The organism is Hyalangium sp., assembly GCF_045802625.1.
Taxonomy (GTDB): domain Bacteria; phylum Myxococcota; class Myxococcia; order Myxococcales; family Myxococcaceae; genus Hyalangium.
Genome location: NZ_JBJMQP010000095.1, coordinates 1 through 57,671 on the forward strand (window position 1 = coordinate 1; position 57,671 = coordinate 57,671).

Genomic DNA, 57,671 nt, shown 5'->3' on the forward strand with positions numbered 1-57,671 from the left:
CTCGGGGGACGCGGGGAAGCGCTCCCGTAGCTGGGCGTAGAGGGCTCGCTGCTCGTTCAGCGGAGCGACCCGGGCCGCCCAGAGGGCTCTCTGGACGGAGCCTGGATCCTTCTGGGCCCAGGCGTTGTACTGCGCGAAAGCCTCCTCGCGCTTGTCCAGGGCGATGAAGAGCTCCTGTGCGAGCCGGTTGAGGGCGGGATCCTCCGGGAACCTCCGCTGGAGATCCGCGGCGAACCCGAGCGCCTCGCGCGGTTGGCTTCGGGCCAGCATGCGCGCGGCGTCCTCGCCCACCTTCAGCTCGGAGGGATCCGCCAGAAAGACGGCCTTGGCCAGGTTCGCGGCATCGCGTGACCGGCCCATCTTGGCGTACCCGCGAAACTTGCTCTCCCAGTCGCCCTGCCAGTCCACCCGCTCGTCGGACTCGAGGCTCGCGGTGCGGCCCTCCAACGGGGCCGGGAGGAGCTCCTCCGCCGGGTTCCCTACCCCCAGCGAGGCCGCCCCGAGGACGTTGTAGACGGCGCGCTGGCTCGACTCGAGGGAGAGCGCCTCGAAGGGCTCCTGCGCGCCGGGCCAGCGCGCCTCGACGTGGTACGGCGAGCCCAGGCTGTAGACCTGCTGCCGGACGAGCTCCCCGGGCTTGAGCGTGACGGTGCGGTCATCCAGGCGCACCTCCACGGGCCGGGACAGGCCGTTGGCGAGCTGCACCTCGCGCACGACGAACGGCGCCAGCCCAAGCCCCACGGCCGCGAGCCCCGCGCCTGCCAGACCCAGAACCCCCAGCCACCGCCAGGTGTTGGTGGAGCCCGACGCTGCGACCGCGCGCCCCAGCACCTCGAGCCGCCCGTCCCGGCCGCGCTGGACGAGGTGCTCCCCCAGAGGCCACACCGGCACGCCGAGGACACAGACGGCGCGGGTGGCGATGAAGGGCGTCTGCTGCTGCTCCGGCGCTGGGAGCCCGACGAGCGACACCCCGGTGCCCAGGAAGTGGCTGAGCTGGGGAGGACGCTCGGCCATGACGAAGAGGGCCCGGTTGCCGAGGAGCTCTCGGAGGGTGTCCCGTGCGGCGCCCGAGGACTCGCGCGCCAGCCGGGCGGCGAGCGCGGCATGCACGGCGAACCCATCTCCCCGGGACAGAGCCAGCGTGAGCGCCTCATCCGGCAGCAGCGAGAGGAGCGCGGGGGCGCGCTCCGTGAAGCCGCTCGGATCAGCCTCCAGGGGCAGGGAGGGAATGGGAACGGTAGTGTCCTCCTGCTCCTGAGGCTGGGAGTTGGGGGGAGCCGGCTGGGTGGACACCATCGCCATGGCCTCATTGAACACGGAACAGGAGGGGCAAGCGCAAGGGGGGCACCTTGTGTCAGGCTGGCGAACCGAGATGGCGAGTCGAGTTCGAAGTCGAAGAAATGGCCGCGAGCGAGCACCAGAGAGCAGCTCGGAGGACACGGGTTTCGCCCAGGCGTCGCGCCTGCTGGAGCGGGGGCGTATCGCGGAGGCCTTCCGCCTCTTCCTCGAGGCGGCGAAGGCGGGCAACTCCCGGGCGCAGCTCACCGTGGGCTACCTCTACGACACGGGCCAGGGCGTCAGCCGCTCTCGCACCCAGGCGATGTCCTGGTACCGGCGGGCCGTGCGGCAGGGCGATGCGGCCGCGGCCAACAACATCGCGACCCTCTACCGGGACGAGGGACGGCTCCGGCTGGCCATCCGGTGGTTCGAAAAGGCCGCGGCCCTGGGAGACGGGGACGCCCTGCTCGAGATGGCCAAGCTCTACGCGGGTCCGCTGGAGGAGCCAGCGAAGGCCCGGAGACTGCTGTCCCGGGTGCTCAAATCGAAGCGAGCGGCGCCTGACAGCCAGGAGCAGGCGGAGCGGCTGTTGCACACCCTGGATCAACAGCAGCGCCTGAGCCGCTCGAAAGGATGAGGCCCCCCGTGCGCGGTGTTGCACAAGAGGGAAGGATCCGCTGCGCACAGCGAAAGAGGAGGAAGCGATGATCGACCCAGGTGAGCTCCGCGAAGGAATGACCGTCAGGGACGGCAAGGGCCGCAAGCTCGGCACGGTGGCCACCCTGGGAGATACGCAGTTCGAGCTGGAGCAGGGCTGGCCGGCCCGGCGGGACTTCGTGCTCACCTTGCACATGGTGGAGCGCGTGGAGGGGCAGGATGTCTTCATCCTCGCCCGCTCGGGCACGCCCATCCCTCCCGAGGAAGAGGCAGCCTCCCGGCCCTAGGAGTACGCCGGAGGCGGATGGCGCCACGCCCACCCGAGCAGGCAGGCCGCCGTGGAGGGCGCCAGGACCGCCGCCGCGATGATGGCCCAGTCGAGCCTCCCGCTGGCTCTTGGGGCGTTGTAAGCCACGGCCTGCCAGGCTGTCAGACAGGCATCCAGCGCGACAACCCCACCGAGCAGCCCCGCCAGCCAGGAGCGCCAGCGCCGGACCAGCTCGAGGAGCGCGCCAGTCAGTCCCACGTCGAAGACCACCCAGGCCCACTGGATGCCCCGCGAGGGGAAGCGGTGGGTATTGAAGGGCAGCGCCAACAACGCCGTCCAGGGGATGAGCAGCAGCGCCAGCAGGCGGACGAGCAGATCCGCGCGGCGCAGCAGGGTGGCGAGGCCAAAGCGGATGAAGCTGCCCTGAGCGAACGCGCGCAGGGCGCCATAGACGGGCCAGAGGGTGCTGGTCCTCGAGGGCCAGGCCAGGTGGATCGGATCCCACGCGTGAGGCCGCAGCTTCGCCTTGAAGGCGCGCAGGCCCTCGAAGTCGAAGAGCGCCGAGCCCCAGAACCTCGCCGCGCGCAGCCACGGCTCCAGCTCGCCCGAGAGCGGCGCCAACCCCAGCGTCACATAGCGGCGGCCCTCGGAGGCGGCGGCGCGCATGGCCGCGTCCACCATGAGCTCCGCCGAGCCGTTGGGCGCCCGGGGATCCCTCACCACGTGCTGGAGCAGCCACCCTTCCCGCGCGAAGACAGGCACCGCGGAGAGGAAGCACACCACCTCACCGTTCAGCTCTCCCACGAAGGCCCGGCGCTCCTCGGCGTACTCGTAGGGAGAGAGCTGGACGAGGAAGCCCATGGGCGCCATCCGCCGCGACGCGAGCCAGCGCGCCAGCAGCTTGTCCACCGCTCGGCGCGTCGGGTGGCTCACGTCCCGTAGCTCCTCAGGACCGACCCGGCGCACGGTGACACCTCGGGCCCGAGCCCGCCGGAGCTGCTCTCGCAGGCTGCGGCTGGAGCGCAGCGTCTCCTCCCAGCGGTTGGGATCCCACGTCGGCTGCTCGCCGATGAGCATCGCCTCCACCGGGACGAGCTCGGAGAAGCGCTTCTCCGTGGCGAAGAAGCACACCCGCCGGCCCTGCGCGCGAGCCGCCGCTTCGAAGCTGGCGACCACCTCGGCGACGCGCTCGCGTGACGTGATGGGGCCACCCGCCGCTACCCACGCGCCGCCCGTGTCCACATACGCGACGCACGCGTCGCCCTTCGGATCGAACCAGTAGCGGAACCCCGACTCGAGCACCTGGAACGAGGTGGCGTTCCAGCCGTACTGCTTGAGCAGCCGGAGGACCTGCTCATGCTCGCGCTGGGGGAAGGACTCGGCCATGGGGACGGTCAGGCGGGGCTCGGCTCATGAGGCCCCGGAGGCGGCCTCCTACCACCAATCCCCTGCTCGCGGCGAAAGGCATCGTCCAGCCGCCGCTGGTGCCCCCCGAGCAGATCGCTGCGCGTGAGGATGCCCACCACCCGGGTCGGCGCATCGCGGCGTACCACGGGCAGACGCCCCACGCCCTCGCGCACCATGTGGTCCGCCGCCTCGCGCAACGAGGAGTCGTCGAAGACGACGGCCGCGGGGCGCTGGATCAGCTCGCGCACGCGACGCCCGCCCGGCTCGGATCCATCCAGCAGATCCCTTCGGGTGACGACGCCCACGAGCTGCTCATCCGCGCCCACCACCGGAAAGCCCTGGTGGCCCGTCCCGGGGGCCCGAGACGCGAGCCAGGCGCGCACGGACTCCAGGGTGTCGTCCGCCTTCAGGGTGACCACCTGACGCAGCCCATGGTCGCGAACGAGCGCGTGGGCCAGCACATCCACGGCGTACTCGGAGGGGACGCGAGCGCCGCGGCGGGCGATCTTCTCCGTCATGATGGAGTGCCGCATGAGCAGCGTGGAGACCAGGTAGGCCGCCGCGCACCCACCGAGCAGGGGCAAGAGCCCCAGCGGCTGGCGAGTCGTCTCGAAGGCGAACACGACGGAGGCGAGCAGCGCGCGAGAGGCCCCCGCGAAGATGGCGGCCATGCCCACCAGCGCGGCGATCCGGATGTCCACCCCGAGCCCTGGCGCCAGCCACACGAGCAGCGCCCCCAGCGCGGAGCCAGCGCCACCGCCAATGGTGAAGAGCGGGGCCAGCGTGCCGCCCGAGGTGCCACTGCCGAGCGCGATGGACCAGGAGAGGAACTTCATCAAGCAGAAGAAGAGCATCGCCGAGCCGACGAACCGGCCGCTGATGATGTCCTCGATGTTGCTGTAGCCCACGCCCAGCGTGCGCGGCGAGAAGTAGCCCACCACGCCCACCACCAGCCCGCCCAGCGCGGGCCACCACATCCAGTGGATGGGCAGCTTCTCGAAGCCGTCCTCGATGGCGTACACCGCGCGGGTGGCGAACACGGAGACCAGGCCAATCACCGCTCCCACGAGGATGTAGCAGGCGAGCGCGGCGCCTCCCGGCTGCACGAGATCCGGCATGCCGAAGGCCGGCGCGCCCCCGCCGAAGGCAATGCGCACCCCCGTGGCCGTGGCCGTGGCCAGCGCCACCGGGATGACCGAGCGCGGGCGGTACTCGAACAGCAGCAGCTCCACCGCGAGCAGCACCGCGGAGACCGGCGCTCCGAAGGTGGCGGCCATGCCCGCCGCGGCGCCGGCCGCGAGCAGCGCCTTCCGCTCGTTCGCGGTCACCTTCATGAGCTGGCCCACGAGCGAGCCCAGCGCACCGCCGGTGGCGATGATGGGCCCCTCCGCGCCGAAGGGCCCGCCGGTGCCGATGGCCACCGCCGCCGACAGCGGCTTGAGGAACGTGATGCGCGGCGGGATGCGGCTCTGGTTGAAGAGGATCTGCTCCATCGCCTCGGGGATGCCATGGCCACGGATGGCCCGAGAGCCATAGCGCGCCATCAGCCCGACCACGATCGCGCCCACCACGGGGATGATGATGACCCAAGGCCCCAGGGCATGGTCCGCCGGAGAGACAGGCGAGAGGGAGAGCCGGCCGTAGAAGGCGAGGTTGGTGACGAAGTGGATGAGCCGCGTGAGGATCTGCGCCACCAGGCCCGCCGCGATGGCCAGCAGGATGGAGATGCCGCTGATGAACACGACCCGGCGATCCACGGGCTCCATCGCCGTGGGAGTACGCACGCTCTCCAGCGCGGGCCCCATCGACGGAGCGACCGGGAGCACCTCGTGGGAGATGCCCTCACCCACTTCGGAGATCTCAGGTTTCTTCATGGTTCTGTGTCCGCTTTCGGCGCCGGGGGGGCGCATCGTCTTCAAAAAAGAGGGTGGGAGCCTGCGCATCGGCGCCAATCTCCCGGACCAGCGCCGACAGCCCCTGCGCGAGCGCACCTCGCTCGGCCACATCCATCCGGCGCAGCCCGGAGATGAGGTGGGCCTGCGCCATGGGCGGCGCGCGGCTCAGGAGCGTGCGGCCCGCGGGAGTGAGCGTCACCTCCGCGCGGCGAGCGTCCACCTCGGAGGCCCGGCGGCTGACGAAGCCCCGCTCGATGAGCCGGCTCACGACGACGGAGACGGAGCTCTGGTGCGTGAGGGTGGCCTCGGCCAGCTCGCCAATGGAGCAGGCCCCGGCCTCCGCCAGCTGCTGCAGGACGAAGAGCTGGGCGCCGCTGATCCCCACCAGCCGCTCGGAGGCGCGAGCGGACACACGCAACAGCCGCACGATGCGCCGGATGGAGTCCATCACCCTGCGAATGTCCTCCGTGTGCTCCCGCTTCCTCTCCGGAGCGGGCGGTTCCTGACGTCGCCGTGAATTTATATGGGCTCCCATATATCTTTCGCGGCGAAGGTAACGGCCCCGGACAGAGCTGCGCAAGCGGGGATTCGCGGCCAGCCCCCTGCCGCTCCCTCGCCCGGCCCCCAGACCGCAAGCCGGGCTGCGGCGTCCCATGAGCCCGTCTACCGCTGCGGGTCCTGCCGAGTGGTTGACATTCCGGCGCGAGAGGAGATCCAACTCGGGACACTTGGAGCAATACAGAGCGCCCCTCTCACGCTCTCCAGGAGCGAGCGATTTGAATCCTCTAATGTCCCTCGCCCGCCGCTTCTCACGGGCCGGGCTGCTCTGTCAGGCTCTCCTCGTTCTGAGTTCCTCCTTCGCTCATGCCCAGCAGGCAGAGGAGACTCCCCCGGCCGCTGGCGATGGGCGGCTGCTCACCACGGAGTCCGCGGCCGTCATCGCGCGCCCGGTGCTCGGGCTTCAGCGCTCCGCCGTGCCGCTGGTGGGTGGGCTCGCGCTGGACACCTCGCTCTACGCGGACGTGTTCCTGGCTCCCAACCTGGGCCTGCGCTGGGCGGTGGAGGCCGGGCCGCACCGCTTCGTGGTCGGCGCGCGCTACACCCACTTCGTGGGGGCGTCCGTCTACTCCTCCATCCTCGAGTCGCGGGAGCCCGCCCTCTTGCGCTTCGAGCCCACGCTGACGGGCCCCACCGCCTATGCCACCTATGGCCTGGTGCTCGGCGCCCTGACGGTGCAAGGCGAGGCGCGCTACGCCCACTATGACTCGGACTACCTGGCCGTGACGGGCGCCGCGGCCTTCCAGCTCACCCGGGCGTGGACGGTCATCGCCGAGGCCGGCGCGCGCCTGAAGGGGAGCACCAAGCCGCGGGCCGCGGCCGGCGTGCGCTACGGCGGCGAGAACCTGGGCCTGGCCCTCGGCGCCGCGTACGTGGCCATTGAAGACCCCGTGTTCCCGGGCGGCGGCTTCACCGTGCTGCCCGTGGTGGATCTCTCCTGGACCTTCCGCTGATGAGGAGCCGCCCCATGCACCGCGCTCTCTTCCCCTGCCTGCTGCTGCTCACGGCCTGCTCGGCCGAGGTGGCCGTCGAGACCCAGCCCTTCAACCAGACCGTCCCCGTCACCTCCATCCTGCAGCCCGTCTACGCCGAGGTCGCCATCGACGTACCGGACGAAGCGGTGGGCCCCGACATCCACGTGGAGGAGATCTCCACGAGCCTGACGATCGTGAACCCCACGAAGTCGCTCACCCTGGAGGCGGGAGCCCGGCTGTCCTTCAAAGGCCAGGCCACACCGGACAACCCCGTGCTCTACACGGCCACCAACCTCCCGGCGTACTTCAACGAAGCCTTCGTGCTGCTGCCCACGCAGTCCTTCACGCCCGGGGAGACCAGGCCCGTCACCATCACGGATCCGGTGCTGGTGCAGGCCGCGGGCAAGAAGCGCATCTGGATCATCGTCAACAACACGGTGAAGCAGGTGGGCATTGGCACGGACACGCTTCCGGTGAACATCCTCCTGAAGGACATCATCTTCCGCGCCACGGTGACGAAGTACTTCCCCAACGTCGGCGGCGCGCTGGAGGTGGGAGGAATGTGAGCCCCGGGGCGGACTCGGGAGCGGGGCTCGGGTACGCTGGAGCTGGTGATCTCGCTCACGCTCCTGCTCCTGACCGCCGCTCCTGACGCGCCCACGCGCGCCGCCTCCACCGCGCTGCTCTCGCAGGCCCCCGCCGAGGATGCGCGGGCCGTGCTGGAGCGTGCGCGCAAGCTCTCCGGCGAGCTCCGCTACGAGGAGTCCATGGTGGAGTACCAGCGCTACCTGGGCATCGAGGGCCGCCCCGCCACCGAGCGCGCCCAGGCCCTGCTGGAGCTGGGCTACATCCACCTGATGCTGGAGGACGTGGCCAACGCCGAGCAGCGCACCGCCGAGGCGCTGGAGCTGGACGCGTGGGTGCGGCTCCCGGCCGGGGCCCCAGCCAAGCAGGTGGCGCTGCTGGAGCGGGTGCGCGCGCAGCTCGCCGCCCGGCCGAAGCTGGAGGTGCTCCCGCGCGAGGACGCCAGCGAACCCCGGCGCGTGCGGGCCTCGCTGAAGGATCCGCAGAACAAGACGAGCGAGGTGCTGCTGCGCCACGCCACCGCTCCGGACGGTCCCTACCGCGCCGCTCCCATGGCTTGCCAGGACGGCACGTGCGAGGGCGAGCTGCCCACGCCCGCCAACTCCACCCACTTCACGGCCTGGTACTTCGTGGAGGCGCTGGACGCGCAGGGCAACACGCTGGCGCGGGCCGCCAGCCCCAAGGCCCCGCTGCAGCTCTCCGTCATCGAGCACCGCGCCTGGTACGAGAGCCCGTGGGTCTACGCGGGCGGCGCGGCGGTGCTGGTGGGCGCGGCGGCCGTCTTCTTCGTCGCGGCCAACCCGGGCTGAGACAAGGTCCAGCGCTGGACACGGGCGCGGACGGAGCCCCCCACCGCCACCAATCTTCGTGAGCCTCCGTGCGAGGTAGGGCTAGATTCCTGGACCCTATGGCTCACCCAACCGAAGACAAGAACTTCCGCCTCCCTCGGACTGTCCTCCCCCGCCGCTACGCGTCCACGGTGACGATCAACCTGGAGGAGCGCTCCTTCTCCGGCTCACAGACCATCGAGCTGGAGGTGGCCACGCCCACGAACGAGCTCATCCTCCACGGCATCGCGCTGCAGGTGGGCAAGGTGACCTTCCGCGCCGGCAACGAGCAGCGCGCGCCGGCCTCCATCCGGAACGTGGCCGAGAGCGAGACGGTGGTGCTCCAGTTCGGTGCGCCGCTGCCCACGGGCGCGGCTTCGCTGGATGTGGAGTGGACGGGGCGCTTCACGGAGGGGCTCCGGGGCCTGTACCTGGCGGGCAAGGTGGCCGCCACCCAGTTCGAGGCCGCTGACGCTCGGCGCCTCTTTCCCTGCTTCGACGAGCCGTCCTTCAAGGCACGCTGGGCCATCTCCGTGCGCATTCCTCCGGCGGAGGGGCTGGTGGCCCTGTCCAACGGCGCGGTCGTCTCGGACACAGTCGAGGGCAACCTGCGCACGGTGAAGTTCCAGGAGATGGACGTGCTCAGCTCCTACCTGATTGCCCTGGTGGTGGGGCCGCTGGTGGGCACGCCGGAGCAGCAGGTGAACGGGGTGCCGGTGCGCACGTGGTCGCTGCCGGAGAAGGCGCACCTGACGCGCTTCGGGCAGGACGCGGCGCTGGCGGCGTTGCCTCGGCTGCAGGAGTACTTCGGGCTGCCCTACGCCTACGGCAAGGTGGATCAGGTGGGCATCCCGGACTTCGAGGCGGGCGCCATGGAGAACGCCGGCCTGATCACCTACCGCGAGGTGGCGCTGCTGTTGGATCCGGCCACCGCACCGCTGTCGGTGCAGAAGCGGGTGGCCGAGGTGGTGACGCACGAGCTGGCGCACCAGTGGTTCGGCAACTGGGTGACGATGGTGTGGTGGGACGATCTGTGGCTCAACGAGGCGTTCGCCACGTGGATGGCCTACAAGATCGTCGACAGCTGGCGGCCGGACTGGCGCGTGTGGCTGGACTTCGACACGGGCAAGGCGGCGGCGCTGCACCTGGACGCGCTCAAGTCCACGCACCCCATCCGCGGCGAGGTGCGCAACGCGAGCGAGGCCGGAGAGAGCTTCGATCTCATCACCTATGAGAAGGGCGGCGCGGTGCTGAGGATGATCGAGGGCTTCCTCGGGGAAGGCCCGTTCCGCGAGGGCATCCGCCAGTACATGCGCACGCACGCGCGGAGCAACGCGGTGGCCGATGACTTGTGGCGGGCGCTGGGAGCGGCCTCGTCGCAGCCGGTGGTGGAGCTGGCCAACGCATGGATCGGCCAGAGCGGCTACCCGGTGCTGGCGGTGAAGGTGGAGGGCCGCAAGGTGTCGCTGAGCCAGCGGCGCTTCTACTCGGAGCCGGGGGTGTCCAGCGGCGAGCGCTGGCCGGTGCCGGTGGTGCTGCGCTTCGAGGACGGCGGCGGCGTGCATGAGCAGCGCCTCGTGCTGCGCGCCGAGCAGTCCACGGTGACGCTGGAGGGCAGCGGCGAGGTGAAGTGGCTGTGCGCCAACGCGGGCTCCACGGGCTTCTACCGGGTGGCGTACGACGGGCCGGCGCTAGCGAAGCTGGCGGCGAGCCTGGGGGCGCTGGATCCCTCCGAGCGGATCGCCCTGCTGGCGGACCGTTGGGCGCTGGTGCGCTCGGGACAGGCCTCGGCGGCGGACTTCCTGGAGCTGGCCAGCCGCTACGGCAGTGAGGAGGACGACGCGGTCCTCGACGAGCTGGTGGGGCGGCTGGGCTACGTGGAGTCGCGGCTGGTGGACGGAGAGGACCAGGAGCGCTTCCGCCGCTGGGTGGAGCGGCTGCTGAGCCCGGGGCTGGCGAAGCTCGGGTGGCAGCCGGCGGCGGGAGAGACGGATCGGGTGAAGCTGCGGCGCGCGGCGCTGGTGCGCGCGGTGGGCGTGCTCGCGCGTGGAGGGCCGGCGCTGAACGAGGTGCGGCCCCGGGTGGCCAAGGTGCTGGCGGGGGACAACTCGGCGCTGGAGCCGAACCTGCTGGACAGCTCGGTGTACATGGTGGCGCGCTCGGGAGACGCGGCGCTGTTCGACACGCTGCTGGCGAAGATGAAGGCGGAGCCGGATCCGGCGACGCAGCGGCGCTACCTGTCGGCGCTGGCCTCGTTCGAGGATCCGGCGCTGGCCAGGCGCGGGCAGGAGCTGTTCTTCACGGACGCGGTGAAGATGCAGGACTCGACCATCTTCCTGAGCGCGCTGCTGGGCAACCGCACGGGCCGGGACGCCTGGTGGGCGACGATGCAGAAGCAGTGGAAGGACGTGCTGGGGCGCACGGGCGGCGCGCCCATGCTGCTGCGCCGGGTGGTCGAGGCGATGGGAGCGCTGCGGGATCGCAAGCAGTACGAAGAGGCGAAGGCGCTGCTGCAGGCAAACCCAGTCAACGAGGCCCATCAGGCGATGGCGCAGACGCTGGAGCGGCTCAGCCAGGACGTGGCGCTGCGCGAGCGGGCCGGCCCGGAGGTGGTCACCTGGCTCAAGCGCCAGCCGTGAGCCACGGGTTCAAGTCCCGTACTCCTCGCCAATAGCGGGGCCTGGAATCGAGAGGGAACCCTCAAAGATTCCAGGCCCTTCGTCTTTTCAGCGCTCGGGTTTCTCCTTCGGCGCGATCTTCGTCTCCAGGATGTCTCCAGAAATCCGGGCGGCCGCCTCATCGAGCAGGCCGACGGCCGCGATTTTCCGGATCACAGTGATGCACCGTGGAGGACGCCGGGCAGCTTCACCCTCTCGTGGGGGATGCGAACAGGACCTGGGCCGTCATCGTCTCTGGGGCGACGATCCCGTAGGCTGGATCCCTCCTGGATCTGGAGGGCGCCCCATGGCAACTCGTCTGACCACTGCGGTCCTGCTCCTGGTTCTGCTCAATGCGTGCGCCACTCCGCGTGTGGTACGCCTCGACACGGGGCAGGGGGTGCCCCTGGAGTACACGCCGCCCACCTCGACCCAGCCCGTGAAGGTGGACGCGGCCCACCCCAGCAAGGCTGGTTGGTGCGCGCCTCCTACCCCAGAGAAGACCCGGACACCCGCTGGCAGCACCTGATGAGCAAGAGCTTCGGAGGCCTCTGCGAGCCGGGCCAGCGCAAGGAGACCTGCCTCTCCCTGCTCGATGACGTGCTGGGCCTGAGCACGTGGGACAAACTGGGGGTCGCCCTGGGCCTGTCGATCGATCCGCTCAAGGAGAGCATCGCCAAGGCGGTGGAGAACACCCTGGCCCCCCAGCTCTTCTACACCGTAATCGCCACGGGCCTCATCACCTGGGCCGTCCTGGCGGCCAACCCCGAGCCCGTTTTCACCAAGGCGGCGGCCATCGTCTCAGCGCTCCTGCTGATCTACCTGGGAGTGGAGACGTTCCTGGAGTTGGTGGACGCGAGCCGGGAGCTGAAGTGGGCCAGTGACCGGGCAACCACTTGGGAGGAGTTGGAGCACGCCAGCAAGCGCTTCGCGAACCGGGTGGGACCGGAGGTAGCCCGCGTCTTCGTCCTCGCGGTGACGGTGGTGGTGAGCCATGGCATGACCGGGGGCGCTGCGCTGCTGTCCTCGCGGCTGTCGATGCTGCCCAGTTTCTCGGAGGCAGCGGCGGCGGGGGCCTCACGGTTTGGCATTAACTTGGCGAACGTGGGACAGGTGAGTGCGGTGGCCGTTGTCGGAAGCACCATTGTCATCTCCCTGCCTGCCACGGCGGTTGCCATGACAGCCCAGGGGATGATCGGCGATGGCAGCACAGCCACGACGAGAGCACCCCACCGGACGCCTCCACGGATTGAGGACGGGAACCTCAACGAGGGCTGGCAACACATCGAAGGCAGGCACATCACAGGCAATCATCCGAATGGCTCGGGTGACCTCTTCGCGCCAGGAACGACCCGTGCCCAGCTCCAGGAAGCTGCTGAGGAAATCGTCAAGAACGGGAATCGGATCTCGACTCCTGGCAGACACCTCCAGACCTTCCAGATGAAGATAAAGATCAATGGCAGAAGTGATGTGGTTCGGCTGGTGGTGGATTCAGACGACGCCAACCGAGTCATCACCATGTTCCCGGTCAAGGGAGGGGGATGAGATGTTTCGCTTCCAATGCGAATGGGTCGATGGACGGACAACTTCCGCACGCTCGGGCTATGAGCTGGGACACATGTCCTTCGCTGGGGAAGAAGGCATCTGCACCTCGCGGGGCAAAGTTCCAGATCAAGCAATGATGATCTGTCTTGCCATTGTGGAACTTCTCGACGGACTGCGCCGGTTCCTGGTTGGGAGACAGGTTGAATACACGTTTGTTGGGACTGACTCCTCGTTCTCCGTCCAATTCCGGAGGGGAGGGAAGGGGCGCATTGCCGTCCGATGTGGCACGACCTTGCTGGGAGAGGTGGAAGGCTCCCACCTGTGCAGTGCCATCCTTTCGGGCGTCGAGTCGTTTCTGGGGCAACCAGGGCACCAACTCCCTGGAGATGCTCCCGTTCGCGAAGATCTGCTCGCGGCCATCGAGGAGTTTGCGCGCCTTCCCGCATAAGCGCGCTCCATGCTGGACGCCCGCGGAAGCTGACGCATACCCAGGAGAAGATTGTGGAGCGCTGGTTGAGCGAAAGGCCGACGGACTACGGCTTCCCCACCGAGCTGTGGAGTTGCACGCGCCTGGCCAGCCTCATCCTTGAGGAGTTCGGGGTGTCATTTCATCCAGGCTACGTGGCTGCGCCAACGTGGCTTCACCCCAGGGGGACAGGGGTTCCCTTGCCGCAGGTCCTTGTTTCACGGGCCCGGCTCCGTCATGGATCCTGGGTGTTGGGGGTGGACTCGAAATTTTTGGGATCCACCTGGAGGGGGCCATCTCCGAGTGTGGGCGACCTACGGCCATGCCCTTCTGATGACCGTACCCTGTGTTCGCCCTCTCGCTCCTCGCGCACGAGGGGTCAACGGCCTCCGAGGACTTCTTGCTCTCGGGAATCACCTGCGGAACTCCCCGGCCACTTTCGCAACAAACCTCGTGCCCCAGGCTGCATGCCCGAGGTTCCGCCATGAGAAATAAAAAACAAGACGCGGAGCCCCAGAGCCGGAGATCGCGTCCTGCATTCCCCCGCGCCCGGTGAACGTTCCCGGTACCGGGTGTCTCAGCTCTTCGGCTCCGTGGTGGGCGGCTCATCGCCATCTTCCCCAGGTTGATCGGGTGCAGTCTCTGGCGCCGGGCCAGTTCTCCTGGGCGTGCCCTGCACGGGGGACTTCGATGCCCTCTTCCGGGGCGAGGGCTCCTCTTCCTCCCCTGGCTCGCTCCACGAACGGAGCACCAGGTCGTGCTCCTCATCCTCGGCTTGGATGGGAGACACGTCGTTGTGCGAAGCCCACAACAGCAGCGGGTCTTCCTCCCCCCGCAGCACGCGCTCGACCTGATGGAGCCTCAGCTCCACTAGGACCAGGATGGCCGAGATGGTAAGCGGGGCTTGAAGCTCGCGCTTCCGATCTTCCAGGCCGCCTGTGGCCAGTTCATCCGCGAGGAAGCGAGCCCCCTCGACAGCGTTCCTGATCTCCGCCATTTCTGCACTCAAGCTGATGGCCTTGTGCATCGTGCGGTTCCTCCTGGGGTGAGTGGTAAAGGCCGCACCTCGACGATGCGACCTTCTCCAAAGGCAAGAGGAGCCCCGCCACATCCGCAACGGGCCTCCTCTCCGGGCACTACGACCCGTGACTCACCCGCTGCCGAAGATGCTCGGCCAGCGCGAAGACGACGGCCGCTATCATCTTTCGGGTGAGTGTCGAGGCCAGCAGCTTCCTCACGGCGCTCAGCATGGCGTTCACCCCCTTCCGCCCGACTGATCACGCCTCGCCCGCACCGTGACAGGTACGAGGACGAAGCTTTCTCCTCGGTCCTTATCCCGCCAAGGAGAGGAGAGTTTCCGAACTAGGTTACCCCGTACAGGGGCCTCGACATTCTGAAGCCCAGAAAAATCAAGGGCTTGTTGGCCTAAAGTGGGAGATGCTTCGGGCTTGAGCCCCGTGCGTCTCCTTACTTGGCACACCTCAGGCAGGCATGCGAGCGCCTCCCTTAGGGGGAAGTGCGGTCATGTAGTTGTCCTATTGTAGGGACCCGCCGATGTCACCCCAGCTTGCTAGAAGCATAGGGGCGTTGACAAAACTGGGAATCGACCTGACCTTGTCAACGTTGACGAAGTAGTGCTAGGAGGCAGATCTTGTCAACTTCAGGAACGACGATGATTGGAACGAGGCTACGCCAAGCGCGAACAGCGGCGGGTCTGACCCTAGATGAGGTGTCGGTTCGCTTGGGGGCTAACGGTCACCCGTTGACCAAGGCGGCACTGTCAAAGTACGAGACTGGAAAAAGCCTTCCACGGCCAAGCACGTTACTCATGCTCGCCAGAACGCTCGGCGTTCGTGCGGACTTCTTCGTCCGAGAGCCAACCGCTCAGGTGGAGTGGCGTGCATTCCGTAAGCACGCGAGCCTGACGCGGAGCCTCCAACAAAAAGTTCAGGCGTCTGTCGCGCAGATTGTCGAGGGACACGTCTGGCTTGAGGAGACGCTGAACTCTAGGCAGCGGCATCGCTTTCCGTCTCCTCGGAAAGTAGCTACTCCAGAGGACGCCGAGGCAGCTGCGGATGCCATGCGAAAGCACTGGAAGCTAAGCGATGGGCCTCTTGAGTCGGTGACGCAGACAATTGAAGATAATGGGTGCATCGCCGTCTGCTCCTCTGACGTACCGCCAAGTTTTGATGGTCTGTCCGGCTGGGCTAACGGTGAATTTCCAGTTCTTGTAAGTAGTGCTCGGCCCTCCATCGACCGGCGACGCTACAACTTTGCACATGAACTCGGGCATCTTGCGATGAATTGCAGCGGCCTGTCAGAGACGGAAGAAGAGAACCTTGCTCATCGCTTCGCTGCTGCGTTCCTCGTCCCCGCGTCTGTTGCTAAACGTGAGTTCGGAGAAAAGCGTCGAAACATCAGCATGGAAGAGCTCATGCTCTTGAAGCAGAAGTATGGACTGAGCATGCAGTCATGGGCTCACCGTGCGCATGAACTTGGGATCATTGATGCGCCGACTCATAATCGCCTATTCGCACAGTTCAGCGCCAAGGGGTGGCGTGAGAGGGAACCCGTTGAGTTTACTGGCAGAGAGGAGCCGGTTCGTCTCAAACTTCTAGTGCTTCGCGCGTTGGCTGAAGGGGTCATTACGCCTAGCCGCGCGGAGGAACTATGCCCAGGATGCACGAGCGAGGCTCCTGCCATGGATAATACGACTCCTCGTTTGTCGGTGAGAGCGCTGCGGAAGTTGCCACCGGAGATGAGAGAGGAGACTCTTCTGCAGGGCGCATTGGTCGCTGAACCGGACTACAAGAACGATGCGGAATTGACATCATTCGAGGCCTTTGGAGAGCACGATTTGCATGTCTAGCCCTGATCCTAAGCGCGGCGAGATTTGGTTGGTAGACTTCTCTCCGTCACAGGGGGCAGAAATACAGAAGAAGCGGCCGGCGCTGGTGGTTAGCGTCAGCAGTGTTGGCCGTCTTCCTCTCCGGATTGTCGTCCCGATTACCGACTGGAAGCCAAACTACGCAAGTCTCGTGTGGTTCGTCGAGCTTCAGCCTGACACGACCAACGGTCTCTCGAAGCCATCTGGTGCCGATGCGTTTCAAGTGAAGTCTGTAGCTCTGGGGCGGTTCACGTCGAGGATGGGCGTTGTCACCGCCGCTCAGCTTGAGGATGTGGCGGCCGCTATCGCAGTGTGTGTCGGGGCACCGTGATGCACCTAATGTCCTTGTTCTATGTGCTCTCGTCGGAACCACTCTTAAGGTTTCCTCAGTTACCCGAATTGCATTCGCGATACGGACATGAGGCAAATCGCCTTGTTCGCATAGCCAGTACACCGTTGTCCGGCACACTCCCAACCGCGTCGCAGCTTCCCGAACGGTCAGTAGCCGGGCTAACACACAGGATACGGGCGGCGCCAAGCTTGGGCCCAGCAGCAAACTGGAGTTGATCCGGTTTCGTGGAGTCCCTCCCGCTGTGGGAAAAGGAGTCCCCGATGCCGAAGACACGTCCGCCGTATGACCCGGAGTTCCGCCAACGAATCCTCGAGCTGTTGCACTCAGGCAGGACGCTGAAGAGCCTGTCCGAGGAGTTCGGCTGTACCGAGCAGAGCATCCGCAACTGGCAGCGCCAGGGTGGCCGGGCTGCCCCAGAGCGCAGGGAGAGCCTGAGTTCGGAGGAGAAGGAGGAGTTGACGCGGCTGCGACGCGAAGTGCGCGTGCTGCGCGAGGAGCGTGACATCCTAAAAAACCCTCCTGCACGGCTCGGTCATCTGTTGCACCAGAAACTGCCTGTGCCCTACCGTGGGCGCGCCCGGGGGAGCGGCCGTCCGCTTTTTGGTGACGTACGAGCCCGTTAAAAAACATGGTCCGGGGATGGCTGCGGATTTGCGAGTGGTGACGCCCTCTGGGCGATCCCGTTTAGGAATGTGATTGTTGGCGCCATCCCTCCCCTCGGCACTTCACGAGGGAGATGGAGCGATGGAGAAGGTCCGGAAGCAGAAGGGGAAGTCGCAGCGAAGGCCTTTGCCGTCCCTGAACGGGGATGCAGCCGGCATCGACATCGGGGCTACCTTCCATGTCGTGGCAGTCCCGCCAGGCCGCGCGGAGGAGTCCGTCCGCTCGTTCGGCAGTTTCACAGGGGACCTTCACGCCTTGGGCGACTGGCTGCAGGAGCTTGGCATCACCACGGTCGCGATGGAGTCCACGGGCGTCTATTGGATACCGGTCTTTGAGCTCTTGGAGGCACGCGGACTTGAGGTGCTCCTGGTGAATGCCCGGGACGTGAAGAATGTCCCTGGCCGTAAGACGGACGTCAACGACGCCCAGTGGCTGCAGCAGCTCCACGAGCATGGGCTGCTGCGCGGCAGCTTCCGTCCTCGCGACCAAGTGGTGCGCCTCCGAGCCTACCTTCGCCACCGCGAACGCCTCATCGAGTACGCCGCCTCTCACATCCAGCACATGCAGAAGGCCCTCATGCAGATGAACGTCCAACTGCACCATGTCGTGACGGACATCACCGGCGTGACGGGCATGAAGATCATCCGAGCCATTATCAAGGGCGCCAGGGACCCCAAGCTTCTGGCCCAGCACCGTGACAGCCGGTGCAAGGCGTCAACGGAGACCATCGAGAAGGCTTTGACAGGCAACTACCGCCCAGAGCACGTCTTCGCGCTTCGCCAGGCCCTGGAGCTGTACGAGTTCCATCAAGCCAAGGTGGCCGAGTGTGACGTGGAGGTAGAGGCCGTCCTCAAAGAGCTCAACGAGAGTCGAGCCACACCGGAGAAGCCCATGCCGGCTGTGCGTCACGCACGAGGTAGGAACGAACCCGACTTCGATGTACGCAGCGCCATGTACACCCTGCTCGGAGCCGACCTCACCCAGATTCATGGCTTCGGGGCGTATACCGTCTTGCGCCTCATCGCCGAATGCGGCGACGACATGCGCAAGTGGCCCACCGCCAAGCACTTCACTTCGTGGCTGAGCTTGGCGCCGGGCAACAAGATCTCGGGCGGACGCCTCTTGAGCTCAAAGACACGGAGGTCCTCCAACCGGGCGGCGTCCTTGCTACGCATCGCGGCGGTGAACATCGGTCGAACCCAGACCGCCCTGGGTGCCTTCTACCGGCGGCTGGCAGCGCGGACAGGCAAGGCCAAGGCGGTCACCGCGACTGCGCGCAAGCTGGCAGTGCTCTTCTACAACGCTCTTCGTCACGGGCTCGCCTACGTCGACCCAGGAGCTTCGTACTACGAGGACCGTTACAGGCAGCGGGTCGTCCACAACCTCGAGCGACGGGCAAAGCAGATGGGCTATGCCCTGGTGGCTGCTGAGCAGACTCCGAGCGGAGTTTCTTAGGAAAGCCGCAACCTGGTTCGCTCAGGAGGCCGCGGGGACATCCAAGCGGCGTACCGATTCGTGAGAGCGAACCAGGAGCAGCACTCGGTAGCCACCCTCTGCCGTGTCCTGCAGGTCTCCGAGAGCGGCTACCACGCGTGGAGAGAGCGCCAGCCCTCAGAGCACGCCCGACAGGATGCCACCTTGAGCGAGCGCATCCAGGCCATCCACGCTCGTTCCAAGGGCACCTATGGCGTGCCTCGCGTTCACGCGGAGCTGGCCGCCGAAGGCCTTCACGTGAGCCGCAAGCGCGTGGCCCGTCTCATGCGCGCATCCGGCCTGCAGGGCGCCAGCCGCAGGAAATGGTGCACCACCACGGTGCGGGACGAGCGCGCCCGGCCTGCCCCGGATCTGGTCGAGCGCGACTTCACTGCCGATGGCCCTGACAAGCTGTGGGTGGCCGACATCACCTACGTGCCGACCTGGGCCGGTTTCCTCTCCCTGGCCGTTGTCCTGGACGTGTGGAGCCGCAAAATCGTGGGCTGGGCCATGGCGCCTCACCTACGCACCGAGCTTGTCCTCCAGGCCCTCGACATGGCTGTGAAGCAGCGGCGCCCCACCAGCGTCATCCATCACTCGGACCAAGGCACCCAGTACACCTCGGTGGCCTTCGGGCTTCACTGCCAGCAGGCCGCAGTACGCCCTTCCATGGGCAGCGTGGGCGATGCCTACGACAACGCCATGTGCGAGAGCTTCTTCGCCACGCTCGAAGCCGAGCTGCTCTCACGTACCTCCTTCCGCTCGCACTCCGAGGCACGCCTGGCTCTCTTCGAGTTCATCGAGGGCTGGTACAACCCTCACCGCCTCCACTCCGCTCTCGACTACCAGTCACCCATCAACTACGAAAAGAAGTACTTGGCTGCGGCTTGAGGCCGAAAGCCCTGAACCCTCCATGAGATCGGGGCAACTCCACCCTCCGAGGAATGCTGGGGTGGTGGCATTGGGAGAGCAGCTCCACCTCCCGGGCGAAGCGAGGATCCCCCGGACGCAGTGCCATCTTCAGGGCCACGGGGGAGGCGTGCTCATTCTGGCAGGGTACAGCGCGGTAGACAGCGCCATGGGCTCCGCCACCGGCCCGCGCCTGCACGCGCCACCTTCCGATGAGGGTGCCTGGAGCCAGCAGCGCGGGGTGGAGTGCGGGCGGAGAGGGGCTGTCCATGGCGTGCCTGGGAAGGAGGAGGGACTTCTGCGGTCTTCCCCATGCAGCCTACCTCGCGCGTAGGAGCGCAGGGGACAGCCTCATGGAGGTCTCCCCCATTAGACGGCTGAACTCCGAGGCTGCTAGCCTGGATCCATCCCAAGGAGCCACCCGTGCGCAATCTCCTCATGGCAGTCGTGGTAGCAGCCGTCACAGCAGCCTCGCCCGCCTTCGCCGGTAGGCACTCCAGCTCGCACCGGATCAAGACCGTGCACGTCAAGTCGTACACGACCAAGAGTGGGAAGTCGGTGAGCTCCCACAAGCGAAGCGCCCCGAGGTAGGCCGCTCGGCTCGCACCCCGCCCAGAGGCCGCCGGCTGGCTATTGCTGTGAGGGCAGCAGCAGTGCGTCCCGAACCTCTGCTGGCGGGCTCGCGCCGAGCGCCAGGTAGATCTCAAACCACGCCCGGTACGCACGCCAGGAAGGATCCTTCTGGTCGATGAGGGAGCGTTGCGCCTGGCCCAGACGCTTGGGGACATCGAAGGGCAACTGCGTGTTCCCCTCCGAGTGTAACTGCGCCGCGAACCAGAGCACATCCAACTGACCGGCATCGACAGGGGCGTGGGTGCGATCGACCAGGGTGTCGGCGTGCGCGATCGCCTGGCCCAACCAGCGGGCCGCCTGTGCCGTGTCCTGGCGATCCACGGCATTCTCGGCCAGCCGCATCTCCGCCAGCGTCACCGCGCCGACATCCTCATCGCGATCCGACTCAGCGAACCGCTCCAGGAACAGCGCGCGCCGCTGTTCGAGTGCGTGCGCGGCGGCATCCAGGTGCCCAAGCTGGGCCTCCGCATTGGCGCGCAGCCCCGCGGCGATGATGCGGTAGGAGCGCTGAACGTGCTGGGGGGTGGCGTGAGATCCGCTCAGCGTGGCTTGCACGGCTGGGTCGGCCACGTCGCGATCCACTGTGTCCAGGTCCTGCAATGTCCGCTGGGGCTGCCCCGCTCCCAGCTCCGCGGCGCAGCGGGCCACTCGCACCACCAGCCGGTTGCGCAGTCCCTCTACGTCTCGGGTGCCCGTTTCCACGGCGGGTAGCTCGCGATCATAGAGCGCCAACGCACGCTCGAAGCGGCCCGCGGCGAGGTTGTAGAGCGCCGCGCGATCCAGGGCCAAGGTGGCGAACTTGGCCAGCTTCGGTGTGGCATCCACCATGGCCAAGGCCTGATCCGCCGCGTGCGCTGACTCCTCCTCGCGGCCGACGTGCAAGAGCGCCCGGGCGCGCGCAAGGGACACCGCCAGCCCGGACGCGTTGTCCACGTAGGGGTACTTGTCCCGCTGATCGAGGTAGCCCAGGGCGATGTGGAAGTTGCCCACCTGGGTGTGCAGCACCCCCAACGCGCCGAGGATCATCGCCCGGTAGCGGACGTTGTTGCGCACCAGATCCAGGGCGATCAAGTAGTGCCGGTTGGCGCGCTCGGCGGCGGCGGGATCGTGGCTGCGGAGGAAGTCCTCGTGCTGAATGGCGCCATAGAGGGCTTGCGCCGCGCGCTGATTCTTGAGCTCGTGCCACGATGCGCGCAGCTCCTTCACGGCTGCCGCCACCGCCTCGGCGTGGGCGCGCTCATCCAGCTTGGGCAACTGGCGCGCCGTGAGGTAGGCCTTCACGAAGTGCCCGAGCGGCTTGGCCATCTTCGCGGAGGTGGTGGTGACTTCCTTCTCCACCACCTCGGGGGTGACGCCGGCACGCAAGCGCAGGCTCATGGATTCGACAGCGCTCTCCAGCGAGCCCGTCCGTCGCGTCACGATGTCGAAGTCGGCACGGGCGTCGTCCAGGCGCTGCTTCCCCAACCGGCGATAGGCGCGGCCCATCATCGCGCGGCGAAACAACCGCTCGGCCCGGCGGTCCTCCTCTGTGCCGGGCGGAGCGTCATCGACATAGACCGTCGCCAACGCCTCCAGCACGCCATCGGCGCCGAGTCCCGCCGCGCGCTCGACGGCGTCTTGCACCAGTACGCGCCGGCGAAGGGGATCCTTTTGCTGATGGTAGAACGCGATCAAGGCATCCCGGACAGGGCGAGGAGGACGCTCTTCGTGCAGAGCGTTGACGTGCCGGCCCAGCTCCAAGGCGAACGCATAGGCCGAGCCAGCGGGTGCCGATGCGAGCGCCTGGGCCATGGCGGCATCCGCCTCGTCGTAAGGGCGTCCCCGGTACAGGGCGCGGACGGCGGCGCGAGCGAAGTCGAGCTGGTCGTCATCATGGAAGACTTTGTTCATGGAGAGCCGGCGGCCGACTTCGATCAGGGCTTCCCGATCGTCGAGCTTGCGGTACAGCGCGTCCGCTTGATCGTAATAGGCCTCCAGCACCGCGCGCGGCGTGGTCTCGGTCACCTGGACCGCCTCCAGCTCCTGACGCGCCAGCGTGAAGTCGCCGAGGGAATCCGCCAGCTCACTGCGCACCACGTGCTGAAAGGCGGCGGAGGGTGGGCTGGGAGCGGCAGCGGGATCCAGCGCGGCCATGCGTTGCCGTGCGGCTTCGCTCAGCTCGTCCACCATGCGGCCGCGTTCGCGCTCCTTCATGGCGCGCCGGTGCTCGATGAGGATCCGCAGCGGCTCCGCCAGCCCCGCGGTGGCAGGATCGTCCACCAAGGACATGTGGCGGGCGTAGAACTCCGCCGCATCGAAGTCCTCGAAAGCCAGGTGGAGCCGGCTCAGGCGCATCATCAGCAGCCGCCGGGGTTTGGGCCGGGCTTCGCGCAGCAGGCGCTGGCGATAGAGCAGGAGTTCATCCGCGCGCTTGCCGACCATGCCCAACTCTTCGTTGAGACGAGCCACGTCCCACTTGCTGGGAACCTGGCCATCCAGCGGCAGCTGATACACATCCAGAGATCGATCGCGCGAACAGGTCGCGATGAGTGACGCGGCCGCGGGCGCTGGGTACTCGCAGCTCCAGGCTTCACTGGTGAGCTGGTCTGGACTGGAGGCGGCGGCCAGCTCGGGTGCGTCCTCGCGCTCGGCGGCGAAGGGCACCCGGAACAGCACCCCGCTGTCGCTGGCGTCGATCACCCCGTCCGCATTGGAGTCGGTGAAGAACTGCACCACGTACAGCGAGCGCCCATCCGGCGCGAACACCGGCTGTCCGGTCTGTCCCGGCAGATCGAGCGCCAGCGGTATGGGAGCCGCGCCGGGGCGATCCAGCCGAAGTGCCTCCAGATGGGGTGAGGCGTGCGCGGCGAATCCGGGGCCCACCTGCTGCTCGGAGCGTTCGATCGGGACGTACACCAGCCAGCGCCCATTGGGTGAGATGGTGGGGCTGGTCAGGTTGCGCTCGAGCAGGGGGCTCACGCTCAACTCGTGCTCCACCGCGACCCGAGAGAGCCGCAGATCTCCCTGGATGGTCGCCCGGCTCACCAGCGCGACATGCGAGGCATCGATCCATTCCGCCTGCAGCGCGTTGGCTTCTTCTTCGAGGCAGCGGCGGCCTTCCGCGCTGGGCAGCTCCCGCACACACAGCTGTCCGCCAGCTTGGTTTCGGAACGAAATGTAGAGCAGGTGTTTGCCGTCGGGGCTGACCCGCGGCCAGGTCACGTCGGCGCCTTCGTCGAAGAGGCGGTGCTCGCGGCCCCCTTCTAGATCCTGAACGTAGATCTCGGTCGCGATGTTGCGGTTGGACACGAAGATCAGCGTGTTCCCATCGGGCTCCAACTGCCCCAGGAATTGATCTCCCACGCCCACGGTGAGCTGTAAGGGCGTGCGCAAGCCTCCGTCGTTCTCATCGTCCTGCGCCCAGGCGCCGCCCGCGAAGAGAACGGCCAGGGCCGTGAAGCACCAGCCACGGGGCGTCAGCACTTCTTCTCTCCCCAGGTGCCGTCATTGGATTCAACCCAGCCGCCGCAGACCACGCCCTCCGCGTGCAGCTGCTGCCAGCTCCGGCGCAGCGACTCCTCGGGCACGGTGGGGCGGACCGTCCGCATCCACTGCCACAGGAGCACCCGGGCCCGGTTCACCCGTTCCACCAGGGCGACGTCATTGGCCGACAAGCGTCCGGCCTGGCAGCTGCGCCGGGTGTCCACCAGCAGCCCATCCCGCCCTTCGCCCACGCAGTGGTGCCGCAGCAGCTCGTCGACGCGGTCCGCCTGCGTCTTGCCCATGTTCTCGACCAACGGCGTGGGTTGCATGCCCAACTCCTCCAGCTGGTTGGGCGTGAGCGGCACCGGCGTCGGGCTCATGCCCGCGCGAGCGAGGCGCTGTTCCACATCCTTGAACGAGCCTGAGGCCTGCTCTTCGAGCGCCGTCGCGCGGTCGACCATGACGATCTCCGGGGCGCGGATGCACCCGGCGGAGATGAGGGCGGCCAGAAGCAGCAACCCACAGTGCTTCATGGTGTGTCCTCCGGAAGGGACATGGAGTTGATGACACGGTCGACGATGGGGCCCACGGGGATGCCCCGGATCTCGTCGATGCTGAGCAGCTTGGCCAGGCCGCCCATGGTGATGCTCAGGCTGCCAAAGCCGTGGTTGAAGCTCATTCGCACATGCTCCGGGTAACCCACTCCCAACGCGTAGCGGACGCGGTTGGTGGCGGGATCGGTGTGGCGCGGATCCTCGAGATCCAGCAAGTCGAGCAGGTGGCGGTTGCCAATGCGCAGGATCTCCGCGCGCCCGTTGACGCTGCGATCGTTGCCGGAGATGACCACGGCGGCGTTGCCGTCAAAGGGCTCGCCCCGAGACGATTGCACGCCAGTGGCCCGCACGTGGGCCTCCAGGTTGGAGTGCTTTCCTTGCCAGTCCAGCACGCACTGTCCGGTGATACGTCCACCGCGGACGCCCATCTCCAGCTGGCTCATGGAAAACACGTTCTGGTGGATGGACAGGTTGCCAGCCAGAGGCGCGATGGAGATGAACGGCGTGGTGATGCTGCCCACCGACATGAACCCGCTGCGCGAGAGCAAGGGGTGTTGGTCGGCGAAACGAAGCATCGGGTACGGGTTCACGTCGACGTCGCTCATCAGCCGCACCTGGCCGCCGGTGAGCTCCATGTCCTCGGTCAGCGGCACGTTGCCATCGAGCGCTCCAATCGCCATCCCCGATTTGGGCAGCCGCACGTTCACGTTCTGGAGGACAAGGTTGGAGAGGGTTCGGAAGACCACCAGGTCGGACGAGGCCAACCGGAAATCGACCGTGACCTTGCCGCTGCTCTCGATGAGGCCGGGCTGCGCAAGTTTGGACAAGTCCTGCTCCAGCTCACCCCGGATCGCCAGGCGGCGCCCGTTGTCGCTGAGATCGACCCGGCCTTTGACTTTCAGCTGGGTACTTGTCCCCCCATTGGACAGTTGCATGTCGGGGATGTGAACGACGCCATTGGGCTTACGGCGAGCGGAGAACGACCATTCCAGGTCCTGAACCGGATAGGGCAGCGCCGGCTTCTGTTCAAGGGAGCGGACCTTCAAGAGTTGTTTCAGTTCGATCTCGTCCGCTGCCCACTTCTCGGTGAAGGTGGCGGTGGTGTCGCTGGACATGTCGGCGAAGGACAGCCGACGATCACTCAGGCCCACGCCGAGTTTTTCCACCGTCAGGTTGCTGTGGACGCTTCGCCGGGGCCCATCGACGTGCGACTCGACCTGCCAATGCAGCGCGGGGAGGTTGATCGACTGGGTATCCTGTCTCCAGCGGATGCCGTGCGCGTCCATCACCGCGTTTCCCTCGAAGCTGGCAGTGCGCAGAGGGGCGGGGGCCATGGTCGGGGTCCCGTCGGCGGCGATGGCCGTGATCACGCCGAGCAGCGTGCCATGCAGCTCGCCGCTCAGCGCGAGCCGCGAGGGATCCAGCTCCGCGGGCACCTGGGCCTTGGCCCAGAGCGGTGACAGCGCACCGAGGGGCGGAAGGTCGCCCTTCACATCACAGCGAAGCGCGCGGGCTTTTCGGTCGAACGCCATTGCGGCATCGAGTGCGATCTTCAGCCCCGCCTGACTGGTGAGCCCCAGCCGAAGCGACGGCTTCCGGCGATCGAGGTCCAGCGTCAGTGTCTGGTGCTGAGGCCCCGCGTCGCTCTCACCAACGCGCAGCCCTCCGATCTGAAGGTCCAGCTCACCCTGATGCCTCCAGGCATCTCCTTGCGACCGCATCACGACGGCGATGTTGCTGGCCGTCACGTCGTCCCACGCCAGCCGCTCCAGGTGCAGCTCCGTTCGGTGCTCCACCCGTGGCGAGGGAGAAAAGACCGCCGCCAGCTTGCCCGTGGAAGACAGGTTCACGGCCAGGTTCTTCCAGGGAATGCGCGCGGCGACCGGCTCGGAGATGAAGGGCCGAGCAGCCACGAGGTCCGGCGCCTGAATGGACAGGGTGTACGCCACATCGTCGGTCCCTTTGGTGGCATCCAGCGACGCGTGCATCGTGCCCACGTCGAGCTCCAGGCGAGCGCGGGCCCGGCTCAGCCGCGGATCGTCCAACCGAGGGAACGCCTCCGAAGCGTCGAGCTTCACGTGCACGGGGCCGTTCAGCACCTGGCGTCCATCCGCCATGACCACCTGGAGCGCCCCCACGGGCATGTCCGCCTTCAGCGCGAAGGGCGGCTCACCCGCCAAGGGAGCTTGGAGCTGAAATCCCAAACGTTCAGCGGTCGCATGCATCCCGGAGGCATGGACGTCCAGTGCCTCCACCCTTCCAGACAGGGCCGCATCCCCCGCGACCTTGAGGGGCGATGAGAGGTCCGGCCGCAGCTGCTGTCCCTTCAGCTCGCCGGAGGCCTTTGGAACCCGCAGCGTGGTGGGCCCCCGGACATCGAGCCCCTGAAGCGCGAACGCGAGTTGAGCGTCCAGCCCTCTTTGGGGATTCGGGGTCGCCACCCAGGACATGCGTCCCCCGCCGAGTGCCACCCGGCTGTCGCCTTGAACGCTCTGCAGCGCCGCGACTTCGACGTCCAGCCCGAGTTTACCTTGGGCTCCCAGCTGCGGCATGGCGCTGAGAGTGACCTCTTGAGCGTCCAGATGCACTTTGCCGCGCTCGATGGAGAACGTCCGCCACTCGGCGGGGATCCATTGCAGCAGCCGCCCGAGATCCAGATCCGCCACGGCCCGCCTCACGACTGGCGGAACCTCCGCCGCATCCGGAAGCACCACCTGGGCTTGCACCTCGGCGCTGTCGGTGAGCTGGGTGCGGCCCAGCTCGAGGATGGTGTGCCGCTTCTCGCCATCGAACTTCGCCGAGACCGTGCCGTGCAGCAGTGTGCGGACCGTGAACCGCGGATCGAAGGTCTGCCGCGCGACATCTAGGTCCACCTGCGCGCGAGCGGCCGACGCCCCTACCTCCGCCGAGAAGGCCAGCTCCAGCTGGGCCAGGGCCGGAGGAAGGGCCGAGCCTTCACGGCTCACCTCCAGTGGAAGCGGCGTACCGGTCTGGCCTGTCTTGGCGAAGATCTTCCATCCATCGTCCTGCTGCTTCGCTTCGATCTCGGCGGCGAGCCCACGCAAGGACCAGCGCTCGATCACCGCACCGTTCCGAACGCGGACGTAGCTCAACGACACGCCCGACACCGCGAGCTGCCCGAAGGGAGGCGCGGCGGCCAGGAAGGCAGCGGCCTGCTGGGAGGTCCCCAGCGGCGCTTCAACGGGCGGCGGCTTAGGAGCTTCTGGCCTCATCCATCCCGTGAGAGACGTGGGCCCTGCATCGTCGGCCACCAGGGCAACAGCCACGTCCCGCACCGCCACCCGCTCGACCCGGGGGGTCCCGCTCAGCAGAGCGCCGGGCGACCATTGCACCTCCAGAGCGCCGACGCGCAGCAGCTCGGGCGCGACGCTTTGAAACGGCGGCGGGGTCCGCACCACCAGCCCTTCCAGCCGCAGCCCCGAGAGCACGGCGACTTGGGCTGTCTGGTAGTCCAGTTGCAGGCCCGTGGCCGCTTCCACCCTGGAGACAATGCGCGGTTTCAGCCAGGGGTGGTCGAGGTTGCGCAGGGCGGCCACCCCCGTGACCAGCACCAACGCGACGGTCACGACGAGAACCAGCAGCACGCCTGAGATGATTCGAGCCAACCGCCGGCGAGGCCGCCCAGCTCCGGGGGATTCCATGATGTTTGGTTGGGAGCGAGCGCTCACCCCCGTCCTACCATGCGGCGGAATCGGGTTTCAATCGCCACTCCTCGAGCGCGCCGGCCAGCCGAGGGGGGCTCGGAAGCCCTGCGGATCCGCGATGCGCCTTGCTCCCGCGCGGAGCCGCATTCTAGCGTGCCGCGCACTGCTTCCCGGGAGTGCACATGCCCGTTGTGGAATCCCGCATCGACACCGTGACCCTCTATCAGCAAGGCGCTCGCGTCACCCGGCGCCTCTGGCTCGATTGTCCCGACGGCAAACCTCCCACGGAGCTGGAGATCCCTCGCCTCCCGCTCTCGCTCTTCGATCCCACCGTCCGCGTGCGCGTGCTATCCACCGACAACCCGCAGGCGGATCTCTCCGCCACCCACGTGCGCGTGGGCCTGTGGATCCCTCCTCGAGAGGCCGCGCTGGAGACCGTGGATCAGGCCGCGCTGCGCTCGCTGCGCCAGCAGGCGCGCGCCGTGGAGAGTCAGCTCCGGCAGCTGGATTGGGAGATCTCCGTCCTCGGCGGCATCCCCGTCCCGCCGCGCCCGGAGCCCGAGGAGGGCAAGCCGCCTCCGCCCTCCCCGCTCGGGCCCCGCATGGCGCTGGAGCAGTTCGCCTACGAGGGGGTGCAGTCCCGCATCTCCGAGGCGCGCAAGCTCCGCGAGCAGCTGCGCAAGCTCCACGAGGACGTGGCCGCGCTGGAGCAGAAGATCGCTCAGGCCTCCACCGCTCGCGAGGTGACGGCCGCGGAGCTCCACAAGTCCGTGCACGTGCAGCTGCGCCACGGTGGCGCCACGCTCGCGCGGGCGGAGCTCTCCATCGAGTACTTCATCCCCGGCGCCCGCTGGGCTCCCAGCTACCAGTGCCGGCTGTCCCGCGACTGCCGCGAGGTGGAGCTGGTGATGCGCGCGCTCATCTGCCAGTACTCCGGGGAGGACTGGCGCGGGGTGAAGCTGGTGCTCTCCACCGCCGCGCCCATGACCTGGACGGAGCTGCCCGAGCTGCCCTCCATCCGCATCGGCCGCGCGCAGCCTCCGTCCCCCGCCCGCGCGGGCTTCCGTCCCGCTCCACAGGGCGCCGGGGCGCTCTTCTCCGACTACGATCGGGATCGCCTGACGCTCCAGAACATGCTGCCCGCTCCCGCACCGTTCGCGTTCCCGGCGCTGCCCGCTCCCGCGGATCTGGAAGAGGGCCTCGTTGCCGACGGTGCGCCCGTCCTCCGCGAAGAGACCAAGGAGAAGCGGAAGAAGTCGGCGCGGCGGATGCGGGACATGGCGGTGGAGGCCAGCGACGACGTCATGATGGATATGGCGGCTGAAGAAGAAGCCATGCCGGCAGCGGCTGCTCCAGAGGAGGAGTACGCGGAGCTGGCGGCCATCAAGAGCGCCCCACCGCCGCCTCCCGCGGCGGCTCCTATGGCACCGCCAGCCATAGCGCCCATGCGCGCGGCCTCACCCAAGGCGCTCGCCGCCGCGGGCCGAGCCGCTTCACGCGGTGGCGGCCCCGGCGGCCCGAGTCCCTCGCAGGCGGGGCTGGAGGCCGTGGTGTTCACCCACCTGAGGCTCTCGTCGCCCGCCGACCCCGGCAACCGCAACCGGCTCCAGCCCGTGGACTCGCGGCGCTTCTATATCGAGTCCCTGGCGCGCTTCTCGGTCACCGTGTCGTTCGACGTCATGGCCGTGGTGGCCGAGGCGGAGAATCGCGCTCGCGCCGTCGCCCACGCTCCGCTGCCGTCGGGCGCGGTCGATGCCCGGAGCATCGGCGGCTACTTCGACTTCAGCTACGCGGCCGACGCCACCGTGGATGTCCCCTCGGATGGGGTGTTCCACTCCGTGGCCCTGGGCACGCGCACCGGCGAGGCCAGCGTCCTCTATGTGGCGGTGCCTCGCGAGGACAACAACGTCTACCGCCAGGCGCAGGTGAAGAACCCCCTGCCCGCGCCCATGCTGGCCGGCCCCGCCGAGGTCTACGTCGGCGGCGAGTACGTGCTCTCCACCACGCTGCCCGCGGTGGCCCCGCGCGGGGACTTCAAGCTGGGCCTCGGCGTGGAGCAGGCCATCCGCTGCGCCCGGAACACCCGCTACCGCGAGGCCCGCAGCGGCACCAAGATCGTCGCGACCACGGAGCTGTGGCACGACATCACCATTGATCTCGTCAACAACCTGGACCGGGAGATTGTCTGCGAGATCCGCGAGCGCATCCCCCAGCCCGCGCAGGACGCCGAGGTCGTCGTCGAGGAGGGCGCCATCACCCCCGCGTGGGAGCCCTACACGCAGGAGGAGCGCAACAACCCGCTCGAGGGCGGGCGCCGCTGGCGCGTCACCGTGCCCGCGAACGCCACCCAGAAGCTGGCGGCCCAGTACGTGGTGAAGCTGTATGCCAACAACGAGCTCAACGGCGGCAACCGCCGGGAGGCGTGACATGAGCACCGCCATCCAATCCACCTCTCCCACCGGCGTCGAGCGCTACGAGCCGCCCCTCCCCACCGGAGTCACCACGCTGGAGGCTCCCGTCCGCAGCGTCACGCTGCTGGAGGACCGGGCCCAGGTCACCCGCCGTGGCACCGTCCGAGTGAGCGCCGGGCAGAACCGCATCGTCGTCCACGGCGTGGCGCCCGTGCTGCAGGACGTCTCGCTGCGCGCCGAGGCCCTGTCCGGCAAGGCCCGCGTGGCGGACATCCGCATCCGCCGAGGCCTGCGCATCCGGACCGCGGACAAGCCCGAGGCGGCCCGCGTGCTCGAGGAGAAGCTCCAGGCGCTGCAGCGCGAGCGTCAGCAGGTGCTGGAGGATCAAGCCATCGCCCGCGCGCGCTTCGAGCGCATCAACCAGCTCGTGAACCTGGGCGCCTCCGAGATCCCCGAGGATGCCGGCTGGGGCATGGGGATGGCGGCCCAGTGGCAGGACTCGTTCGAGACGCTGTTCCGCAAGGCCCGCCAGCTCCGCGAGTCCACGCTGCAGGCCACCTTCACCGCCGAGCGGCTGGCGGAGGAGATCGCCGCGGTGACTCGCCAGCGCCAGGCGCTGGATCGCGTGGATCATCAGCTGGTGTCCTGGCTGGAGGCGGATGTGCTCGCCGACGCCGAGGGCGAGGTGGAGCTGCGCATCGACTACGTGGTGCCCAACGCGCTCTGGCGGCCGCTGCACACCGCGCGCCTGCTGGGCAGGACCAAAGTCCAGCTCATCTCCTCGGCCGCCGTGTGGCAGAACACCGGCGAGGACTGGAAGGACGTGGAGCTGCAATTCTCCACCGCGCGCTCCTCGCTGGGCACCGAGCCGCCCCTGCTCCAGCAGGATCTGCTCACCGTGAAGAAGAAGAACGAGGCCGTGGTCGTCCAGGCCCGTCAGGTCCAGGTGCAGAAGGCAGGCCTGGGCAGCGCTCCCGCGGTGGGAGGTGGCGGCCGTCCCGCCGCGCCCACCAGCGTGGATCTGCCCGGCGTGGATGATGGCGGCGAGACGCGCAACCTCAAGGCGCCGGGCAAGAGCACCCTCCCCTCGGACGGGCGGCCCAACGTCATCCCGCTCTTCAGCTTCGAGGACGGCGCGGAGGCGGCGCTGGTCACCTTCCCGGAGCTGGAGCCCAAGGTGTTCCTGCGAGCGGTGACGCGCAACACCGCCTCCAGCCCGCTGCTGGCCGGCCCGGTGGAGCTGCTACAGGACAACGGCTTCGTGGGGTGGACCCAGACGCTCTTCGTGGCGCCGCAGGAGAAGTTCGAGCTGAGCTTCGGCCCGGATGACTCGCTGCGCGTCCAGCGCGAGGAGAAGAAGAGCAACAAGCAGCACCCCGTCAGCAAGTGGAACGAGGCCACCACCCACGTGACGATCTACCTCTCCAACCTCTCGGGGGATGCGCGCACCGTGCTCGTCACCGAGCGCCTCCCCGTCTCCGAGATCGAGCACGTCAAGGTCGAGCTGGACACCGACAAGACCACGGGCGCGCCCGAGCTGGATGACAACGGGTTCTGCAAGTGGAAGGCGGAGATCCCCCCCAACGGGCACCTGGTCCTCCACCTGCGCTTCAAGGTCTCCATGGCCCCCGGCGTGCAGAGCGCCTGAGGCCCGCCGCACCGCGGCCCGTCTCACCGTCACAACCCAGAGGGAAACACGCATGCGCAGAAGCGGAGGTTGTATTCGCCTTGGTTCGTTGCTCCCGATGTTCGTACTGCTGGCCAGCGTGGCCTGCTCCGACAAGAAGCCGCCGGAGGAAGTGAAGACGTACACCAACCCGCTCAAGCTCCAGCTCGCTGATGGGAACGTGGCGGAGACCTGCCCGGATCCGGCCATCATCCACAGCCAGACGCCCGGAGACGACGCCTGGTACCTGTACTGCACCTCCAACCCGCTCAACAACCAGATGGACGCCGCGGGCAAGCCCGTCTTCCACCTGCTCCCCATCTACAGCTCGAAGGACCTGGTCGACTGGGCGTATGTCGGCGACGCGTTCGATTCGCAGCCGGCCTGGGCCGCGGCGCCCCAGGGGTTCTGGGCTCCGGACATCCAGTTCTTCAACGGGAAGTACTACCTCTATTACACCGCCTCGGACACGAAGGTGGGCGGGTCCGCCATTGGCGTGGCCACCAGTGACAGCCCGGCCGGACCGTGGACGCAGGCCCCCGCTCCGGTGGTGGAGCCCCAGAAGCCACCCTGCTGCGTGAATGATCCGAACGAGACTCGCCGGCGGTGGGTCTTCGACTCCAACGTCGTCACCGGCGACGACGGCCAGCGCTACCTCTACTTCGGCAGCTACTTCGGAGGCATCGCCATCCGGAAGCTCTCGGCGGACGGCTTGAGCACCGACGCCGCCAGCCAGAAGGAGATCATCTCGGATGACATCTACGAGGGCGCCTACATCGTCAAGCACGACAACTACTATTACTTCTTCGGCTCGGCCACGAACTGCTGCAACGGTCCGCTCACCGGCTACAGCGTCTTCGCCGGCCGCTCCACCAGCCCCATGGGCCCCTACGTGGATCGCGACGGCAACCCCCTCACGCAGGGCCGTGTCGGCGGCACGCCCGTCATCAGCATGAACGGCAACCGCTGGGTCGGCCCGGGCCACAACTCGGTGTTCACCGACTTCGCCAACCAGGATTGGATTGTCTACCACGCCATCGACAGGAATGATCCCTACCGCCTGGGCAAGCCGCAGGGGGATTTCTCGGACAAGCGCCACGTGCTGATGGATCCGCTGGACTGGGTGGACGGCTGGCCCACGGTGCGCGGCGGGCTCTGGGCCTCGGACGAGCCCATCCCCGCTCCAGCGGCCCAGCCCAAGCAGAAGGCCCACTACACGATGACGCAGCAGCAGCCGGACGAGGCGGGCGCGCTCATGGCCACCTTCTCGGACGACTTCACGGGCCCCGCGCTGGGCTCCCAGTGGACCTGGGTGCGCCCGCCGGCCACGACCACCTACGGCCTGGAGTCGGGGACCTTGCGCTTCGACGCCCAGGAGGGAGACCTCTACAAGGAGATCAACACCGCCTCGGTGCTCACCGCCGCCGCGCCCCAGGGCAAGAACTACATCGTCGAGACGAAGGTCCGGATGAACGTGCCGGCGCAGGGGTGCTGCTTCAACTACACCCAGGCCGGGCTCGTCATCTACGGAGACGATGACAACTTCATCAAGCTCACGCCCTTCGCGCTCTGGAACACGCGGCAGATCGAGTTCGCCAAGGAGCAGTTCCCCGTGCCCCAGGACTTCCCGCGCTACGGCAACACCGTCGCGGGCCCCCCGGGCGAGGACACCTGGCTGCGCATCGCCGTGCGCTTCGTGGACGGCGGGGAGACCTATACGGCCTACACCAGCCGCGATGGCACCCAGTGGTACCGGAACGGCACCTGGACTCACAAGCTGGGCAACGCCCGGATTGGCCTGGTGTCGATGGCTCGCGCTTCAGACCACCCGGAGTTCACTGCCCATTTCGACTATGTCCATGTCTACGAGTTGAACAACTGACCGCTCGGGGTCCACCCCGCTTGAGCGGCGTGTCATCGTGGAGCAGAGGAGCCGCCCTGTCGTGGCTCCTCTGTTCACTCCCGGGGGATCCCATGCGCGCCGTCCACCTCTTACCGCTCCTGCTGTTCCTCTCCGCGGTCTCCTGCAGCAGCGTGCAGACGCCACAGGATCCCTCGCACCCTCCGCCCCCTCAGACGACGCTGGCGGTGCGCAACGAGAAGCCCGTGGACTTCAACCTGTACGTGCTGAACGGGACCACGCGCATCCGCCTGGGCCTCGTGCCGGGGATGAGCAGCCGCACCTTCACCGTTCCCCACCACCTGATCCCCGTCCACGGCCCGCTCCGCTTCCAGGCCGCCACCATCGGCTCGGATGATGTGCTGGGCTCGGATGAGGACCTCATGGTGCACGAGGGCGACGCGCTCTCGCTGACCATCCGTTAGGGCTCAGCCCTCCTTGGGCATCTTCAGCGCCATGGCCACCAGCGACAGCGTGAGATCCTCCGGCTTGTAGGGCTTGAACGGGTTCAGCGTCGTCCCGGTCGAGTCCAGGTGATCCAGCCCGCTCAGCGTCACCGACTTCGAGCCGGGGATGAACGCATCCTGCGGCAGCACCAGGCCGTCCGACTTCACGCCGTAGCGCTGCTGCATGTACTCCTCGGTGGCGAACAGCGGCGAGGTGGGGTTGGCAGTCGTCGAGGCCATGCACACGGCGGGGATGCCCGCCGGCATCGGGTGCTCGGCCAGGAACTTCTTGCGCGAGTCGTAGGTCAGGTCCTCACCGGCCTGCACGCTGCCGCCGATGGCCTCCACGGCCCCGCCCACCCCGTAGCGCACCAGCGGGTTGTCCAGCAGGTCCTGCGCCATCGGCGAGCCGCCGTACGGCGACTGGAGGGTGACCAGGGCGCGCACGTGCTCCTTGAGCTCGGGGTACATCGACAGCGCCGCCGCCGAGTCCAGGCCGCCCTTGCTGTGGCCAATCAGCACCACCTGCTTGCCGCTCTTGGCCGCCTCGAGCACCGCCTCGCGGACGATGGCCGCGTTGTGCTCCACGCCCATGTCCGTGTCCACCGGCACCCGGCCCACCTCCAGGCCCTGGGCCTTGAGCGCGTCCAGGTTCTTGTCGAAGTACAGCTCCTTGGGCGCCGCGCCCGAGAACAGGCCGCCCACCGCCAGGAACACGCAGTTCTTCGCCTCCGCGGGCAGCACGTCCTTGCCCGCGCGCACCGCCTGGTCGAGCTTCTCGAACTCCGCCGTCGAGTCCTTGGCCGGCGGGTACGCCTTCTGGATCCAGCCGATCTTGTCCGCCTCGCCCTTGCCCGGCCAGGGGATGGGCAGGTGCAGGCTGTTCACGTGCGAGAGCACACCGCCCAAGAGCTGCGCACGCGCCGGAGCGGCCGTGCTGAAGCTGTCGCGCGCCGCCGAGGTGCTGGAGCGCTGCGAGTGCGTGGACTTGGTGGTGGTTTCCGAGGCCACCCGAGCCTGCGCGGGGGGAGTGAGGCTAGAGGGGCGGTTGACCTGGATCATGACGGGACCTCGAAATAGGGGGCCAAGTGGGCCAAGAGGAGTAACTTGCCTACATTGTCGGCGGATGGAGTTTTTTGTTGCGTGCCTTTTCCAAGAGCTTGAGAAGACTGGGGTTTGGCGGCGCGGCTTCCGGTTCTTTCCGGTGCTAGCCTGAGGGCCTCATGCAGGCCCATGTGCTGCGGCGTGCCGGACGCGCGGGTCGCGCCTGGCTCATCTACCGGTTGGATCAGCTCCTCACCTACCCCCCGCTGGTGCAGGTGCTGGCGCTGCTGCTGCTCACGGCGGTGCTCGTCGCCGCGTTCGCCGGCTTCGCGCTCATCTCCCATCCCCAGGAGCCCTCGCTCCCCAACGCCTCCGAGGCGCTGTGGTGGTCCATCACCCACTTCCTCGATGGCGGCACGATGGCGACGGATCCGGCCCGCCTGCGGCTGCTGGCCCTGTCCGCCACCTGCGCGGGGGTGTTGGCGGTGTCACTGCTCACCGCGGCGCTGGCCTCGAAGATGGGCGAGCGCATCGCCGACATGCGCTCGGGCCTCAACCCCGTCGTCGAGCGGGGCCACGTGCTGTGCCTGGGGTACGATCCCAACGTGGCGCTCGTGGCGCGCGAGATTGCGCGCTCGGGCCAGCGCTGCACGCTCGTGGTGCTGGCGCCCGAGGACAAGGATCGCATCGACGTGGCGCTGCGGCCCGCGCGCCGGGTTCCCGGCCACAAGCTGCACACCGTGGTGCGCACCGGAGACCCGCGCAACGAGCAGGCCCTGCTCCGGGTCGCCGCCCAGGCGGCGCGCTCCATCATCGTCACGCCCCCGGCCAGCCTCTCGGATGACGAGTCCGTGCAGTGGACGCTGTCCACGCTGCTGGCCATGCGCCGGGTGGCGGAGGAGGGCTTCGCGGGGCAGGTCATCGTCGAGGCCCGCCACACCGAGGCGCGAGAGCTGCTCTCGCTGGCGGGCGAGCCAGGAGTCGCGGGCCCGGGGCAGCTCGCGCTGGACATCGTCGCCTCGGACGAGGTGGTGGCCAGCATCCTCGCGGCGAGCACCCGGCAGGACGGCATCTACTTCGTGCTGCGCCACCTGCTCGCGTTCGATGGCTGCGAGTTCTACCTCGAGCCCGTGCCCGAGGCGCTGGCGGGCCAGTCCTTCGACGAGGCGCACGCGCAGGTGCAGGGCGCCATCCTGGTGGGCGTGCGCACCGAGGCGGGAGAGCTCCTCCTGTGCCCCTCGCCCGCGAACCCGCGCCGGCTGGAGCTGGCGGATCGGCTGATCCTGCTCGCGCCGGGCCGGAACAAGTGGAGCATGGGAGGCGAGCTCCCCTCGAGCCTGCTGCCCGAGCACAGCGCCGTGCCCGACCCCACGCCCCAGCACGTCAGCGTGGTGGGCTTCAACTCCACGCTCCCCCACCTCCTGCGAGAGCTGAGCGCGAGCCTGCCCCAGGGCTCGCAGGTGCAGGTGGTTGCGGGGGAGGACTCGCCCCGGGCGCTCAGCGTGGTGGAGCACGTACAAGCGGAGGCGCGCCCCGTTCAGCTCTCGTGTGACACCCGTCCGGCCGCCCAGCTCATGCACCGGGGGCAGCACGAGTGTTGCCGTGCGGACGCGGTGGTCATCCTGGGCAACGAGGATTCCCAAGACGAGAACGGCGACGCGAGCGCGCTGGCCATGCTGCTGCGGCTGCGGCACGGCCAGAAGGTGAGCGGCCACCGGGCCCGGCGCGTGGTGACGGAGGTGAGAGACCCGCGCTCCGCCGTGCACATCGCCCCGCGGCGGGGTGACTGCGTGGTGTCGAGCGATGTGGTGGCGATGCTGCTGGCCCAGGTGCTGCTGGATCCGGACGTGGCGCCCGTCTACCGGGCGGTGCTGTCGCCGAGAGGTGTCTCGGTGCGGCTGAGCCCGCGCCGGGCGTATGTCTCCGGGGGCACAGCCACCTTTGGCCAGGTGCTGGCCAACGCGCGGGCTCGGGGAGAGGTGGCGCTGGGCTTCTATCCGGATCCGCGCACCCACGGACGAGCGCTGGCGCGCCAACGGCGGCTGGAAGAGGGCGACGTGGACCTGGGCGAGGATGCCTGGCTCAACCCGCCCCGTGACACGCTGGTGCCGGACACCGACGACACCCAGGTGGTGGTGCTGGCCCACGAGCGCGGCCTGCCGAGCTGAGCGCTCCTCGCGGCCCGAGGCCGCTCCGCTGTCGGCTGGCGAACGGGCCTCGCTTCGGATCGTCGGGAATGCCGCGCCTGCTCTCCTGGGCTGCTCCGGCCCGCCTCGGCGGGTGCTGTGCTCCGAGGCGTCTTCGCGCCTGACGCGGAGCCGCACTGCCTCCGGGGGGAGCCGTGACCGATTTCACTCGCCGTCGACCGCAGCCCTGGCCCATCCGCCTCCTTCATTGGGCCAACGTGCCTCTGCTGGTGATCATGGCCGGCAGCGGCCTGCAGATCCTCATGGCCTATCCGATGATGGGGCCGCAGGGGCAGCCCTATGGCCTCTATCCCTTCCAGGGCGCTCCGCCTCCCGAGTGGACGCGCATCGGCCAGTGGCTGGCGGGAGGCCGGCACTGGCACTTCGCCTTCGCGTGGCTGTTGGTCGTCAACGGGCTGGCCTACCTCGTCTATCTCGCCCTCAGCGGCGAGTGGCGGCGCCGGCTCTTCCAGCCTCGGCGTGACACGCGCAACGCGCTGGGCACCCTCGCCTACTACCTCCGCCTGCGCCGGCACGCTCCGCCTCAGGAGCTCTACAACGGCCTGCAGCGGCTGGCGTACACGGGCACGTTGCTGCTCACGCTCGTCGTCGTGCTCTCTGGGCTCGTGCTCTACAAGCCCGTGCAGCTCGGGTGGCTGACGGCCCTCTTCGGAGGGTACGATCCCGCCCGCCTGGTGCACCTCATCGGCCTGGCGCTGCTGGCGCTCTTCACCGTGGGGCACGTGGTGATGGTGGCGCTGCACCCGCGCTCCTTCGGCGAGATGGTGACGGGAGGCCGTCCCCATGCGTGACGCGCGACGGCTCACCCGGCGCTCGTTCCTGCTGGGCGCCACGGCTCTCACCGCCAGCGCTTGCGACAGCGGCCAGCCTCATGCGGGCTTCCTCGGAGCCACGGAGCGCTTCAACCTGCGCTTCCAGCAAGCCCTCTTCAATCCGGAGCGGCTCGCCCCCGAGCTGCCCCCCGAGGACGCCACGCCCCAGGGCGCGTTCCCGAAGTATTTCGTCTCCAGCGCGCTGCCCGTGGCGCCCGCGAACTGGACGCTCCAGGTGGGAGGGCTCGTGGCGCGGCCCGGAGTGCTCACGCTGGAGGAGCTCCGCGGCCTGCCGCGCACGGAGTACCGCATCCGCCACCACTGCGTGGAGGGCTGGAGCGCGGTGGCCTCCTGGCACGGCGTCGCGGTGCGCGAGCTGGCGCGGCACGTGGGCGCGGATCCGCGCGCCGGCTACGTGGAGTTCCGCTCGTTCGATGAAGGCTACTGGTCCTCGTGGGACGCGCCGAGCGCCCTGCACCCGCAGACAATCCTCGCCTACGGCATGAACGGCCAGCCCCTGCCCGCCGAGCACGGCGCGCCGCTGCGGCTCTACTCGGCGGTGAAGCTGGGCTACAAAATGGTGAAGTACCTCACCGCGGTGAACTTCCTGCCCGAGCCCAGCGGCGGCTACTGGGAGGACCGTGGGTACGAGTGGTTCGCCGGCGTGTGATACATGCTTGTCTACTCCACGAGCGGGCTCCTGTAGAGATATGTTGAGTACGAAATAAATTGAACTCTCGCGCTTTAGAGGGTTAAACGCAGTCCACCCCTCGCGGGTGTTTCAGTTGCACATGTTTCACGTGTCTCAGCTGTCTTAAACAGGAGCAAATCCCCACACACTCGGCGTGACGGCTCTCGACGCCGGGGCACTGGCCCCGCGCGTGACGGGAGAGTTGCGTCTCAAAAACAACCTCAATCCCTCACAGCCGGTCACCTGGTGTGGCCTGGCACAGTCCCCGTCTGTCTTTTTTCACCCCAGAGAGAGCACATGAAGAACACCCTTCTGTTGGTCGGAACCTCCTTCCTCATCGGCACCATGGCCTGCGGTCCTCAAGACGCCATCTCCACCGATGAGGAGCCGGGTCTCCTCCAAGTCTCGGAGCCAGCCCTCACCGTGCAGAGCTGCACGCCCCTCTCCGTGTCCTCGGTGACAGCCTCTGGCAGTGAAGCCATCAACCCACCGGCCAACAGCGTCGATGATCGGCTCGACACCCGCTGGAGCAACCTCGGCAAGGGCTCGTGGATCAACTACGACGTGGGCTCGGGCCGCTCCATCTCCGGCGCGGCGATCGCCTGGCACCTGGGCAATACGCGCATCAACACCTTCACCCTGTCCGTCTCCTCGGATGGGCAGGCGTACACCCAGGTCTACAGCGGCACGAGCAGCGGCACCACCACGGCGGCGGAGACCTATGCGTTCTCTCCCCGCGCGGCCCGCCACCTGCGCGTCACCGTCAACGGCAGCAACGTGGGCGACTGGGCGAGCATCGCCGAGGTGCGCGTGTGCAATGGCGCGACGACGACGACGCCCGCGCCCTCCACGCCGGTGTGGAGCGGCAACTTCGAGACGGGCAGCCTCTCGCAGTGGAGCGGACAGCAGCGGGTGAGCGCGGACCGGCTGCAGCTGGTGTCCTCGCCGCTGCGAGAGGGCCGCTACGCCCTCAAGGTCACCGTGAAGCAGGGCGACAATCCCATCAGCGCCAGCGGCAACCGCAACGAGCTGTTCCGCCTCACGCACGAGCCGGTGGGCTCCGAGTACTACTACCGCTGGAGCACGATGTTCGCGCCGGACTTCCCCAGCCCGAAGACGTGGCAGCTCTTCGCCCAGTGGCACCACGAGGGCAGCAGCGGCTCGCCGCCGGTGGAGTTCGTCGTCAACAACGGGGTGATGAGCCTCAACTGCAGCGGCACTCAGGTGTGGAGCACGCCGCTGGTGCGCGGGGCGTGGCAGGACTTCGTCTTCCACGCGAAGTGGTCACCCAACGCAAGCGTCGGCTTCGTCGAGCTGTACCTCAACGGCCAGCTCGTCCTGCCCAAGCGCTCCTGCGCCACGCAGTTCTCCGGGATGCTCAACTACCTGAAGGTGGGGCTGTACCGGAACTCGACCATCGCCCCGGTGGGCGTGCTGTACCACGATGGGTGGACCATGGGCCGCACGCTCTCGGATGTGCTTCCCCAGGGCGTCACCCTGAACGCCTCCGCCGCGGAAGTGGCCACCGCCTCGGGCGAGTAGCGCGTCCGGGCTCTCCTGAGCGACGGGGCCCACCTCCCCGCGAACCTGCGATGGGGGTGGGCCGTTTCTTCCCCCTTCATTTCTGGGCAGCGGCGGGGGCAGGGGCGGCGGCGCCCTCTCCCAGAGCATCGACTTTGTAGCCCGCACGCTCCAGGACGGCCCGCATCTCACTGCGGGAGATGGACTTGTTGAGGGCCTCGGTCGGAGTCACGAGCTTCTTCTTGACCAGCTCCAGCAGCGCATCGTTGAGCATGATCATGCCCGCCCCTCGCGAGGTCTGCATCACCGAGGGGATCTGGAACGTCTTCCCCTCGCGGATCAGGTTGGACACCGAGCTGGTGCACAGGAGCACCTCTTGCGCGGCCACGCGCCCGCCGCCGATCTTCTTGCACAGCGTCTGGGAGATGACTCCCTTGAGGGACTCGGAGAGCATCATGCGGATCTGCTCCTGCCGGTCCGGCGGGAACTGGTCGATGATGCGGTCCACCGTGGAGGCCGCCGTGTTGGTGTGCAGCGTGCCGAACACCAGGTGCCCCGTCTCCGCCGTCTCGATGGCGATGGCGATCGTCTCCAGGTCTCGCATCTCGCCCACCAGCACCACGTCCGGATCCTCGCGCAGCGCCGCGCGCAGCGCGTCCTTGAAGGAGTCGGTGTGGACGCCGATCTCGCGCTGGTTCACCAGGCACTTCTTGTTCGGGTGGACGAACTCGATGGGGTCCTCGATGGTGATGATGTGGTCTTCGCGGTTGCGGTTGATGTAGTCGACCATCGACGACAGCGTGGTGGACTTGCCTGAGCCCGTGGGCCCGGTGACGAGCACCAGGCCCTTGGTGAGGAAGCACAAGTCCAGGATGTGCTTGGACAGGCCCATCTCCTCCGCGCTGCGGATGGTGTTGGGGATCTGCCGCAGCACGGCGCCAATGCCCTTGCGGTCCGCGAACACGTTGACGCGGAAACGCGCCGCCGGCGTCTCGTAGGCAAAGTCCGTGTCGTGCCTCTTCTCCCACTGCAGCTGGTTCTTCTCCGGAGCCAGGCTGAAGATCATCTCCTTGAGGCGCGCGGCGGGGATGGGGCCGTACTCCTTCACGGGCACCATGTCGCCATCGATGCGAAGGTGGGGCACCGTGTCCGTGGACATATGGAGATCCGAGGCCCGGCGGGCCAGCATCGCCTCCAGGAGGGCGATCATCTGCGCCGCGGCTTCGCCCTGCCGCTCTCGGACCCCTTCCACGCTGGGGCGCAGCGCCACGGTCGGCGTCTTGTCCGGCGCGGCGCTCGGCTCTGGCGAGGGGGCCGGGGCCGCCTGCGCCTGCGTGCTGCCGGAGCTCTGGGCGGAGGGCTCCGCGGCAGTCAACGTGGACGGGGGGCCTGCTGGAGCGGGGCGAGGCGCCGCCGCGGGAGCCGAGGCCGTGGGCGCGGGCACGGGAGCCAGCGTAGGGCTCGAGCCACGCTTGGGGGGCGCCACGGCCGGCGGAGCCTGCGGGGCGGCCGGCGAGCTGCTCTTGCTGGCCATCTCGAGCATATCGGCGGGGGAGGCCAGCTCGAGCTTCTCCTCTTCGAACTCGACCGTGCCATACATGGCGTGCGCGGAGAAGGGCACCATGGACACCCGCGCACGGCCCTGATCCATCTCGAACTTCACCTGCACCGCGCCCACGGGCGAGGCGTAGGGGAAGATGGTGAGCCCCGGGGAGGGGAAGGACGCACGCTGATCCGAAGGGACCAGCTCCGCGATCGCACCAATGAGCTGCTGCGTCGTGAGGTTCTGCTTCAGCACCGGCAGCATCCCCGTGGTGGTGCGGATGCTCACCCCACTGCCGGTCTCCATGAGGATTTCCAAACCAGCGTCCTTCAGCAGCTTCTCGATGATGTAGTCAAGCCTGGCCATTGGTTTTCAGCGTGAGAGAGTTTCCACGTAAGCGACGTGGCGCTTGTTGACGAGCGCTACGCGCTTGCCCTGGATGAGACGGATGAACGGCGGTGCGTCGTTGAGGTAGTCATTGAGGCGGGTGCGGCTCTCGGGCTGCATGTAGACGATGAGCCCCTGCAGCCGCTGGCCATCAATCAGGAGGATCTCTACCTCATGCTCGGTCAGGATGGTGATCCGATCCTCCTCGCGGAGCTCGTGCTCCACGTCGGTCCGGGCCACCGCGATGGCGACACTGTTGAGGAAGGTGATCATCCCCGTTGCCGCGTCCTGAACGGGGATGAACTTCATCTCGCCGTTGAGCAAGTCCGACAGACGCTCGCCTTCACTGTACTCGGAGACTCCCGTCATGAGGAAGGCGGAGACCTCCCGCACCTCCCCTCCCGGCAGGACCATCTGGGCGAGCACGGGGCGTTTGGGAACTCGAAGCTCTTCCAAGGGAACTGCCTCCTTGTGAATCCGGCGGCATCCTAACGGGGGTGGCCCGCCCGGCAAGAATGGGACCGAGCCGCCGGGGGGAGACTCGGCAGGCTGCCCACACTGGACCTGAGCTCGCACACCGGCGATACACCCGGGGAACCGTGCGCCGCCGCGCATGCGCATTCCCAGAGGAAATCCAGATGAGAAGGAAGCTCCTTGCCGTCATCCTGGGCGCTGCCTGGGGGTTGAGCTCCACAGGGTGTGGCGACTCCGAGCCCGAGCCTCAGCCCCCTCCCACGAGCGCGCTTCCGAGCTACATCGTGCCGGGTAGTGAGCTCACCCACGAGTATCCCGGCACCGATGGGGATGATCAGCCAGACCTGCTCACCTCGGGGCTCGGCACGAGCGGGATCGCCGGTACGGCTCCGGGCTACGCGGACCCCACCCATCCGACCTGGCAGGAGCTTCGCACCAACACCATCTACAACAACTACCGAGGCCTCGTGGACATCACCCGCGGTGGGGGGTACGGCCGCCTCTATGGGCCCAATCTCGCCGCCGATGGCACCGCCACCGCCCTGCCGGGGAAGATTCCCGGCATCGAGTACCTCGCCTTCGCCCACGAGGAGGGCGGCCCACGCGTAGGGTTGATGGTGCAGATCCCCCGCTCCTTCGATCCGCAGCGGCCCTGCATCGTCGCGGCGCCCAGCTCCGGCTCGCGCGGCCTCTACGGCGCCATCGGCACCGCCGGGGACTGGGGACTGAAGCACGGCTGTGCCGTCGCCTATACCGACAAGGGCGGCGGGACGGGGTATGAGGACCTGGAGACGAACACCGGGTATGGCCTGGATGGCATGACGCTCGACCTGGGGACGCAGGCCCCGAAGGCCACCTTCCAGGCGGCGCTCTCCGAGCAGCAGCGGCTCGCCTACAACGCCGAATTCCCGCACCGGCTCGCCACCCAGCATGCCCACTCCCGGCAGAACCCGCAGGCCTCCTGGGGAAGGCACGTCCTCCAGTCCATCGAGTACGCCCTCCACGTGCTGAACCGGCAGTTCAATACCCCGCTCCCGGATGGCTCGATTCCCGCCACCCTCACGCCGGAGAACACCCTCGTCATCGCCACGAGCGTCTCCAACGGAGGAGGCGCCAGCCTCCGGGCCGCGGAGGCCGACACCTCGGGGCTGATCGACGGCGTGGTCGCTGGCGAGCCCAACGTCCAGCCCGTCTTCGATGGCAGCCTCCACCTCCGCCAGGGCTCGGGGGCGGAGTTCCAGGAGCACAGCCGGAGCCTGCTGGAGCTCGCCAGTCTGGTGAGCCTGTATCAGCCCTGCGCGAGCCGCGCGGCGGCGCTGGTGTCCTCGGCTCCCCTCAACTCGGTGAGCCAACAGGCGGGTGAGGCCAGATGCCAGTCCCTGCTCGAGCTGGGGTTGTTGCCGGGCCTCACCACCAGCAGCACGGTCGAGGAGCGGGCCCAGGCGGCCCAGGCGCGCATCAACGCCGCGGGCATCCTCCCGGAGCAGAACCTGCTCCAGCCCGCGCACTACGCCCTGCTCGTCCCCCAGGGCATCCTCGTCACCTATGCGAACCAGTTTGGCCGCTTCGGCGTCGAGGACAATCTGTGCGGCTTCAGCTTCGCCTCCACGGATGCCACCACGGGGCAGCCGGTGGCCACCTCCGCTTCACGGCTCGCGTCGCTCGCCGCGCTCAGCAACGGGCAGCCGGCGAACGCGGGCATCAACCTCGTCTACAACCTCGGCTCCAACGGCCCCGCCGCCGACAACACCGCCAACCTGGTGACTTCCCGCCTCACCCGCCGCAATGACCTGAACATCGACGGCGCGCTCTGCTGGCGGACGCTCGCCACGGGAGTGAACCCGCTGGACGGTGTGCCCCTGTCCGCCCGGCCCGCCACGCTCGGCGCGTATACCGTCACGCAGGCTCAGTACGAGGCGGTCCAGGCCGGCAGCGCCCAGACGCTCGCCAAGGGGGACCTGCACGGCAAGCCCGCCATCATCGTCACGGGCCGCAGCGACGGTTTCCTCCCCCTGAATCACGCCTCGCGGCCGTACTACGCGCTGAACCAGAAGGTCGAGGGCACGGGCAGCCAGCTTCGCTACTACGAAGTCAAGAATGCCCACCATCTGGACTCGCTGAATGGAAACTCCGGGTTCGACACGCGCTACATCCCGCTGGACTACTACTACTTCCGCGCCCTGGACCTGATGTTCGCGCGCCTCCAGGAAGGCCGCGAGCTGCCGCCGAGCCAGGTAGTCCGCACCACGCCGCGCCGCATCGACTCCAGCACGGGCAAGCCCGTGGACCTCACCGTCGAGGAGAACCTGCCCGCGCTCTCGGCCCAGCCCGCCGCCGGGGATGTGCTCTCCTTCGAGAACGGCCTGCTGAGCATCCCGGAGTAGCGCATCCCCCGGGTCTCCCTCGCCGACGTAACGGGCTGGCGGCCAGCCCCTCAACGGCATGGCTTGGAGCCGCAGTCTGCCCTTCATCTTCGGCCGGTCGAGCGGGTGGTGTCCTCACGGCACGACGGGGGACTCGGGCTGGGGCTCTACAAAGAGAAGGGGCGTGGCTCAGGACTTCTGCCACAGCATGGCGAGCAACCGCGGGGCTGCTGTCCTCGGGGCGCCGTCGTCTCGGCAGTCTTGCGCCCGGACCAGCACGAGGCCCGCGTCCAGGGCCGCCTTCAGATAGTCCGAGACGTCATGCAGGTAGCTGCGGACGTTCTGGATGGAGCCCGTCTCCGGGTTCACGAAATGGGCCTGCTTGCCCTGGAGCTGGCGGAACGGGTGCAATTCACAGACGAAGAAGAAGCCGCCACGCCTCAGGACGCGGCTCGCCTCGGAGAAGACGAAGGCGAGGTCCTCGATGTGCTCCAGCACCAGATTGCAGGTAAGCGTGTCGTGAGAGGCATTGCGCGCCGGCCAGGGCTCTCGCAGATCATGCTGGAGGAACTGGACGCGCTCCACGCCCGGGCGTTCCCGGGCGCGCTTCAGCATCTCCGCCGAGCCATCCAGCGCGAGCAGGCCGCGGGCCCGCGGTGCAAGCCATTCGGTGTTCTTCCCGGTGCCACACCCGATCTCCAGGACGTCACCTTGAAACAGGGAGGGGTCCTGCCCCTGGAGGGTCCTCGCATCGAGATCGCGCGTTGCATTGGCCTGGGTGTCGTACACGTCGGCCCAGACGTTGTACGCGGCCGCCACTTCGTCGGGGGGAGTCTTCGGTGCCATCGCCGTCATCTTAAGAAGGAAGTAGCGTGATGTGCTCCCTGAAGAGGACCCGTCATGACCCAGCCGAAGCCGCCCCCCTCTCCCTCCTCGCTGCGCCCGCCCTTCACCGAGGAGACGGCTCGGGCGAAGGTGAAGGCCGCCGAGGACGCGTGGAACACGAGGGATCCCGAAAGGGTAGCGCTGGCCTACACGGAGGACTCGGCGTGGCGCAACCGCACCGAGTTCTTCCAGGGCCGCGAGGCCATCAAGGCGTTCCTGCGCCGCAAGTGGGCGCGCGAGCTGGACTACAAGCTGATGAAGGAGCTGTGGTGCTACACGGGCAACCGCATCTCCGTGCGCTTCGAGTACGAGTGGCGCGACGCGGACACGGGCCAGTGGATGCGCACCCATGGCAACGAGCACTGGGAGTTCGACGACAACGGCCTCATGCGCCGCCGGGACATGAGCGCCAACGACTACCCCATCGCCGAGACCGAGCGGCGCTACCGCTGAGCCCTGTTATGAGCACGTCGTGCTCGCCGCGCTCGGCGACACGGCCGGGGGTAGAAACAGACCCGTCCCCAGAGCATCGCCATGCAGACGCTCCTCCCACCCCATGGGTTGGCGCGGAGGGGGCAGAGCATGATTTGACTCACTCCATGCTTCTTCGGTCCCTGCCCCCAGGGAAGGAGTGCTCGCCGTGAGTGGAGGACACTGGGTGCTGGCCAGCCGCCGCGTCGTCACCGACAGCGGAGTGCGCGAGGCCGCGGTCGTCGTTCGAGATGGGAAGATTCAAGCGGTGGTGCCTCGCCACGAGGTGCCCGCTGGACTGCCCGTGCAGGACATGGGCAACCAGGTGGTGATGCCCGGCGTGGTGGACTGCCACGCGCACATCAACGAGCCCGGCCGCACCGAGTGGGAGGGCTTCGCCACCGCCACCCGCGCCGCGGCCGCCGGCGGCATCACCACCGTGGTGGACATGCCGCTCAACTCCATCCCCGCCACCACCACCCTGCAGGCCCTGCGCACCAAGGCCGCCGCCGCCGAGGGCCGCTGCGCCATCGACTACGGCTTCTGGGGCGGCGTCATCCCCGGCAACGCGGGCGAGCTGGACGCCATGGTCGACGCCGGTGTCACCGGCTTCAAGTGCTTCCTCATCCACTCGGGCGTGGACGAGTTCCCCCACGTCACCCGAGACGACTTGGAGCGCGCCATGCCCATCCTCGCCCGGCGCGGCGTGCCGCTCATCGTCCATGCGGAGCTCACCCCGGACGAGCGCCCACCCCAAGGCGACACGCGCACCTACCGCAGCTACCTCGAGTCCCGCCCGCGCCGCTGGGAGGATGACGCCATCCGGATGATGATCGAGCTGTGCCGCAAGCACCGCGGGCGCGTGCACATCGTCCACCTCTCGTCCTCGGACGCGCTGAAGGACATCGCCGCCGCCAAGCGCGAGGGCCTGCCCTTCTCCGTGGAGACGTGCCCCCACTACCTCACCTTCGACGCCGAGCACATCCCCGACGGCGCCACCCACCTCAAGTGCGCCCCGCCCATCCGCGAGGCCGAGAACCGCGAGGCGCTCTGGGCCGGGCTGGCTCGCGGCGACATTGACATGGTGGTGTCGGACCACTCGCCGTGCACGCCCTCGCTCAAGCACCTGGACCGGGGAGACTTCGCCGCGGCGTGGGGCGGCATCGCCTCGCTCCAGTTCAGCCTGCCCGCGGTGTGGACGGGGATGCGCGAGCGCGGCCACGGGCTGGAGCAGCTCGTCCGGTGGATGTGCCGCCACCCGGCCCGGCTCATCGGCCTGGAGGGAATGAAGGGCACCCTGGCTCCGGGCGCGGACGCGGATCTGCTCGTCTTCAACCCGGAGGCCACCTTCACCCCGGAGCCCTCGGGCGTGCTGCACCGCCACCCGCTCACCCCGTACACGGGCCGCACCCTCTTCGGCGTGGTGGAGCGAAGCTTTCTCCGAGGCGTTCCGGCGTTCACACGAGGTGAAGTCACCCCGCAACCGGTGGGCCAGTGGGTGCGCCGTCCTGGCACGGCGCGGCCGGTGGCGTAAGGTATTGGGAGGAGGAGTCCCCGCATGCAGACCCCCGAGGAAGGCAAGGTACGAGTCGCCTTCGCCGAGCTCATCGACCTGGCCGCCGAGAAGGTGGGTGGCCTGGCCCTCATCGCCAACGACGAGTTCTTCGCGCCCAAGGAGAACCTGCTCAAGCCCGGGCGCGGCGTCTTCATCCCGGACAAGTACACCGAGTTCGGCAAGTGGATGGATGGCTGGGAGACGCGGCGCAAGCGCGTGCCGGGCTACGACTGGTGCATCATCCAGCTCGGCCTGCCGGGCGTCCTCCGCGGCGTGAACGTGGACACCCATCACTTCCTCGGCAACTTCCCCGAGTACGCCTCCGTGGACGGCCTCGAGGTCCAGGGCACGCCCACGCCCGAGACGCTCACCGGCGCGGCATGGACGGAGCTCGTCCCCAAGACGAAGCTGGTGGGCGGCACGCAGAACTACCTGCCCATTGCCAGCGAGCGGCGGTTCACGCACGTGCGGCTCAACATCTACCCGGACGGCGGCGTGGCGCGCTTCCGGGTGCACGGCGTGGTGAAGCCGGAGCCGGCGAAGCTGCGCTCGGGCGAGCTGGTGGATCTGGCGGCGGCCGAGAACGGCGGCATCGTCATCACCACCAACGACGCGTTCTTCGGGCCCAAGGACAACCTCATCCTCCCGGGCCGCGCCACCACCATGGGCGAGGGCTGGGAGACTCGGCGCAAGCGCGTGCCGGGCTTCGATTGGATTGTCGTCAAGCTGGCCGTGCCGGGCACGGTGCACAAGGTGGAGGTGGACACCAACCACTTCAAGGGCAACTTCCCGGATATGTGCTCGCTGGAGGGCTGCTTCCTCAAGGAGGACATCCTCGACTTCGCCAACGCGAAGGAGATTGCCTGGCAGGAGATCCTCCCTCGCACCAAGCTGCAGGCGCACCACCGGCACTTCTACGAGTCCGAGCTGCGCGCCGCGGGCCCTTTCACCCACGTGCGCCTCAACATCTTCCCCGACGGCGGCATCAGCCGGCTGCGGGTCCACGGGCGCCCTGCGTGAAACCGCTCGAGAAGCTCAACGGCCTGCCCTACGAGGAGGCCAAAGCGGAGTTCATGCGCTGCTGCGGCTCCAGCCGCTGGGCGGACGCCATGGCCCGCGCGCGCCCATTCAAGGACGACTCGGCGGTGTACGCGGAGGCCGGGTGGCTCTGGTCTCAGACGGGGCCGGATGACTGGCGCGAGGCCATCTCGCACCACCCGCGCGTGGGAGACATCTCCAAGCTGCGCGAGCGCTTCCAGAAGACGGGGGCCTGGTCCGAGCAGGAGCAGAAGGGCATGCAGGGCGCCAGCGAGGAGGTGCTGCAAGCGCTGGCGAACGGCAACCGCGAGTACGAGGCGCGCTTCGGCTTCATCTTCCTCATCTGCGCCACGGGCAAGAGCGCCCAGGACATGCTGGATCAGCTCCGCGAGCGCTTGAACAACCCACCGCCGCTGGAGCTGCGGATTGCGGCGGGCGAGCAGGCTCAAATCACCCGCCTTCGGTTGGAGAAGCTCCTCACATCCACATGAGCACCCTGTCCACTCACGTCCTCGATACACAGTGGGGCCGCCCGGCGGCCGGAGTCCCCATCACCCTGGAGGCGCAGGAGGGCGCTAGCGGCTGGCGCGAGCTGGCCCGAGGCACCACCAACGCGGACGGGCGCGTGCGGGACTTCCTCCCGGCGGGCACGAACCTGGAGCCCGGCACCTACCGGATGACGTTCCACACGGCGGAGTACTTCCGGGCGCACTCGATAAAGGGTTTCTATCCGTACGTCTCGGTGGTGTTCGAGATCCACTCCGCGGGCGAGCACTACCACGTGCCGTTGCTGCTGAGCCCCTTCGGCTTCTCCACGTACCGTGGTAGCTGAGCCGTAGCTCTTATGACGGCGAAGCTCTCCTCCCGTATCTCCGCCGCGCGCGCGGCGCTGACGAAGTCCAACCAGTCGTACACGCGGGCCTACCCGGGCGAGTCTCCCCGCCGGCAGCCGGTGCACACCGTGTACGGGGGCGCCCAGCTCTTCAAGGCGGAGACGGCACGGAAGATGGGACAGGTGGCGCTGGCCACGTTCCGCGAGTACGCGCCGAACGCGAGGACCCTGGCCGGGTGCCTGGACCTGCCGCAGCAGGGCGGCTTCGCCCAACTGGTGTACGAGCGCGTGGTGGCCAAGCTCGAGCGCGAGCCGGTGGAGGACTTCCGCATCGACTTCGAGGATGGGTACGGCAACCGTCCGGACGCGGAGGAGGACGGGCATGCGGTGTCCACCGCGGAGCAGGTGGCGCGGGGGATGGCGGAGGGCACACTGCCGCCGTTCATCGGCATCCGGATCAAGTCACTGTCCGAGGAGCTCTTCGAGCGGTCCGCGCGCACGCTGGAGCTGTTCGTCACCACGCTACTGGAGCGCACAGGCGGCAAGCTGCCGGAGAACTTCGTCGTCACGCTGCCCAAGGTGGTTTCGCCCGAGCAGGTGACGGCGCTGGTGCGCATGTTGGAAGTGCTGGAGCAGGACCGGGGGTTGCCGGCTGGCACGCTGAAGCTGGAGTTGATGGTGGAGACGCCGCAGTCCCTCTTCGATGCGCAGGGGCGGCTGGCGCTGCCCACGCTGGTGGCGGCCTCGGAGGGGCGCTGCGTGGGAGCGCACCTGGGTGTGTATGACTACACGGCCTCGCTCAACGTCACGGCGGCGTACCAGAGCATGACGCACCCGGCGTGCGACTTCGCTCGCCATGTGATGCAGGTGTCGCTGGCGGGCACGGGGGTGGCGCTCTCGGACGGGGCCACCAACGTGATGCCGGTGGCCCCGCACAAGAAGGAGGGCCCGCGGGCGCTCCCGGCGGCGAAGCAGAAGGAGAACCGCGAGGGGGTGCACCGGGCATGGCGGCTGGCGTACGAGCACACGCGCCACTCGCTGTCGCTGGGCTACTACCAGGGATGGGACTTGCACCCGGCGCAGCTCCCGGTGCGCTACGCGGCGGTGTACGCGTTCTTCCTGGAGGGCATGGACGCGGCCTCGCGCCGGCTCAAGAGCTTCATCGAGAAGGCGGCCCAGGCGACGCTACTCGGAGACGTGTTCGACGACGCGGCCACGGGCCAGGGGCTGTTGAACTCGTTCTTGCGCGGCATCGCCTGCGGAGCCATCACGGAGGAGGAGGCGCAGGCGACGGGGCTCTCGCTGGAGGAGCTGCGCAGCCGCTCGTTCCTGAAGATCCTCGAGGGCCGGCGCAAGGCGGGGGCGCCGTAAGCCGTCCCGGGCGGCTCCCAGGCGACGGTCCAGGTCGGGCCGGGTTGTCCCGAGGCCGTGGGTTCTCTATGGTCCCCCGTCAGCTTCGCGCTCCCGAGCGCCCCGCCGCTCCTTCTTCCGAGTTCTGATGAGCCCCGTCGTCCAGGAATGGCTGAACCTCGTTGTCCGCTGGGCCCACGTGATCGCCGCCATCATGTGGATCGGCGACTCGTTCCTCTTCATGTGGCTGGACAGCCAGCTCCGCAAGCCGGACCGGCCCCTGGAGGGAGACGTCGTCGGCGAGCTGTGGATGGCGCACAGCGGCGGCTTCTACGAGGTGGTGAAGCGCAAGAGCCTCCAGGCCCTGCCCCCGCAGCTCCACTGGTTCAAGTGGGAGTCGTACTCCACCTGGGTCAGCGGCTTCCTGCTGCTCATCATCGTCTACTACCTCGGCGACCGCGCGATGCTCACCGATGTGAGCTCGCCCCTGTCCCACCTCCAGGCGGTGGGCATCAGCCTCGGGCTCATCGTCGGCGGGCTCGTCATCTACGACTTGCTCTGCCGCACGCCGCTCATCCGCAACAACCGCCTGTTCGGCGCCGTGGGCTTCGTCCTCATCACCGCCGCCGCGTTCGGCATTACGCACGTCTTCAGTGCCCGAGCCTCCTTCCTCCAGGTGGGCGCCATGCTCGGCACCATCATGGCTTCCAACGTCTTCTTCCGGATCATCCCGGCGCAGAAGCACATGCTGGCCGCCACGAAGGAAGGCCGCCCCGTTGATACCTCCTACGGCGCGCGGGCCAAGCAGCGCTCGACGCACAACCACTACCTGACGCTGCCCGTGCTGTTCACCATGGTGTCCAACCACTTCCCGGTGCTCTACGGACACCCGGAGCCGTGGGCCGTGCTCGCGCTGCTGTTCCTGGCCGGCGCGGGCGCGAAGTACATCATGAACTTCCGCACGCGCACGCCTCCGGTGGTGCTCGGCGGCACGGTGCTGGCGCTCGTGGGCGTGGCGGTGATGACGGCTCCCAAGGCCATCGAGATGGATCCAACGCTCGCGGCCGGCCCCAAGGTGTCTTTCGCCACGGCGCAGACCATCGTCCAGACGCGCTGCGTGACGTGCCACTCCGAGAAGCCCACCAACCCGTCGTTCGCCGCGCCGCCGCAGGGAGTGATGCTCGACACGCCCGAGCGCCTGAAGGCCCACGCCGAGCGCATCTACGTGCGCGCGGTGCAGACCCAGACGATGCCACTGGGGAACATGACTTCCATGAACGAGCCGGAGCGGAAGCTGCTCGGAGCGTGGATTGCACAGGGCGCGGATGTCGCGGCCCCAGGCCCAGCGAATGTGCCCACGGTGGTGGCCCCCGCGAAGGTGTACGCAAGCCCCGCCGAGGAGGCGCGAGCCGTCTTCACCCAGCGGTGCGTCCCGTGCCATGGCCCCGAGGGACGCGGCAACGGCCCGGCGTCCGCGGCGCTCGTTCCGAAGCCGCGCAACTACCACGATGTCACGTGGCAGAAGAGCGTGACGGATGAGGGCATCGCCAAGACGATCATCGGAGGTGGCATGGCCGTGGGGAAGTCGGAGATCATGCCCTCCAACCCGGACCTCGAGCAGAAGCCCGAGGTCGTCAACGAGCTGGTGAAGTTGCTGCGCTCCTTCGGGAAAGAGGGCAACGGCCAATAGGCCTCAGAGGTACTCCACCGAGCAGTTCTTCCCATCGAACGTGACGATGGTGCGCCGATCGGGACGCACCTTCACGAGACAGCGCGCGGTGGCGCCGCCCTCGAGGAAGAACTCCGCTGTGTGATTGCCCGCCGGCATGCGCTGGATGGACAGGGGGAGGGACTCCCGCTCATGACCCGGCAGCTTCACTTCCACATGCCCGCTGACCATGGGCCTGATGCGCAGGACGCCCTCCCCTGTCAGCACTTCCTCCGGCGGCGACTCGGGGGGCTTGGACGCTGTAGCCGAGGCGGGCGCTGTTACCGAGGCGGCGGCGTGACGGCGGTTCTCCTTGTGCGGACGCTCGCGGCCCGGCTTCAGCGGTACCACCGGCACATCCTCACCGCCTGCGACAACCTCTCCCGCTCCGGCCTTGGCCTCGGGTGACGTGGCAAGCGAAGGCTCCTGCGGCGCGGGAGCTTCAGCGGCGGCGCCCCCCGCCGCACCCGCTGGCTTGGGCGGCGCCTCCTGAGTGTTCGGTGAACTCGTGGCGCCTGACTCCACCGTGGCGGGAGCCGGCGCCCCCATCGGACCGTGAGTCCTCTTGAACGCCACCCACCAGCCTCCCGCCAGCACCAGGGCCGTCACCACCCCGAGCGCCGCTCGCACCGGCGGCCGAGCCAGCACCGTGGGCACTCGCGTCCGTGAAGGCACGTTGGGCACGTTGATGGCCGAGGCTCGCAGCCGCTTCACCCCGGTCGGAATGACGGAGAAAGTACCGGACTGCTCCTGCACGTAGCCCGCGAGCGAGGAAGGCCCCACCGAGAGCCCGGCTGCCACCGCCACTGCCTCCAGCTCCTCGCGCATGGCGGCCGCGTCAGAGAACCGGTCCTCGGGCCGCACCTGCAGCGCGCGCCCCACCACCGTGTAGAAGCCTCGCGGCAACCCGGGACACACCCGCTCCAGGGACTCCCACTTCCCCTTCACCAGCGCGGCGTGGCGCTCCGTTACATTGCTGTTCGCGTCCAGCGGCGTCGTTCCCGCAGCGAGCTGGTACAGGGTGACGCCCAGCGAGAACAGATCGCTCCGCCCGTCCAGCTTGCGCCCCATCGCCTGCTCCGGCGAGAAGTAGCCCGCCTTGCCCTTCGTCGTGCCCGCCTGCGTGAGGTTGCGGTTGGTGGCCGCCTGCGCAATCCCGAAGTCGATGAGCTTCAGCGCCCCATTGGGCGCCAGCAGGATGTTCTGCGGCGACACGTCCCGGTGTACCAGCCCCGCTTGCGCATGCACCGCCTCCAGCGCGGCGCACGTGAAGATGCCCACCGCCAGCAGCCCCTCGTCCGTGAGCCGCTCGCCTCGCGAGTGCAGCGTCCGCGCCACTGTCGACAGCGGCGCGCCGGGCACCAGCTCCATCGCCATGTAGAGCAACCCCTCCGCCTCGCCTACCTCGTAGATGTGGGCGATGTTGGGGTGGCTCAGCGTGCAGGCCGTGCGCGCCTCGTCCAGGAACATCTCGCGGAAGTCCGGGGACTCCGAGTACTCCGGCCGAATCACCTTCAGCGCCACCGGGCGGGAGATGCCTCCGGCCAGCGACTGCTCCGCACGGTACACCTCGGCCATGCCGCCCTGAGCAATGAGGCGGCCCACCCGGTACCGGCCGACGAGACTGCCAGGTTGGAGCGAGGACACGATCGGCTCACGAGCCTATCAGGCCCGCCGTGGCCCTCGAAGCCTGCCCGCGAGGGCAGCTCACCAGAGCATGTCCTGCTCCTCGGTGACCCCCGGCACGTTGACGAGCGTGTACGTGTGGCCACCTGCGCGCACGGTACCCTCGAAGACTCCCACCGGCTGCGCGAAGTGGCTCACCACCAGGCGCAGATCCTTCTCATCCCGGTGCGCGTAGATGGGCTTGAAGCGCAGGTCCACCGCGCCATCCGCCGTCGTCACCCGCCACGGATCCAACAACTCCTTCGCGTTGTACTCGAACCGAGCCCGAGCCAGCGGGTAGAGCCTGTCACCAATCCACAGGGCGTTCTCGTTGTCGCCGGTGCCCTCGTTGAAGCCCTCCGCGAAGTTGAGGCCAATGGGCGTGCCATCCGCCAGCCGGCCCGCGGCGAAGGCCCAGCGCCACGAGGTGTGCCGCGCCAGGTAGCCCTGCGTGTAGTCCAGCCCGCCCACGCCTCCATCCAACCGGAAGTGCTTGCCGCCCGCCTCCAGGCTGCCCAGCGCCAGCAGCCCGCCGCGCTTCTGCGTCACGTTCACCAACCCGTCCTGCTCCACGGGCGCAATCAACGTGAGCGCGGGAGGCCCACCGGCCACCAGCAGCTCGCCGCGCCACTGGAAGGACTGGAGGCTCCCAGTCCGCACGCGGCTGACGTCCACCTCCAACTGGTAGCGCTCGTCCTCCTCGCCGCGCCGCGCGGACAGCCGGCCCCCCAGCGTCCGGAATGAGGCGGCAAGCCCAGCGCCTGGCCGATCGCTCACCTCCACCAGCGGCCCCGGAGCGCCCAGGAAGCTCACGTCACACAGCGGACGCTGCTCCTTCAGGTCCACCGCGACGGCGAAGGCGCTCGAGGTGTAGCCCAGGTCCACCACCGCGAAGAGGGCGGCCACCTCGGGCGTGGCGGCGAAGGTGTAGAGCCAGCGCTTGCGCTTGAGCAGCCGGGCGGCCCTGGCTGGCGCCCAGCGCCCCTGGAGCCGGCCCAGGTCCACCTCGGGCAGCTCACCCTGGTACTTGCCAAAGCGCGGCTCGCCTCGGTTCGTCGCCACGGAGTTCGGCACGGGAGGCAGGGACATCTCTCGCTCGGGTGTCATTCCCCCCCATATTGGGGACTCACGCGCGCGCGCGCCACGGGGATCAGCTCCGAGAGGATCAATCTCGGACAGACCTGTTCCTGAGTACTACCAGGTGATGTGCAGATCGAAACTGATCGGCGAGTTCTGCGCCACCCGGAGGGTGGGGTTGACGCGCGTCCTCCGCAGCCCCTCCTCGAGCATTCCTCGGAGGAAGTAGGGCGACAGCCCCACGCCGGTGCGGAACTCCAGACGGAACTGGCGCTCGGACACCTGCACCGCGTTGACGAGGATGGGCGAGGAGTCGAACCGCAGGTGCTCCGGAAACTTCTTGAGGAAGCGCACGGGCCCCAGCAGCGGCAGGCTCACTGACACCACGCCGCCCAGCACCGTCCGCGAGAAGCCCTGGGTGAACTGCTGGCCCAGCCTCCGCCTCCCCTCCTCCACCGTCAACCCCGGGTAGAAGTGGCGGCAGGCGATGTCCAGGCACTGCCGGAACAGCCGCAGCGGGTATTGCGGCAGCAAGTCGTCTCGATCAAAGCCCGCCTCGCGCAGCTCCGCCTCGAACGCCGCGTTCCGCGGCAGCCCGTGCACGAACAGTCCCTCGAAGAGGATCGCTCGTGTCATGGGCTCGACGCCCAACGGGGGCGGCGTCGACGGGCTCGTCCGCTTCTGCATGCCCCCGAGAGTCACACCAAGCGTCTCAGAACGAAAGTCCTGGCCCGCACTGCCAATCCCAGGGATTGGATGCGGCGCGTCACGACCGGCCGAAGATGATGCGCTCCTCGCTCAGCAGGCGCGTGGTGAGCATCAGGCAGAGGGCCGCCGCGGCCGCGCAGCCGAGCGCGCCCAGGAGGAAGGGCACTGGGCCGACGGCCTGGCCTCGCATCACCTCGCCAATGAGGAGCTGCTGGCTGAAGACGGGGACCAGATACATCCAGAGCTGGCTTTGGATGGGAGAGATGGCCAGCACCATGCCGGGCACCATGGGCAGCAGCAGCAGGAGCTGGATGTACGTCTGCGCTTCCTTGAAGGAGCGGGCATAGGTGGACACCAGCATCTGCCCCGCCGAGGCGAACAGGGCGAGCGGCACCACCGTGGCGAGCATCCCGAGCACCGCCACCGCGTCGAAGCGCGCCTTCACGCCCAAGTCCTGTAAGGGCACGTGGCTGACGGCCAGGAGGAAGGCCGCCAGGCACACGCCGATGGCCACGCACGCGAGCACCACGGTGGTGAGCCACTTACCGAGCACCACCGCGCCGCGCTGCACGGGGTTGATGAGGAGGGGCTCCAGCGAGCCGCGCTCGCGCTCACCGGCCATGGCGTCAATGGCCACGTTCATCCCGCCCATGAAGGCGGCGAAGACGAGGAAGATGGGGATGATGTTGAGGATGTTGGCGGCCATGCGCTCGGGGGTGGCGAGATCCACCTCGTCCACGTGCACGGGGGCGGCCAGCTCCGGGGCGATGCCACGGGCGAAGAGGCGCTGAGCGCCCAGCATCCCCGAGTACCCCTCCAGCAACCGGCTCAGGCGCTGGATGGTGGAGCGCGCCTGGTTGCGCGAGTTGTCCACCACGAGCTGCACCGAGGCGGTGTGCCCCTCGGAGAAGTCCTTGCCGTAGTCCTTGGGGATGATCAGCACGGCGTCCAGCGTGCCGGCCTGGATCTGCGCCTCGTAGTCCGGGGGCGCGTCCAGGAGGATGGCACCGTGGCGCTGGAGGAAGGCGATGAGGCTCGGGGCGTGCTCGCGGCCGATGATGGAGACCTCCAGGGGTTTTCCCTCGCGGAACCACGAGGCCATCATCGTGAACATCACCGTGAAGATGATGGGGCCGACGAGGGGGCCGGCGAACGCGCTCGTCACCGAGCGCTTGTCCCGCAGGTGGTCCTTCATCTCCTTA

At 68.2% G+C, this 57,671-nt stretch carries 41 protein-coding genes and 4 pseudogenes (1 of these 45 running past the window's edge); 28 read left to right on the forward strand and 17 right to left on the reverse strand.

The annotated features are described in order from the left end of the window. Nucleotides 1-1,302: tetratricopeptide repeat protein (locus ACJ8AT_RS17200; protein WP_407738826.1), on the reverse strand; the 1,302-nt coding region annotated here is incomplete at its 3' end. 70 nt (nt 1,303-1,372) lie between these two features. On the opposite strand from ACJ8AT_RS17200, the gene ACJ8AT_RS17205 reads away from it, so the two are divergent. Both ACJ8AT_RS17205 and ACJ8AT_RS17210 read left to right on the forward strand, forming a co-directional pair. After that, complete coding sequence (locus ACJ8AT_RS17205; RefSeq protein ID WP_407738827.1) at nt 1,373-1,915, forward strand: tetratricopeptide repeat protein; 543 nt, start codon at nt 1,373-1,375, stop codon at nt 1,913-1,915. A 67-nt stretch (nt 1,916-1,982) separates the two neighbouring features. Next, a complete protein-coding gene (locus tag ACJ8AT_RS17210; protein ID WP_407738828.1) occupies nt 1,983-2,222 on the forward strand; it encodes a DUF2171 domain-containing protein in 240 nt (79 codons plus the stop codon). Here the strand turns inward: ACJ8AT_RS17210 and ACJ8AT_RS17215 are convergent. Genes ACJ8AT_RS17215 through ACJ8AT_RS17225 form a run of 3 tightly spaced genes read right to left on the reverse strand, consistent with a single transcriptional unit; the run spans nt 2,219 to nt 5,953 of the window. Further along, complete coding sequence (locus ACJ8AT_RS17215) at nt 2,219-3,589, reverse strand: phosphatidylglycerol lysyltransferase domain-containing protein (RefSeq protein ID WP_407738829.1); 1,371 nt, start codon at nt 3,587-3,589, stop codon at nt 2,219-2,221. The two genes, ACJ8AT_RS17210 and ACJ8AT_RS17215, sit on opposite strands and share 4 nt — an antisense overlap. A gap of 8 nt (nt 3,590-3,597) precedes the next feature. Further along, entirely contained in the window at nt 3,598-5,484 is a 1,887-nt protein-coding gene (locus tag ACJ8AT_RS17220; protein WP_407738831.1) for a chloride channel protein, read from the reverse strand. Beyond that, nucleotides 5,471-5,953 (reverse strand): MarR family winged helix-turn-helix transcriptional regulator, encoded by a 483-nt coding sequence (locus ACJ8AT_RS17225; RefSeq protein WP_407738832.1) that lies wholly within the window; start codon nt 5,951-5,953, stop codon nt 5,471-5,473. Before ACJ8AT_RS17225 ends, ACJ8AT_RS17220 begins: the two co-directional genes overlap by 14 nt. A 340-nt stretch (nt 5,954-6,293) precedes the next feature. On the opposite strand from ACJ8AT_RS17225, the gene ACJ8AT_RS17230 reads away from it, so the two are divergent. From ACJ8AT_RS17230 to ACJ8AT_RS17250, 5 genes and pseudogenes are all read left to right on the forward strand, one after another. Beyond that, nucleotides 6,294-7,016, forward strand: coding sequence for a hypothetical protein (locus ACJ8AT_RS17230; protein WP_407738833.1), 723 nt, complete (start codon nt 6,294-6,296; stop codon nt 7,014-7,016). A 14-nt stretch (nt 7,017-7,030) separates the two neighbouring features. Beyond that, entirely contained in the window at nt 7,031-7,603 is a 573-nt protein-coding gene (locus ACJ8AT_RS17235; protein WP_407738834.1) for a hypothetical protein, read from the forward strand. Nucleotides 7,604-7,648: 45 nt separating this feature from the next. After that, a complete protein-coding gene (locus ACJ8AT_RS17240; RefSeq protein WP_407738835.1) occupies nt 7,649-8,431 on the forward strand; it encodes a hypothetical protein in 783 nt (260 codons plus the stop codon). A 98-nt stretch (nt 8,432-8,529) separates the two neighbouring features. Continuing rightward, nucleotides 8,530-11,088 (forward strand): M1 family metallopeptidase, encoded by a 2,559-nt coding sequence (locus ACJ8AT_RS17245; protein ID WP_407738836.1) that lies wholly within the window; start codon nt 8,530-8,532, stop codon nt 11,086-11,088. Between the two features lie 325 nt (nt 11,089-11,413). Beyond that, a pseudogene (locus ACJ8AT_RS17250) lies at nt 11,414-12,318 on the forward strand (hypothetical protein); the annotation flags it as partial. Nucleotides 12,319-13,694: 1,376 nt separating this feature from the next. Here ACJ8AT_RS17250 and ACJ8AT_RS17255 read toward each other — a convergent pair. Then, nucleotides 13,695-14,144, reverse strand: a complete 450-nt coding sequence (locus ACJ8AT_RS17255) for a hypothetical protein (RefSeq protein ID WP_407738837.1) — start codon at nt 14,142-14,144, stop codon at nt 13,695-13,697. Between the two features lie 645 nt (nt 14,145-14,789). On the opposite strand from ACJ8AT_RS17255, the gene ACJ8AT_RS17260 reads away from it, so the two are divergent. Continuing rightward, a complete protein-coding gene (locus ACJ8AT_RS17260) occupies nt 14,790-15,986 on the forward strand; it encodes a helix-turn-helix domain-containing protein (RefSeq protein WP_407738919.1) in 1,197 nt (398 codons plus the stop codon). Then, complete coding sequence (locus ACJ8AT_RS17265; RefSeq protein ID WP_407738839.1) at nt 15,979-16,335, forward strand: type II toxin-antitoxin system PemK/MazF family toxin; 357 nt, start codon at nt 15,979-15,981, stop codon at nt 16,333-16,335. The genes ACJ8AT_RS17260 and ACJ8AT_RS17265 overlap by 8 nt, the downstream gene beginning before the upstream one ends. Nucleotides 16,336-16,392: 57 nt before the next feature. On the opposite strand, the pseudogene ACJ8AT_RS17270 reads toward ACJ8AT_RS17265, so the two are convergent. Then, nucleotides 16,393-16,629 (reverse strand): annotated as a pseudogene (locus ACJ8AT_RS17270) (helix-turn-helix domain-containing protein); the annotation flags it as partial. On the opposite strand from ACJ8AT_RS17270, the pseudogene ACJ8AT_RS17275 reads away from it, so the two are divergent. From ACJ8AT_RS17275 to ACJ8AT_RS17285, 3 genes and pseudogenes are all read left to right on the forward strand, one after another. Next, a pseudogene (locus ACJ8AT_RS17275) lies at nt 16,617-16,868 on the forward strand (transposase); the annotation flags it as partial. The pseudogenes ACJ8AT_RS17270 and ACJ8AT_RS17275 overlap by 13 nt on opposite strands. 232 nt (nt 16,869-17,100) lie before the next feature. Further along, nucleotides 17,101-18,474 (forward strand): IS110 family transposase, encoded by a 1,374-nt coding sequence (locus tag ACJ8AT_RS17280; protein ID WP_407738840.1) that lies wholly within the window; start codon nt 17,101-17,103, stop codon nt 18,472-18,474. Continuing rightward, nucleotides 18,371-19,383 (forward strand): annotated as a pseudogene (locus tag ACJ8AT_RS17285) (IS3 family transposase); the annotation flags it as partial. The gene ACJ8AT_RS17280 and the pseudogene ACJ8AT_RS17285, both read left to right, overlap by 104 nt. A gap of 648 nt (nt 19,384-20,031) precedes the next feature. Here ACJ8AT_RS17285 and ACJ8AT_RS17290 read toward each other — a convergent pair. Genes ACJ8AT_RS17290 through ACJ8AT_RS17300 form a run of 3 tightly spaced genes read right to left on the reverse strand, consistent with a single transcriptional unit; the run spans nt 20,032 to nt 27,712 of the window. Continuing rightward, nucleotides 20,032-23,496: a hypothetical protein gene (locus tag ACJ8AT_RS17290; RefSeq protein WP_407738841.1), complete on the reverse strand. Its 3,465-nt coding sequence runs from the start codon at nt 23,494-23,496 to the stop codon at nt 20,032-20,034. Beyond that, on the reverse strand, nt 23,490-24,029 hold the full coding sequence (locus ACJ8AT_RS17295; RefSeq protein ID WP_407738842.1) for a DUF1318 domain-containing protein: 540 nt from the start codon (nt 24,027-24,029) through the stop codon (nt 23,490-23,492). Before ACJ8AT_RS17295 ends, ACJ8AT_RS17290 begins: the two co-directional genes overlap by 7 nt. Continuing rightward, the gene (locus ACJ8AT_RS17300; RefSeq protein ID WP_407738843.1) at nt 24,026-27,712 is read right to left on the reverse strand and encodes a hypothetical protein; all 3,687 of its coding nucleotides are present in this window, start codon (nt 27,710-27,712) and stop codon (nt 24,026-24,028) included. The genes ACJ8AT_RS17295 and ACJ8AT_RS17300 overlap by 4 nt, the downstream gene beginning before the upstream one ends. A 185-nt stretch (nt 27,713-27,897) precedes the next feature. Here ACJ8AT_RS17300 and ACJ8AT_RS17305 point away from each other — a divergent pair, with 185 nt between their 5' ends. The 4 genes from ACJ8AT_RS17305 (at nt 27,898) to ACJ8AT_RS17320 (ending at nt 34,117) form a co-directional block, all read left to right on the forward strand. Then, nucleotides 27,898-30,141: a mucoidy inhibitor MuiA family protein gene (locus ACJ8AT_RS17305; RefSeq protein WP_407738844.1), complete on the forward strand. Its 2,244-nt coding sequence runs from the start codon at nt 27,898-27,900 to the stop codon at nt 30,139-30,141. Between the two features lies 1 nt (nt 30,142). Further along, complete coding sequence (locus ACJ8AT_RS17310; RefSeq protein ID WP_407738846.1) at nt 30,143-31,774, forward strand: mucoidy inhibitor MuiA family protein; 1,632 nt, start codon at nt 30,143-30,145, stop codon at nt 31,772-31,774. A gap of 97 nt (nt 31,775-31,871) precedes the next feature. Beyond that, the gene (locus ACJ8AT_RS17315; protein WP_407738847.1) at nt 31,872-33,674 is read left to right on the forward strand and encodes a family 43 glycosylhydrolase; all 1,803 of its coding nucleotides are present in this window, start codon (nt 31,872-31,874) and stop codon (nt 33,672-33,674) included. A 92-nt stretch (nt 33,675-33,766) separates the two neighbouring features. Next, nucleotides 33,767-34,117 carry a hypothetical protein gene (locus tag ACJ8AT_RS17320; RefSeq protein ID WP_407738848.1) on the forward strand — a complete coding sequence of 117 codons (351 nt, stop codon included), beginning with the start codon at nt 33,767-33,769 and terminating at the stop codon, nt 34,115-34,117. Between the two features lie 3 nt (nt 34,118-34,120). Here the strand turns inward: ACJ8AT_RS17320 and ACJ8AT_RS17325 are convergent, their stop codons facing one another. Then, complete coding sequence (locus ACJ8AT_RS17325; RefSeq protein WP_407738849.1) at nt 34,121-35,200, reverse strand: hypothetical protein; 1,080 nt, start codon at nt 35,198-35,200, stop codon at nt 34,121-34,123. Nucleotides 35,201-35,361: 161 nt separating this feature from the next. On the opposite strand from ACJ8AT_RS17325, the gene ACJ8AT_RS17330 reads away from it, so the two are divergent. The 4 genes from ACJ8AT_RS17330 (at nt 35,362) to ACJ8AT_RS17345 (ending at nt 40,434) form a co-directional block, all read left to right on the forward strand. Beyond that, nucleotides 35,362-37,350 carry a CASTOR/POLLUX-related putative ion channel gene (locus ACJ8AT_RS17330; RefSeq protein ID WP_407738850.1) on the forward strand — a complete coding sequence of 663 codons (1,989 nt, stop codon included), beginning with the start codon at nt 35,362-35,364 and terminating at the stop codon, nt 37,348-37,350. A 173-nt stretch (nt 37,351-37,523) separates the two neighbouring features. After that, the gene (locus ACJ8AT_RS17335) at nt 37,524-38,180 is read left to right on the forward strand and encodes a cytochrome b/b6 domain-containing protein (RefSeq protein ID WP_407738851.1); all 657 of its coding nucleotides are present in this window, start codon (nt 37,524-37,526) and stop codon (nt 38,178-38,180) included. Further along, a complete protein-coding gene (locus ACJ8AT_RS17340; protein WP_407738853.1) occupies nt 38,173-38,871 on the forward strand; it encodes a molybdopterin-dependent oxidoreductase in 699 nt (232 codons plus the stop codon). The genes ACJ8AT_RS17335 and ACJ8AT_RS17340 overlap by 8 nt, the downstream gene beginning before the upstream one ends. Before the next feature lie 318 nt (nt 38,872-39,189). Beyond that, nucleotides 39,190-40,434 carry a heparin lyase I family protein gene (locus tag ACJ8AT_RS17345; protein WP_407738854.1) on the forward strand — a complete coding sequence of 415 codons (1,245 nt, stop codon included), beginning with the start codon at nt 39,190-39,192 and terminating at the stop codon, nt 40,432-40,434. Nucleotides 40,435-40,510: 76 nt separating this feature from the next. Here the strand turns inward: ACJ8AT_RS17345 and ACJ8AT_RS17350 are convergent, their stop codons facing one another. Next, nucleotides 40,511-42,322 carry a type IV pilus twitching motility protein PilT gene (locus ACJ8AT_RS17350; RefSeq protein ID WP_407738855.1) on the reverse strand — a complete coding sequence of 604 codons (1,812 nt, stop codon included), beginning with the start codon at nt 42,320-42,322 and terminating at the stop codon, nt 40,511-40,513. A 6-nt stretch (nt 42,323-42,328) separates the two neighbouring features. Continuing rightward, complete coding sequence (locus ACJ8AT_RS17355) at nt 42,329-42,799, reverse strand: hypothetical protein (protein WP_407738856.1); 471 nt, start codon at nt 42,797-42,799, stop codon at nt 42,329-42,331. A 182-nt stretch (nt 42,800-42,981) separates the two neighbouring features. Here ACJ8AT_RS17355 and ACJ8AT_RS17360 point away from each other — a divergent pair, with 182 nt between their 5' ends. Then, nucleotides 42,982-45,201, forward strand: a complete 2,220-nt coding sequence (locus ACJ8AT_RS17360) for a 3-hydroxybutyrate oligomer hydrolase family protein (protein WP_407738857.1) — start codon at nt 42,982-42,984, stop codon at nt 45,199-45,201. 168 nt (nt 45,202-45,369) lie between these two features. Here ACJ8AT_RS17360 and ACJ8AT_RS17365 read toward each other — a convergent pair whose 3' ends face one another. Further along, nucleotides 45,370-46,026 carry a class I SAM-dependent DNA methyltransferase gene (locus ACJ8AT_RS17365; protein WP_407738858.1) on the reverse strand — a complete coding sequence of 219 codons (657 nt, stop codon included), beginning with the start codon at nt 46,024-46,026 and terminating at the stop codon, nt 45,370-45,372. A 54-nt stretch (nt 46,027-46,080) separates the two neighbouring features. Here ACJ8AT_RS17365 and ACJ8AT_RS17370 point away from each other — a divergent pair, with 54 nt between their 5' ends. From ACJ8AT_RS17370 to ACJ8AT_RS17400, 7 genes are all read left to right on the forward strand, one after another. After that, nucleotides 46,081-46,518 carry a nuclear transport factor 2 family protein gene (locus ACJ8AT_RS17370; protein ID WP_407738860.1) on the forward strand — a complete coding sequence of 146 codons (438 nt, stop codon included), beginning with the start codon at nt 46,081-46,083 and terminating at the stop codon, nt 46,516-46,518. Between the two features lie 187 nt (nt 46,519-46,705). Beyond that, nucleotides 46,706-48,070, forward strand: coding sequence for an allantoinase AllB (gene allB, locus ACJ8AT_RS17375; protein WP_407738861.1), 1,365 nt, complete (start codon nt 46,706-46,708; stop codon nt 48,068-48,070). Nucleotides 48,071-48,094: 24 nt separating this feature from the next. Next, on the forward strand, nt 48,095-49,111 hold the full coding sequence (alc, locus tag ACJ8AT_RS17380) for an allantoicase (RefSeq protein ID WP_407738862.1): 1,017 nt from the start codon (nt 48,095-48,097) through the stop codon (nt 49,109-49,111). After that, entirely contained in the window at nt 49,108-49,620 is a 513-nt protein-coding gene (gene uraD / locus ACJ8AT_RS17385) for a 2-oxo-4-hydroxy-4-carboxy-5-ureidoimidazoline decarboxylase (protein ID WP_407738863.1), read from the forward strand. The genes alc and uraD overlap by 4 nt, the downstream gene beginning before the upstream one ends. After that, on the forward strand, nt 49,617-49,961 hold the full coding sequence (gene uraH, locus ACJ8AT_RS17390) for a hydroxyisourate hydrolase (protein WP_407738864.1): 345 nt from the start codon (nt 49,617-49,619) through the stop codon (nt 49,959-49,961). The genes uraD and uraH overlap by 4 nt, the downstream gene beginning before the upstream one ends. A 12-nt stretch (nt 49,962-49,973) precedes the next feature. Beyond that, a complete protein-coding gene (locus tag ACJ8AT_RS17395) occupies nt 49,974-51,332 on the forward strand; it encodes a DUF6986 family protein (RefSeq protein ID WP_407738865.1) in 1,359 nt (452 codons plus the stop codon). Between the two features lie 127 nt (nt 51,333-51,459). Beyond that, nucleotides 51,460-53,001 carry a urate hydroxylase PuuD gene (locus ACJ8AT_RS17400; RefSeq protein WP_407738866.1) on the forward strand — a complete coding sequence of 514 codons (1,542 nt, stop codon included), beginning with the start codon at nt 51,460-51,462 and terminating at the stop codon, nt 52,999-53,001. A 3-nt stretch (nt 53,002-53,004) separates the two neighbouring features. Here the strand turns inward: ACJ8AT_RS17400 and ACJ8AT_RS17405 are convergent, their stop codons facing one another. The 4 genes from ACJ8AT_RS17405 to ACJ8AT_RS17420 form a co-directional block, all read right to left on the reverse strand. Then, nucleotides 53,005-54,666 (reverse strand): serine/threonine-protein kinase, encoded by a 1,662-nt coding sequence (locus tag ACJ8AT_RS17405; RefSeq protein ID WP_407738867.1) that lies wholly within the window; start codon nt 54,664-54,666, stop codon nt 53,005-53,007. Between the two features lie 60 nt (nt 54,667-54,726). Then, nucleotides 54,727-55,791 (reverse strand): DUF2804 domain-containing protein, encoded by a 1,065-nt coding sequence (locus ACJ8AT_RS17410; protein ID WP_407738868.1) that lies wholly within the window; start codon nt 55,789-55,791, stop codon nt 54,727-54,729. Nucleotides 55,792-55,878: 87 nt separating this feature from the next. Further along, on the reverse strand, nt 55,879-56,397 hold the full coding sequence (locus ACJ8AT_RS17415) for a DUF2378 family protein (RefSeq protein ID WP_407738870.1): 519 nt from the start codon (nt 56,395-56,397) through the stop codon (nt 55,879-55,881). A 130-nt stretch (nt 56,398-56,527) separates the two neighbouring features. Next, a protein-coding gene (locus ACJ8AT_RS17420) for an ABC transporter permease (RefSeq protein WP_407738871.1) crosses the window boundary here: on the reverse strand, nt 56,528-57,671 show its 3' portion. It continues 29 nt past the right edge of the window; 1,144 of the gene's 1,173 nt are visible here — the last part of the coding sequence; its start codon lies beyond the right edge, outside the window; the stop codon is at nt 56,528-56,530.

Coding starts and splice junctions, on each gene's coding strand:
- ACJ8AT_RS17205 (WP_407738827.1), top strand. CDS start 1,373: ATGGCGAGTCGAGTTCGAAGTCGAAGAAATGGCCGCGAGCGAGCACCA.
- ACJ8AT_RS17210 (WP_407738828.1), top strand. CDS start 1,983: ATGATCGACCCAGGTGAGCTCCGCGAAGGAATGACCGTCAGGGACGGC.
- ACJ8AT_RS17215 (WP_407738829.1), bottom strand. CDS start 3,589: ATGGCCGAGTCCTTCCCCCAGCGCGAGCATGAGCAGGTCCTCCGGCTG.
- ACJ8AT_RS17220 (WP_407738831.1), bottom strand. CDS start 5,484: ATGAAGAAACCTGAGATCTCCGAAGTGGGTGAGGGCATCTCCCACGAG.
- ACJ8AT_RS17225 (WP_407738832.1), bottom strand. CDS start 5,953: ATGGACTCCATCCGGCGCATCGTGCGGCTGTTGCGTGTGTCCGCTCGC.
- ACJ8AT_RS17230 (WP_407738833.1), top strand. CDS start 6,294: ATGTCCCTCGCCCGCCGCTTCTCACGGGCCGGGCTGCTCTGTCAGGCT.
- ACJ8AT_RS17235 (WP_407738834.1), top strand. CDS start 7,031: ATGCACCGCGCTCTCTTCCCCTGCCTGCTGCTGCTCACGGCCTGCTCG.
- ACJ8AT_RS17245 (WP_407738836.1), top strand. CDS start 8,530: ATGGCTCACCCAACCGAAGACAAGAACTTCCGCCTCCCTCGGACTGTC.
- ACJ8AT_RS17255 (WP_407738837.1), bottom strand. CDS start 14,144: ATGCACAAGGCCATCAGCTTGAGTGCAGAAATGGCGGAGATCAGGAAC.
- ACJ8AT_RS17260 (WP_407738919.1), top strand. CDS start 14,790: ATGATTGGAACGAGGCTACGCCAAGCGCGAACAGCGGCGGGTCTGACC.
- ACJ8AT_RS17265 (WP_407738839.1), top strand. CDS start 15,979: ATGTCTAGCCCTGATCCTAAGCGCGGCGAGATTTGGTTGGTAGACTTC.
- ACJ8AT_RS17280 (WP_407738840.1), top strand. CDS start 17,101: ATGGAGAAGGTCCGGAAGCAGAAGGGGAAGTCGCAGCGAAGGCCTTTG.
- ACJ8AT_RS17295 (WP_407738842.1), bottom strand. CDS start 24,029: ATGAAGCACTGTGGGTTGCTGCTTCTGGCCGCCCTCATCTCCGCCGGG.
- ACJ8AT_RS17300 (WP_407738843.1), bottom strand. CDS start 27,712: ATGGAATCCCCCGGAGCTGGGCGGCCTCGCCGGCGGTTGGCTCGAATC.
- ACJ8AT_RS17305 (WP_407738844.1), top strand. CDS start 27,898: ATGCCCGTTGTGGAATCCCGCATCGACACCGTGACCCTCTATCAGCAA.
- ACJ8AT_RS17310 (WP_407738846.1), top strand. CDS start 30,143: ATGAGCACCGCCATCCAATCCACCTCTCCCACCGGCGTCGAGCGCTAC.
- ACJ8AT_RS17315 (WP_407738847.1), top strand. CDS start 31,872: ATGTTCGTACTGCTGGCCAGCGTGGCCTGCTCCGACAAGAAGCCGCCG.
- ACJ8AT_RS17320 (WP_407738848.1), top strand. CDS start 33,767: ATGCGCGCCGTCCACCTCTTACCGCTCCTGCTGTTCCTCTCCGCGGTC.
- ACJ8AT_RS17325 (WP_407738849.1), bottom strand. CDS start 35,200: ATGATCCAGGTCAACCGCCCCTCTAGCCTCACTCCCCCCGCGCAGGCT.
- ACJ8AT_RS17330 (WP_407738850.1), top strand. CDS start 35,362: ATGCAGGCCCATGTGCTGCGGCGTGCCGGACGCGCGGGTCGCGCCTGG.
- ACJ8AT_RS17340 (WP_407738853.1), top strand. CDS start 38,173: ATGCGTGACGCGCGACGGCTCACCCGGCGCTCGTTCCTGCTGGGCGCC.
- ACJ8AT_RS17345 (WP_407738854.1), top strand. CDS start 39,190: ATGAAGAACACCCTTCTGTTGGTCGGAACCTCCTTCCTCATCGGCACC.
- ACJ8AT_RS17350 (WP_407738855.1), bottom strand. CDS start 42,322: ATGGCCAGGCTTGACTACATCATCGAGAAGCTGCTGAAGGACGCTGGT.
- ACJ8AT_RS17360 (WP_407738857.1), top strand. CDS start 42,982: ATGAGAAGGAAGCTCCTTGCCGTCATCCTGGGCGCTGCCTGGGGGTTG.
- ACJ8AT_RS17365 (WP_407738858.1), bottom strand. CDS start 46,026: ATGGCACCGAAGACTCCCCCCGACGAAGTGGCGGCCGCGTACAACGTC.
- ACJ8AT_RS17370 (WP_407738860.1), top strand. CDS start 46,081: ATGACCCAGCCGAAGCCGCCCCCCTCTCCCTCCTCGCTGCGCCCGCCC.
- alc (WP_407738862.1), top strand. CDS start 48,095: ATGCAGACCCCCGAGGAAGGCAAGGTACGAGTCGCCTTCGCCGAGCTC.
- uraH (WP_407738864.1), top strand. CDS start 49,617: ATGAGCACCCTGTCCACTCACGTCCTCGATACACAGTGGGGCCGCCCG.
- ACJ8AT_RS17395 (WP_407738865.1), top strand. CDS start 49,974: ATGACGGCGAAGCTCTCCTCCCGTATCTCCGCCGCGCGCGCGGCGCTG.
- ACJ8AT_RS17400 (WP_407738866.1), top strand. CDS start 51,460: ATGAGCCCCGTCGTCCAGGAATGGCTGAACCTCGTTGTCCGCTGGGCC.
- ACJ8AT_RS17410 (WP_407738868.1), bottom strand. CDS start 55,791: ATGACACCCGAGCGAGAGATGTCCCTGCCTCCCGTGCCGAACTCCGTG.
- ACJ8AT_RS17415 (WP_407738870.1), bottom strand. CDS start 56,397: ATGACACGAGCGATCCTCTTCGAGGGACTGTTCGTGCACGGGCTGCCG.